Consider the following 55625-nt stretch of genomic DNA (forward strand, 5'->3'; position numbering starts at 1 on the left):
CCGGCGCGGTCCGGATTCAGAACAGTTGGGGAAGACGTTGGGGCGAAAAGGGATTCGTGTGGATGGCCTACGACACGCTGGAAAAATTAGCCCAGGGACAAGGGGTCTACGTACCCGAGTCGGCCTGAGGCGCTATTTCGGCGGGAAACCACCGGTGGCCACCGGCCCCCAGCGGCGCGGCGTGACGCGAATCAAACACTTGCCTTGATCCACCATGGCGCGACGGTAGTCCGCCCAATCGGGGTGCTCCCCGGCGATCACCCGGAAGTAGTCGACGAGCAGATCCACCGCTTCTGGCAATTCGATCACTTCCGCGTCCCCATCGACTTGCACGTAGGGCCCGTTGAAATCGTCGGAGAGAATGACCACGCTCGCCGACGGGGTGCGGCGGATATTCGTACTTTTGGCGCGCTGCGGATAGGTCGCGATCACGATGCGGCCCTGCTCATCGACGCCACCGGTCACCGGTGAACTGTGCAACGACCCGTCCGAACGGAAAGTGGTCAGCAGCATCTTGTGTCGCGGCCGGATGAACTCGAGAAGGTCGGGAAGACCGACCACGTCCGCGGTCGCCGTTTTGGGAGCCATGAAATCCATCGTAGCGACCGTGCACAGGCTCGCTTAGATGCGTTGTGGCACAACTAGATCGACGCGATGATTTCCGATGTGTAGAAGTCAATCGGTGTCTGCGAGTGCGGCGACGGGCGGTCAACGAAAACCCAGGCGCCGGTGGAATTCGCGGCGATCGGGCCGTCCAGCGTCACCGTGCCTGCTCCGCTGCCGTCGGTGTCGATTCCGCCGGCGGTGACGCCGGCATCTGCGGCCCCGCACCCTGCCGAAGTTCTGGGCGACTGAATCAGCCTGACGTTGTAGTGAGCTTGCGGCTCGGCGGCGATCAATTGCACGCGCGCGACGACTTTGTTGGACGCCGCCCTGCTAATGACGGTCTGCCCGCTGCCCTTGCCATAGGTCGGCACATTTACCGCCCAGGTGAAGTCGCACGCCCGGAATTTCGGGGTCAACGGCACGACTGAGCCACCGGAACTGGCATCCGCGGCGGCAACGCCCGTCGCGCCGCAAAACATGGCCGTTCCAACCATATTGGCGCCGACAAACAACAGCGCGGTGATTTTTCGCATTTATTTCCTGACGCATTATTACATTTCGCTGCAACATACCAAGGTAGTGAACGATCTCGGCTATAAACGGCCGAGACAGTTAGGCAAATCACATGCCACGGCACTGTGAAAGCCAGCTCACACCTGGTGAGAGTTCACCGCAAATCAGTTTGTTGTTCCGGTCGATCCGCGTGCGCATTAATGCTCGGCGACAAGGTTTTTCGCTTGCTGGTAGTAAATGACGTTGCCGCCGCCACCCTAAATTATTTTCGGATACTTCATGAATCAATGGCGGTTCAACAGCCGAGGATTCAGCAGCGCCTGTCCGGCCGCGTTGCGAAGCCACGCTTCGGCTTTGGCGTAGCTCCATCCGTTGTCGTCAACGAGGGTGAAAAACCCGGCATAGCCGAGGTAAAACCACATGATGTCGAGCGCCTCCGCGGCGTCTATGCCGTCGCGAAGGCCGTCCAGTTCGGCAATGCGCCGCGCGGCAACCCCGATGCCGTCCCGGTAGCGGCGGGTGCCCAGTGCCAGCCCGTCGGCAGCGGTCCCGTCGTGTGGGGCGGCGGCGATGACGACGCGCATGATGTCGCCGTAGTCCTTTCGCATCTGCCTGGTCAACGCCGTGGTGAAGCGCAGCACCTCCACCGGATCGTCGAGGCTTGCGATGTGGTCCGCCGCGACGGCCACCTCGGGTGCGGCGGACCACACGTCGATCAGTGAGCTCAGTAGCCCCTGCTTGCCGCCGTTGACGGCGTACACGGTCGCCGGCGAAACCCTTGCCTCGGCCGCGATTTCGTTGACGGTTGTGGCGAAGTAACCCTTGTCGCGGAACAGGCGACGGGCGGCGTCGACAGCGGCCTGGCGGGTTGCTTCGGCGTACTCCGCTCGCCGGCTGGTGACCCGGCCCGATGTCGTTGCAACCTTGCGATCCGTCACGTTCAGATGCCCCTTCGTTGGAGTTGCACTCCAGTGAGACTAGCACTACTCTCGTGAATCAGAGTCACACTCTAGTAGTGCGAGTCACACTCCAAACTGCGTCCCGGGCGAGCAAAGGAACGACGATGTCGACAGGCTTTTCGACCACTTCGGCGGCAGCCGCCGTCGCCGCCGAACTCAATCACCGACTCCCCGGTGGGCGCGTCCTGACCGGGCCCGCCTACGACCACGGCCGCCGAATCTGGAACGGCGCCATCGATCACGTACCGGCGGTGATCGTTCGTCCGCACACGGGGGCCGAAGTGCAAACCGCGGTCCTCGCAGCGCGCAACCACGACCTGCCGTTGTCGGTTCGCGGCGGCGGCCACGACTGGGCGGGCCGGGCGCTGCGGCATGGCGGGCTGGTCATCGACCTGTCCGCGATGCGGCACGTCATCGTCGATCCGCAAAGTCGGGTTGCGACCGTGCAGGGTGGTGCCACCGCCGGCGACGTGATCGGCGCGGCGCAGGCTCATGGCCTGACCGCCGCGGCCGGCACCGTCGGCGGGGTCGGCATGACCGGATTGACGCTGGGCGGTGGTTATGGCCCGTTGCTGGGCCGCTGTGGCCTGGCGCTCGACAGCCTGCTCGGCGCCGAGGTGGTGCTGGCCGACGGCAGCGCGGTCGTGGCCTCGTCGGCAGAGCACCCCGAGCTGTACTGGGCCCTGCGCGGCGGTGGCGGCAATTTCGGGGTGGTCACGTCGCTGAGCCTGCGGCTCCATCCGGTGCCCGAGGTTCTCGCGGGCCTCATCGCGTATCCGTGGTCTGACGCCAGCCGGGTGTGGACGCAGCTGGACGAAATCCTCGTCGAGGCGCCGGACGAGCTCACCGTGCAAACCGGCATACTGCCCGGTCCCGACGGAGGCCCGACGGTGTTTCTGTCGCCGGTCTGGTGCGGTGACCTGCCGGACGGCGAACGCGTCATCGCACCGCTGCACACCCTGAGCGCACCGCTGATGGCAAACGTCGGGCCGACCAGCTACGCGGGGCTGCTGTCCCAGTTCGACTCGTTTGTCGTCGACGGGCGCCACTACGCCGCCCGGACCCGCAATGTCAGCCGCTTCACGCCGGAGGTCATCGCGGCGTTGGTCGAGGCGGGACAGCGTCAAACATCAAGGTACTCGGGCGTTGTCGCGCACCACTTTCACGGCGCCGCCACGCGGGTACCGCTCGTGAGCACCTCGTTCGGCCAGCGGGCGCCGCACCGCATGATCGAGATCGTCGCGGCCTGGGAGCCCGGCGACGACGCGGCCGCACACGTCGGTTGGGCGGAGCGCGTCGATGCTGATCTGGCGCCGCACGCACTGCCCGGTGGCTACCCCAACATGCTGGGGCCGGGCGAGCACGAGCAGATCGCGCACGCGTACGGCAGCAACGCCGCGCGCCTGCGTACCGCAAAGGAGCAGTTCGACCCCGACGGCGTGTTTTCCGGCATCGGCTTACCGGGCTAATCGACGGGCAGCCGCGACAATGGCGGGATGCATGGTGTTCGCCTGGTTCTTTCGTTGGTAGTAGCCGTCGCCGTGTCGCAGGCTGCGGCCGCGCAGGCGAGTCCCGATGTGCCGCCGGTCAGCGACGCGGCGCGCGCGGCCGGTTTCGTCGACGTGCGCACCGTCGTCCCCGACGCCGTCATCGATCTGCGCTACGCGACGACGAACAACTTCACCGGTACGCAGTTGTACCCCTCCGACGCCCGATGCCTGGTGCACCAATCCATGTCGCAAGGGCTCGCGACTGCCGCGTCGGCGCTGCGGCCCGAGGGGCACCTGCTGGTGTTCTGGGATTGCTATCGGCCACACGATGTTCAGGTCAGGATGTTCAACGTGGTCCCCAACCCGGCCTGGGTGGCGAGGCCGGGCCCGTATGCGCACAGCCACGAGTCGGGGCTTTCGGTGGACGTGACATTCACCAGCGTGCAACCACAGTGCCCGCCCGAACGTCACGCCGGCGGGCTGTGCCTGGCCGACATGGGCACCGACTTCGACGATTTCACCCCGCGCGCAACGGCATTCGCCACTCAAGGTGTCAGTGCCGACGCTCAGGCGCATCGGGCCCGGTTGCGCGACGCGATGAAGTACGGGGGACTGTCCCCGTACTCCGGTGAGTGGTGGCATTTCGACGGTCCCGGAGCCGGCGTCGACCGTCCGATTCTCAACGTCCCCGTCGACTAGCCTATCTCATATAGTGAGATAGGAGTTTCATATTGTGACCGGGCGTCGGTAGGCTTGCCGTCATGAACGACCGACGTCGGGCCAGCTACACGCATGGTCATCACGAGTCGGTGCTGCGCAGTCATCAGCGGCGTACCGCGCAGGACTCCGCGAGCTACCTGCTGCCGTACCTGAGGCCGGGGCTGTCGCTGCTCGACGTGGGGTGTGGCCCCGGGACGATCACCGCGGACCTCGCGGACATCGTGGCGCCCGGATCGGTCACGGCCATCGATCAATTCGCCGACGTCCTTGACGTGGCCCGCCGCGAAGCCGAGCAGCGCAACCTATCCAACGTCTCGTTCGCGACCGCCGACGTGGATCGGCTAGACATTGCCGACGACACGTTCGACGTCGTACACGCACACCAGGTGCTGCAGCACGTCACCGATCCGGTGCAGGCGCTGCGCGAGATGCGCAGGGTGTGTGCGCCCGGCGGCATCGTGGCGGCGCGCGATGCCGACTACGCGGGGTTCGTCTGGTTCCCACGCCTTGCGGCACTGGACTTCTGGCGCGACATCTACCAACGGGCCGCGCGGGCCAATGGCGGCGAGCCGGACGCCGGCCGACAGCTGCTGTCGTGGGCGCTGGAAGCGGGATTCGACGACGTGACACCCACCGGAAGCCTGTGGTGCTATGCCACGGCCGAGACCCGCGAATGGTGGGGCGAAATGTGGGCGGACCGAATCCTGCACTCCGGTATCGCCCGCGACATTCTGCGGTTTGGTCTGGCCACCACCGCCCAGCTCGAGGAGATCTCGCAGGCATGGCGGGAATGGGCCGCGGCGAAAGACGGCTGGCTGGCGATCCCGCACGGCGAAATCATCTGCCGCGCGTAAGTATTCAGTCCAGGAAGAGGTCCGGAATGGGCTGCTCCCCGCCCCCGTAGCGGGACAGGTCCGCCACCCCGGCCGATTGCAGAACGTCGGAATCGATGTAGCAATTGCCGGTGGCTTCCCGGGCGGGGCGGGAGATGATTTCGACCGCGGCGTCGGCCATGATCTCGGGGCTGCGCGACGACTCGGCCAACTTCTCGCCGTCGGCCATGTTCGCCACCGCGGCGGTGGCGATATACGTCTGCGGCCAAAGGCAATTCACGCCGATCCCGGCTCTCCCGGGTTGGAAGGCGAATTCCGCCGCCCAGCCCAGCGACAGCAGCGTCATCCCGTACTTGGACAGCGTGTAGGCCGGGTGGGCGCCCAGCCAGCGCGGGTTCATGTTCACCGGCGGCGAGATGGTGAGCACGTGCGGGTTGGCCGCTTTCTGCAGGTGTGGCACGCATGCCTTGGTCAGCAGGAAGGTGCCGCGCAGGTTGACCTCCTGCATCAGGTCGTATTTCTTGGCCGACAACACGGCGGTCGGTTCGGTCGCGATGGCGCTGGCGTTGTTCACGCAGACGTCGATGCCGCCGAACCGCTGCACCGCGGCGTCGACCACCCGCTGCACGTCCTCTTCGCGTCGCACATCGCCGACGACCGCGAGCGCCTTGCCACCGGCCGCCTCGACCTCGGCGGCAGCGGTGTGCACCGTACCGGGCAGCCGGGGATGCGGGGTGTGGGTCTTGGCCAGCAGCACCACGTTGGCGCCGTGGCGGGCGGCGCCGATCCCGATCGCGAGTCCGATGCCCCGGCTGCCGCCGGAGATCACGACGGTGCGGTCGGCGAGCTTCTTATCAGCCATTCCCTATCCTTTGTCCAGGTCAGCGCATGGTATTGGCATTCTCTTTTTTTGCAAGTACGTTATTCATCGATGGATAATACGGCCCACACTCCCTCCGGCATCCCGCTGCAGCCCGTATACGGGCCGGCGGATAGGAGCGCGGAGCCTCCGGCGCCCGGAGAGTTCCCGTTCACCCGGGGCAACTTCGCCTCCGGCTATCGCGGCAAGTTGTGGACTTTCCGGCAATACTCCGGCTTCGGTACCGCCGAGGAGTCCAACCGCCGCTACCGATACCTGCTCGATCAGGGCGGAACCGGGCTGTCGGTGGCGCTCGACCTGCCCACCCAATGCGGCTACGACTCCGACGACCCCGAGTTCGGCGAGGAGGTCGGCCGGGTCGGCGTCGCGGTGGACACCCTGGCCGACTTCGAGATCCTGTTCGACGGCATCCCGCTGGACAAGCTCAGCACGAGCATGACGATCAATGGAACGGCGGCGATCCTGCTGGCGTTCTACGTCGCCGCTGCCGAGAAGAAGGGGATCCCGCGGGCCAAGCTCACCGGGACGATCCAGAACGACATCCTCAAGGAGTACGCGTCACGCGGAACCTGGATCTGGCCGCCCGAGCCGTCACTGCGGTTGATCGCCGACACCATCGAATTCTGCGCGGCCGAGGTTCCGAGGTTCAACGCCATTTCGGTGGCCGGTGCGCACTTCCGCGACGCCGGCGCCAACGCGGTGCAGGAGATGGCGTTCACCCTGGCCGACGGGGTGACCTATTGCGACACCGTCGTCGAGCGCGGCCGCATGACGATCGACCAGTTCGCACCCCAGATCTCGTTCTTCTTCTACACGCACGGCGACTTCTTCGAGGAGATCGCCAAATATCGTGCGGGACGCCGACGTTGGGCGACCATCGTGCAGGAGCGCTACGGGGCGACGACGGCCAAGGCGGCGATGTTCCGCTTCGGCTGTGTCTGTGGCGGCGCATCGCTCTACGCGCCGCAGGCGCACAACAACATCGTCCGGGTGGCCTACGAGGCGATGGCCGCGGTATTGGGCGGGGTCCAGTCGATGTTCACCGCGGCCTGGGACGAGCCGTTCGCCCTGCCCACCGAGGAAACCACGACATTGGCGCTGCGCACCCAGCAGATCCTCGCGCACGAAACCGGCGTGGGTAGCGTCGCCGACCCGCTGGGCGGCTCGTATTTCGTGGAGGCGCTGACCGATGCGACCGAGGCCCGCATCATCGAGATCATGTCCGACCTCGAGCGGCACGGCGGCATGGTCCATGCCATCGAGGACGGTTACCTGCAGGGCCTGATCGCCGACGAAGCCTTCAAGATGCATCAGGACGTCGAAGCCGGAACCCGCCCGGTGGTCGGGGTCAACCGGTTCGTGACCGAGGAACCCGAACCCGACGTCGTCACCTACGAGCTCGACGCCGAAGGACGTGATCTGCAGCTCAAGCGGCTGTCCAAGGTGAAGGCCGAAAGAGATTCGGCCGCAGTCGAATCCACTCTCGCAGCACTGGCGCGCGCCGCGGAGGGCGACGACAACCTGATGCACAAGTTGGTCGACTGTGCCAACGCCTACTGCACGGTCGGGGAAATGGTCTCCGCGCTCAAGGCAGTATGGGGCGAATTCCAGCAACCGGTGGTGTTCTAAATGGCGGTAAGAATTCTGGTCGCGAAACCCGGCCTTGACGGACACGACCGCGGCGCCAAGATCGTCGCCCGAACCTTGCGTGATGCCGGATTCGAGGTCATCTACACCGGCATCCGTCAGCGCATCGAAGACATCGCGTCGATCGCGGTCCAGGAAGACGTCGCCGTCGTCGGGCTGAGCATCCTGTCCGGTGCGCACCTGGCGCTCACCGCCCGGACCGTCGAAGCGTTGCGCGCCGCCGACGCCGCCGACATCGCCGTCGTCGTGGGTGGAACCATCCCGCATGCCGATGTCCCCAAACTCGTCTCGGCCGGTGCCGCGGCGGTGTTTCCCACCGGCACACCGCTCGACACCTTGGTGCGCGAAATCCGAACCCTGACCGGCACTGGGGAAATTGAACCGAAGCAACCCGCCACGGAGGAACCATGCGCGTCGGAGTGATGATCGGCGCCGAGCGCGGCGATATGGCCCGCAAGGTGGACAAGCTGGCCTCCGATATCGAATGGGCCGAGTCTGCGGGCCTGGATACCGCGTGGATGCCGCAGGTGCCCAACGACTTCGACTGCCTGACCATGGTGTCGCTGATGGCCGCGCACAGCTCGCGCATCGAGCTGGGTACCGCGGTGGTGCCGCTGCAGGCCCAGCACCCGATTGCCCTTGCCCGCCAGGCGCTCTCGACGCATGCGGTGGCCGGTGGACGGTTGGCGCTGGGTGTCGGACCGTCGCACCACTGGATCATCCGGGACATGCTCGGCCTGCCGTATGAGAAGCCGGCCGCCTACACCCGCGACTACCTGCAGGTGCTCAACGCCGCTATTGCCGGCCCGGGATCGGTTGACGTCGAGAACGACTCGTTCACCGTGCACAACCCGATGGCGATCGGGGCCGATACCCCGATGCCCGTCCTGGTCGCCGCGCTGGGGCCGGTGATGCTGCAGATCGCCGGTGAACTCGCGGACGGCACTGTGCTGTGGATGGCCGACGAGCGCGCGATCGGTGATCACATTGCACCGAAGATCACCAAGGCCGCCGCGGACGCCGGTCGGCCCGCGCCGCGGATCATCGCGGGTATCCCGGTATGCCTATGTGCGCCTGCACAAGTCGACGAAGCTAAGGAGCGGGCCAACCGCATCCTGGGCGAGGCCGAGGTGTCGCCGAACTATCAGCGCCTACTCGACCGGGGCGATGCCCGCGATGTCGGCGATCTGTGTGCGGCGGGCGACGAGGCGCAGATTCTGTCGCGATTCCGCGCTTTCGCCGACGCCGGTGTGACCGACTTGTCGGTGCGGCTGCTGCCGATCGGCGACAACCGGGACGAGCTGGTCGCTTCCAAGCGCCGTACCCGTGAAGTGATCGCCTCACTCGCAGCGGAATTGCGTTGACTGGCAGCAACACCGGGCCGCTGGCAGGGATACGCATCCTGGAAGTCGGCACCATGCTGGCGGGTCCGTACGCGACCATGCTGCTCGCCGATCTCGGTGCCGAGGTCACCAAGATCGAACCTCGCGGCGGCGAAATCTCCCGCAGCGTCGGCGCCACCTACTTCGCCAGCCTTAACCGCAACAAGTCCAGCATCACATTGGACCTGAATTCCGATGCGGGACAGCAACGGTTGGGTGAACTGGTCGCGGACGCGCATGCGCTGCTGGTGAATCTGAAGCCGTCGGCCATCCGGCGGCTGGGGCTCACCTATGACGAGCTGCGGCGGCACAACGAGCGGATCGTCTGCGTCGCGATCACCGGATTCGGGCTCTACGGCGGCGACGATCCGGCCTTCGACTACGTGGTGCAGGCCGGCGTCGGCACCGCCGCGTTGACCGGCGACCCGGCCGGCCCGCCGACGCTGCCCGGTTACTCCTCGGCCGACAATTCCACCGGAATGACCGCGGCGCTTGGGCTTTTGGCCAAGATCATCTCCGGCACCGGTGGGCAGGTCGATGTGTCGCTGCGCGACGTGATGCTGTCACAGCTGAACTATCACGCGTCGGCCTATCTCAACAACGGTGTCGAGCCGCAGCGCCGACCCTACGGGGCACACTCGTATTACGTCCCGGCCCAACTATTTCCGACCGCCGACGGGTATCTGGCGCTGTTCATCACGCACGACGGCTTCTGGAAGTCGTTTGCCGCCGAAGCGGGCATCGGCGGCTTCGAAACGATGGCCGAGCGCGTCGCGCGCCGCGACGAAGTGCTGGCGGTTGTCACCGCAATGCTGGCAACCGACACCGCCGCCGGATGGGAACGACGACTCCGCCCGCTGGGAGTTCCGGCGGCGGCCGTTAGGACCCTGCCCGAAGCGCTCGAGGCGACGCCGGAAGTGGTTGTGTCGGCAGGGGATTTCCGCCTCATCGGCAGCCCGATCCACGTTTCCGGGTATCAGCCCGACTATCGACCACCGCCGGAGCTGCCGGAATAGGCCGCACCGTCTGCCGAGCGTGAAACGAGCTTCACGTTCGGCCTCGAGCGTGAAACCAGCTTCACGTTCGGCGTGAGACGCGCTACCGCGCTACCGCGCTACGGCAGCCTGCTTCTCCTCATAGAGCCGCGCCCACTCGGCGCGCGGCCGGATCGACACGTCCACGTCAGTCGCCTTGGCGCGCAAGGCTTTAACGGTTGCCTGATCGCGAGCGGTGCGGGCGAACGGGTCCCAGCCGAAGAACCGGCAGCTGTTCTCCCACGTGATCTTGTTGATGTCGGCGTCGTCTGCGCCGGCGGCGTTGAGCTCGGCCAGCACCTGCTCGGGCGCATCGGGCCAGAAGCAGTCCGAGTGCGGGTAGTCGCACTCCCAGGCGATGATGTCGATGCCGATCTCGTGGCGCAGCTTCAACGAAGTCTTATCGGTGACGTAGCAGGCCAGCGAGTGCTCACGGAAAACGTCGCTGGGCAGCTTGTCGCCGAAGTCGCGGCGCAGCCACCTCTGGTTGGTGTAGTGGCGGTCGCTGCGGTCCAGGTAGAACGGGATCCAGCCGATACCGCCCTCGGAGAAGGCGAACTTCAGGTCGGGATAGTTGCGCATGGCGGGGCCCCACAACAGATCCTGCGCGCACATCGCCGAGACCTGGGTGGCCAGAATGATCATGTTGTCGATCGGCGCGTTGGGGGCCATGCTGATCGCCCCGAATCCGGTGCCGATGTGCAGACACATCACCACGTTCTCTTCGGACAGCGTGCGGAACACCGGGCCCCAATAGTCATCGTCGTGGTAGCTCGGAAGGCCTTCCAGATGCGGCAATTCCGGCATCGTCACCGCCCGGCAGCCCTTGGCCGCCACCCGGCGGATCTCGGCGCACATGGCCTCCGGATTCCACGTCGGCAGAATGGCGATGGGGATGAACCGGTCCGGGTAGGAGCCGGCCCACTCGTCGATGTGCCAGTCGTTGTAGGCCGCCACCATCACCAGGGTCGCCTCCTCGCGGTGCATGTTGAGGTGACGCGCGGAGAAGCCGGTGAACGTCGGGAAGCACATCGACGCGAGGATGCCGTTGCGGTTCATGTCCCGAACGCGTTCGTGGACGTCGTAGACGCCGGGGCGCATTTCGGCGAAACCGGCCGGATCGCGGCCCCATTCCTCGGCCGGCCACGACACCACGGCGTTCAGTCCGCTCACGCCCTGCGGCCGGCCCTGGTACATCCACTGGTCGACGCCCTTGTCGTCGACCACAACGATCGGGGCCTCGGGCTTGTACTTGGCGGGCACGTGGCGCAGGAACATGTCCGGCGGCTCGACCACATGGTCGTCAATGCTCACCAGGATCAGGTCATCGACATCCATCAAGCTTTCCTCTCGCACACAGTGGTACAGCCGAATTCGGCTAGCCGTCGAGCTCGGTCGTCGTTGCCAGCAGCCGCGGAATCGGCGCGGGATCCAGCAGCAGCGCGTCGGACATCGTCAGCTTGCCGGCATTGGCGATCATGTTGTCCAGGACGGCCTGCAGATCGTCGCCCTCGATCTCGTAGATCGCGACATAGGGGCCCTCGCCGTTGATCGGACGCAACCGCCGCGCCGAGACGATTCCGTCCAGAGCCACCAGTTCGGGCAGATGAACTTCGTCGTACCAGGTGTTGTACTCCTGCTCGCGTTCGGGCGAACTGGGTCGACTCTCCACGAGCATGATGCCCTTGGCCATGTCGCCACCTCTTTCGTGACTATTCGTAGCGCACCGTGACGGAATCAGTATCGGGTACACCCTGGCACGTCAAAATGTAGCCGTCTTCCACTTCGTCGTCGTCGAGAGCGTCGTTAATTCGCATGGTCGCGTGCCCGCTCTCGACGCGGGCCATGCACGTGCCGCAGTTGCCGGCCTCGCAGTTGAACGGAGGATCCAGGCCGGCCCGCCGGGCGCTTTCCAGCAGCGTCTCGCCGGGAACCAGCGGCACCGTCGCCTTCTTGCGTTCCAGGTGGATCGTCACCGTGCCGGGCTCGGCACCGTTTGTCGTGGGATCTGCCACCCTTGGAGTCTCCTCGATCGTCGCGGACCGCCGCGCTGGAACGCTCGGGTTCCACCGTGGCCGCCCCCGCCCGTACTTGCGTTCTTCAGTATAGAGAATACTATTCTCACTAATCGATAGCATCTTCTCTACTGCGCCGATGTCGGGTCAGCCTGGCCTGCGGGGAAGGACAGGACGTGACCGAGCCGGCCGCGCTCGTGTTCGAGGAACGGCAATTCAGCCTGCCGCAGCTCGACGCGATGGCCAACAGTCTGGCCGCGGCCCTGGGCAAGAACGGTGTCGCCGCGGGCCAGCGGGTCGCCGTCATGTCGTCGAACCGGCCGGAGTTCGTCGCCGTCCTGCTGGCAATCTGGCGGCTGGGCGCCACGGCGGTGCTGATCAGTCCGGCGTGGAAGCGCGACGAGGTCGACCATGCGCTGGCACTGACCAGCCCGGGCCATGCGGTCGGGGACCACGCGGTGCTGGCCGGCCTGATGCCCATGCTGCACCTGGATGAACCGGTCGCGCCCGCCGAGCCGATACCGATGTCGGCGCCGCCGCGCGCCGATGCGGTGCTGGTGTTCAGTTCGGGCACCACCGGCCTCCCGAAGGCGGTCCGGCACACCCACGCCGCGCTGACCGACGCCGTGCGGCACTGGCGCGACGCGTTGCAACTCACCCGGCAGGATCGAATTCAGGTCGCCACGCCGCCGTCGCACATCCTGGGTCTGCTCAACATCGTCACCGCGCTGCGCACCGGCGCCTGGCTGCGGCTGCATCGTCGCTTCGACGTCGACCGGATGCTCGATCACATCGAAAAGGACCGCATCACAATCGAAATGGCGGTCGCGCCGATCGCCCTGGCCATCGCCTCGCACCCGACGCTCGAGTCATACGACTTGTCGTCGCTGCGCTTCATCATGTGGGGTGCAACGCCGGTCAGCACCAGCGTCGCCGAGACCGTGACACGGCGTACCGGCGTCGGATGGGTCCCGGCCTATGGCACCACCGAACTGCCGGTCATTGCCTGCAATCCGGTCGCCGGTGCCCGGCTCGACACCGTCGGGCGCCCGGTGCCGGGGGTGGAGCTGCGGGTCGTCTCGTTGGAGACCGGCCAGCCGGTGGGCCCGGGCGAGGTCGGTGAGATCCAGGCGCGGTCCACCTCGTTGATGGCCGGCTACCTGCCGGCCGACGCGACGGACGAGGCGATGTGCGACGGCTGGTATCGCACCGGCGACGTCGGCTGGCTCGACGCCGATCGTTGGCTGCGGATCACCGACCGCCTCAAGGAGATGATCAAGGTGCGCGGCTTTCAGGTCGCGCCAGCCGAAATCGAGACGGTGTTGCACGGGCATCCCGCAGTCAAAGACTGTGCGGTGTTTGGAATTCCGGACGGGATCAACGGGGAAGCCGTCGTCGCCGCGGTCGCCACGCGGGCTCCCGGTGACACCGACGCGGTCGCCGCCGACCTCACCGCCCGGGTGGATGAGAAGCTGGCGTCCTATAAACATCTGAGCCGGGTCGTGTTCGTGCCCGATATCCCTCGCCTGCCTTCGGGCAAGGTGCTGCGCCGAGTGCTGAAGGAGCGCTATGGATGTACGTCTGACAGCTGAACAGCAACAGTTGCGTGATGCCGCCGCGAAGCTGGCCGATGACCTCGGCCCCGCCACGGTTGCGGACCTCGCCGACGGCAGCCGAATCACTAGGCTGGACAGGCAGGTTGCGGCGACGGGCTGGCGATCACTGCGCTCCGACGGGGCTTCCGGTGTCGAAGTCGCGATCGTCGCCGAGGAATTCGGGCGCCGGCTAGTCGACACCCCGTTCCTCGGTCCGGTGCTGGCCGACGACCTCGCACACCGGATCGGTGCCGATGCCGGCGAAGCGACGGTGGCCGTGCAGGATCGCGCGATCGACGCGCGTGGCGCCCGTCGCGGCTGGTCGCTCTCCGGCAACACGGTGCTGGCCGCCGACCTCGGCGCCGTGCAGTCCGGTGCCGACTTGACAAGAGCCGAAGCGGAATTGGCGGGCTCTCCCGAGACGCTCGGCGAGCTGGCGGACGACGCGGCGGCCCGGTGGTACGCCCTGGCGCTGGTCACCACATCGGCCGACCTGGTCGGCATCGCCCGGGGCGCGCAGGCCGTCGCCTGCGACTACGCGAAAATTCGCGAGCAGTACGGCAAGCAGATCGGCTCATATCAGGCCATCGCCCACCTGCTGGCCGAAAGCCTTGCCCTGATTGAAGGTTCGGTCAGCGTGCTGCGGCATGCCGCGTGGGGTGTCGACGAACTCGAGCCGGCGCAGGCCATTCGGGCCGCCCAGATCGCGAAGGTCTACTGTGCGCGTGCCACCAGGACCGTGTGTGAGACCGCGGTTCAGGTACACGGCGGCATCGGCAATACCTGGGAGTGCATCGCACATGTCTACCTGCGTCGGGCCCTGACATCGACAGAGCTGTGGCCCGTCACGTTGAAGGAGATCGATCTTGGACTTTCGTGACTCACCCGAAGAGGCGGCCTTCCGCGAGCGACTGCGGACGTGGCTTTCGGCGCACGCCAAAGAGTTTTCCGGCTCGGGCGACGAATATTGGGAGCGCATGGCCGACTGGCATCGCGCCCTGTACGAGAACGGCTTTTTCGGCCTGTCCTGGCCCAGCGATTGGGGCGGGCAGGACCTGGCGCCGGTGTACGACGTCATCGTCGACGAGGAACTGGTGCGCGCCGGCGCCCCGCCGCGCCCGAGCGTCGGCTACCTGGTCTACGGCATCGGCGCGCACGGCGGCGACGAACTCCGGAAGCGCTTCCTGCCCGGCATCATCAACGGCACCGAGCGCTGGTGCCAGGGTTTCAGTGAACCCGGAGCAGGGTCGGATCTGGCGTCGCTGACCACCAGCGCCACCCGCGACGGCGACAACTACGTCGTGCACGGGCACAAGATCTGGACCAGCTATTCCGACGTGGCCGACTGGTGTCTACTGCTGGCCCGCACCGATCCCGAGGCGAAGCGGCACCGGGGTCTGTCGGCGTTTGTGATCGCGATGAAACAGCCTGGTGTGCAACAACGTCCGCTGCAGATGATGAACGGCGTCACCAACGAATTCGGTCAGGTGTTCTTCGACGGCGCCACGGTGCCGGCCGACCGGATGGTCGGTGCTCCCGGTGACGGGTGGGCGGTCGCGATGACCGTCGTCGGACACGAACGCGAACCCTCCACCCTCGGTTACGCAGCTCGATACGGCAAGCTCGTCCGACAACTGTTGGCGCGCAACGAGGGTGAGGTGTCCGAGGAACTGGCCTGGGCGGCGGTACAGTCGGACATGTTGACCCATCACGTGCGGCGGCGGCTATCCGAACAGTTGGATGGGGTATCGCACGGGTCGGAAGGCTCGTTGGACAAACTGCTGATGACCTGGGTCGAGCAATCCGTGGGGCACGCCGCACTGGCGGTCGCCGGGACCCGCGATCCAGATCTACTCAGTGCCTACCTGTACAGCCGCGCGCAAAGCGTCATGGGCGGTACATCACAGATACAGAAAAACATCATCGCTTCACGAATCTTGGGATTGGGAGTCTGACGTGTACGACATGCCTGCTGAAATCGATGTCCGCGCCGACGGTGCACTGCGGATCATCACGCTGAACCGCCCGGATTCGCTGAACTCGGTCAACGACGACCTGCACTCCGGGCTCGCGCGGATATGGCAGCGGTTGACCGATGACCCCACCGCCCGCGCCGCGGTGATCACCGGTGCCGGCCGGGCATTCTCCGCCGGCGGTGATTTCGGATATCTTGAGGAGCTCTCGAACGATGCCGACCTGCGGGCCAAGACCATCCGCGACGGGCGCGAGATCGTACTGGGCATGGCGCGGTGCCGAATTCCCTTGGTGGCGGCGGTAAATGGGCCCGCCGTCGGTCTGGGCTGCAGCCTGGTCGCGCTGAGCGACATCGTCTACATCGCCGAAGACGCCTACCTCGCCGACCCCCACGTGCAGGTGGGGTTGGTCGCCGCCGACGGCGGCCCGCTGACCTGGCCGCTGCATATCAGCCTGTTGCTGGCCAAGGAGTATGCGCTGACCGGCACTCGCATCAAAGCGCAGCGCGCCGTCGACCTCGGGCTGGCCAACCATGTGGCCGCGGACCCGGTCGCAGAGGCAATCGCTTGCGCCAAAAAGATTTTGGAGTTGCCGCAACAGGCGGTCGAGAGCACCAAGCGAGTGCTCAACATTCACCTGGAGCGGGCGGTGCTGGCCAGCCTGGACTATGCCCTGTCGGCCGAAAGCCAGTCATTCCTGACCGAGGACTTCCGGGCCAACGTCGCCAAATTCAACGCCGCGAAAAACTGAGCCGCACCTCGCGACTCAGTTCTTCGACGGGATGTGACTAGCTCTTGGCCGCGGCCTTCTCGCGGGCCTCGGCCGTCTTCTCGGCGACACGCGCCGCCTCGGCCTGCGCTTCCTTCTTGGCCACGTCGCGCTGCGCCTTGGCCTTGTCCTGCTGGGCGCGGCCTTCCTTGCGGAGACCTTCGTGGCTGATCAGGATGCCGACGATTTCCTTGGTCTTTCCGATGGCGTCTTCGATGACACCCTTGATGCCTTCCACGAGTCCATTGTCGCGGTCACTCATAATGGCGCCCCCTTCGTGAGACGTTGATGGTCTAGGGACTCGTACCCGAAGAGGCCGGTGCGGCAACGTTTTAATCAGCGCGTCTGGTGTGGCGTCGGTCACCCCACCCGCTCACCAGCACCGCAGCTCCGGCGCCACCGGTCGCGACGACGGGCGCTCGGCGTGTCGGGCAAGCGTGTCGTGGCAGGCCCTCGTCGACGAGCGCCGAATGTCGGGCAACTAATCCTTCGCCAGGAATGCGTGCAGCTTCTCCACCGCGTGATCGATGGTGAAGCTGGCCGGCGGGTGCCGGGGTGGGAATTCTTTGAATGTCTCGAGGAACGTCATCGGAGAAGTAGAAGAACCCACGCCGCGGACTGGTCTCGACTTCGCCGGTGAGGTACGGCAGCAGGTTGAAACCGTCGATGTGCACCGTGAACGTCTTGTCCTCGCCTTGCAGGCGGAGCGTATGACCGTTCCTGAGCTTGGCACTGACATCCGGCTCGCCAGCGGCCGCCACTAGCGTGGGCAGCCAATCATGGTGCTGGACAATCCCATTGGAGACCACGCCAGCGGGGATCCCCCATCAGTCCGTCGCTGTAACAGCTCAGGTTGGTGATCCCGATGTCGTCACCCCAGATGACCAGAATGTTCGGCTTCTCGTTCGGCATGTCCGTACCCCGTTCCGCGCAGCTGACGACCGATTCCGCTCACCACTGACGCTAGCCATCCGAACCAGCGGGCGGCAGGGGTTGGGCCGGGCTTTCTGCCTGAAATCCGGATGATTCAGTCGCCGTCGTGGTGCCGCAAGAAATCGCGCATCACCTCGTCGAACCGCTCCGGTTCCTCGATGAACGGCATGTGAGAACTCGACTCGAACAACTCGAACCGCGAGTCCTTGATCCGCTGATGTATTTCCCGCATGTGCTCGGGGTCGCATTCGTCGTACCTGCCGGCAACGACGAGGGTCGGCAGGGCGATCTCGGTCAACCGGTCGAATACGTCCCAGCTGCTGATGTTGCCGACGATGCGAAAATCGCTGGGGCCGAACATCGTTTCGAAGATCTCGGCTCCCATGCGGATGAACGCTTCCTGAAGGTCGGGTGGCCACGGGTGGACGCGGCAGAGATACGTCTCGTTCCAGGTACGGATCGCGTCCTGGTATTCGGGCGAGTGCGTCGTGCCGGCGGCTTCGTGGCGATCGATGGCGGCTTGAGTGGCGGGGTCCAAATCGCGCTTGAGCCGGGCCACCATGTCCGAAAACGCGGGGATGGACGCGATGCTGTTCGAGATCGTCAGGCTGACCGCGGTCGACGAGATGTCAAGCACGTACTGCTGCGCCAGCATTCCGCCCCACGAATTACCGAACATATGGAAGCGTTGCAGGCCGAGTGCACCGATGACGGCGTCCATCTCGGCGACCGAGCGTTCCACCGTCCAAAGTTTCGTGTCCGAGGGGCATTCGGAATTTCCGCAGCCGAGCTGATCCCAGAAAATGACCTCGCGTTCATCCGCCAGGCGTTGCAGCGAAAGCAAATAGTTGTGCGGTACACCCGGCCCGCCGTGAATGGCGAGCAGCGGAAGACCCGGCCCGCCGCCGACGCGCTTGAACCACACATTTCCGCCCGGAACCGCGATGGTCCCCTCCGACTGAGTCATCGCTCGCGATGCTAGTAGTCGGCCCGGGCGACCGCCCTCCTTGCAACTCCCACTCTCGGCCTGAGAGAATAAGATTCTCATGAATGTGCGGGTGGCTCTCGGAGTCCCGCATTGTGCTGGCTGAACTGGAGAAACCCGTGCCTGAAGCTGTCATCGTGTCCGCCCTACGCACCCCGATCGGGACCGCCCGGAAGGGAACGCTGCGCGACACCACCGCGTTCGAGCTCGCACACCACGTCGTTTCGGAGGCGGCCACGGACCTGGATCCGGCGCAGGTCGACGACGTGATCCTGGGCGAGGGGCTCTATGGCGGCGGCGTCGTCGCCCGCCATGCGGCCCTCACGGCGGGGCTGTCCCATGTGCCCGGCCTGGCCAACAATCGGCATTGCGCGGCCGGGCAGGCGGCGGTGCAGAGCGCGGCGGCAAGCGTGCGCGCCGGGATGGACGAGCTGATCATCGCCGGCGGTGTGAACGCGGCGTCGACCTCGCCGCGCTCCCGGATCCAGGTGGACGGCGAGTGGGTCGACTGGTTTCCGCCGACGCACCCGGACCGACCCGACGCGCCGAACATGGACATGTCGATCACCGTGGGCTGGAACGCCGCGGTCAAAGCGGGCGTGAGCCGCGAGGAGATGGACGCCTGGGCGCTGCGGTCGCATCGCAACGCGATCGCGGCGATCGACGAAGGCCGCTTCAAGGAGGAGGTCGTTCCGATCGAGACGCCGCACGGGCTGTTCTCGGTCGACGAGCACCCGAGGCGCGACACCACGATGGAGAAACTGGCCGCGCTCAACCCGCTACATCCCGAGATCGAGGGCTTTTCGATCACCGCCGGCAACGCATGCGGCGCCAACGACGGCGCCGCGGCGCTGGTCATCGCGAGCGATCGGCTTGGGTTGCCGGCGCTGGCGACCGTGCGGTCCTGGGCCTCGGTCGGCGTCGACCCCGCGATCACCGGCCTGGCGCCCGTCGACGCGATCCCGAAAGCCCTTGCCCGTGGCGGTCTTTCGATCTCAGACGTGGACCTGTTCGAAATCAACGAGGCGTTCGCCGCGATGTGTGTGGCGACCATAAAGATGCTCGAGCTCGACCCCGACAAGGTGAACGTCAGCGGCAGTGGTTGCGGGCTCGGGCATCCGGTGGCGGCAACCGGGGCCCGGATGCTGGTCACGTTGGTGCACGAACTGCGCCGGCGCGGTGGCGGAATCGGTGTCGCCGCCATGTGTGCCGGTGGTGGCATGGGTTCCGCGACGGTCATCGAGGTCCCGGCTCCATAATGTGTTTATGACCATCGCCGACCTAATCGCCGGAGCGCGCAACGGATCTCAGCGCGCGGCGGGTCGGCTGCTCAGCCTCGTCGAGGGCGAACAGCGCGACGAGGTGCTGGCCAGCATCGGCCCGGCAAGCGCGCTCACGGTGCGTGTCGTCGGTATTACCGGACCGCCCGGCGCGGGTAAGTCGACGACGGTTGCGGCCCTCGTCGGCGCCTACCGTGAGCGTGGCTGCCGGGTCGCCGTGCTGGCCGTCGACCCGTCGTCGCCGTTCAGCGGCGGCGCGCTACTGGGTGATCGCATTCGAATGGCGGCCCATATCAACGACTCTGACGTGCTGATCCGCTCGGTGGCAAGCCGCGGACACCTCGGGGGTCTGGCCGCCGCGGTGCCGGCGGCCATCCGCCTGCTGGGTGCGATCGGTTACGACATGGTGCTGCTGGAAACCGTGGGGGTGGGGCAGTCGGAGATCGAGATTGCCGCGGTGGCCGACCCCACCATCGTCATCCTCAACCCAGGGGCGGGAGACGCCGTCCAGGCCGCCAAGGCGGGCGTGCTGGAAGTCGCCGACATCGTGGCGGTCAACAAGGCCGACCGCGACGGTGCCGAACAGACCGTGCGGGATCTGCGGGCCGAGACCAAGGCGCCCATCGTCAGCCTGATCGCCGCTCGGGGGGAGGGTGTCGCCGAGCTCGTCGCCGCCATCGACGACCATCACCGCACCGACAGCCGGGAGCGTCGGGTGGCGCGCGCCCGCGCCCAGATCCTTTCCCTGGCCCAAAGCCAGCTGCGGGCCCAGCCGGATCTCGACGTGCTCGCCCAGTCGGTGGTCGACGGCGAGGACGACCCCTATTCGGCCGCCGCGCGACTGCTGTTGCGCGCAGGTCAGGACCAGGACTGATCGTCGCGTGTCCCCCAATCGGGGGACAGGGCATTCATCCGGATTCCGGCCCGATCGGCGGAGGTTTGCCCAGCTAAACCGGCCTAACTTAACTCTTGTATCCACGACGAGTTAAGGAGACCCCGAAGATGACTCGCACACCCGAACTGTCAGCGGCACGGTTGCGTGACCAGCTGGAGATGTACCGCCAAATGTGGGTTTTGCGCCTGCTCGACATGGCGGTGGAGGAGTTGCGCATCGACGGTCGCCTCAACCAACCCGTGCAGGCCGCATTCGGCCAGGAGGCCGTTGCCATCGGCACCGCCGCGGCACTTCGTCCGGGTGACCTGATGACCACCGGCATCATCCACCTGCAGCACGCCCAGCAGATCGCTTGCGCGCTGCCGCTGGGCCCGGCCATCGCCGCGTTGATCGGCCCCGAGTTCGGCCCGGACAGCGACGAGGACGCCCCGTTCGTGGCCTCGATCCGTGGGTTGTCTTCTTTCTCAAGCGCTTTGCAGCAGTCGCCGCTGCTGGCCGTCGGACACGCCTACGGCAAACAGCTGCTCGACGACGGCAGGGTCACGGTGTGCGCCATGGAAACTCGCGACGCCAAGTCCGCGGACTTCGCCGAGGCCGCCCACATCGCGATGTCCTGGCAGCTTCCGGTGGTGTTCGTCGTCGAGAACGCACGTCAGGACAGCAGCGCGACCGAGTGCCACGGAATGCCGGTGCTCTCGGTCGACGGCAACGACGTTGAGGCGGTTCGGGAATCGGTCGCCGAAGCCGTGCGGCGCGCGGGCGCGGGCGGAGGTCCCATCCTGGTGCGGGCAATGACCCAACGTACGAATGGCGTCGCCTCGGTGGACCCCCTGGTGTTCGAAAGGCAGCGCCTGATCAGCGGCGGCATCAGTGCCGGCCACCTCTACGAGGTGGAGCGCCGAGCGCGCCACCTGGTCGCCGAGGCCGAAGCCCACGCGAAGGCGATGTTGGCCGAAGAGCAGCCGGCGCCGATTCGGGAGCCGGAAGTGTGGCCGGCCGCTAGTTGAGCAGGCCCTGCCGCATTGCCTCGGCGACCGCCGCCGCGCGATCGCTGACCCCGAGCTTCTCGTACAGCCGCTGCACATGCGTTTTGACCGTGGACGGCGCCACAAATAGCTCGCCAGCGATCGCGGGGATGCTTTGACCGCGAGCAATGCGATTGAGCACCTCGCGCTCCCGAGCGGACAGAACAGGAGCCGACGGTTCGGCTCGTTGCCGAATCTGCGCGGCAAGGCCTCCGGCAAGCGAGGGTGCCACCACGTCGTTGCCCTTCGCGCACTCGAGTACGGCTTTGACGATCTCGGTGCGCGTCGAGTCCTTGAGCAGAAAGCCGGCGGCGCCCTGCTGCAGCGCTTGATACACGATCGCCGACTCGTCGTGAGCCGACAGCAGCAGTACACGGGTGGGCAATTCGTTGCTGCGGACCGCCGCGGCCACTTGGGCGCCATCCATGCCGGGCATCCGGAAGTCGAGCAACGCGACGTCGGGCCGGTGCTCCTTGATCAGTTCCAGCGCCTGCGTACCGTCATCGGCCTCGCCGACGACATTCACTTCACCGCTGAGCGCGAGCGCGCGCACTACCCCTTCACGGAACAGCGGATGATCGTCGCCGACGACGACGCGGACCTTATCGGGCGTTGCTGCGCCGGCCATGGCGGACAGTCTAGCTGTTTGCCGCACCAGCGCAGATTGCCACGGCGGACAACCTGATGCGGGTTTTGCCACGTAGCCCCGGTGGGTTGAGCACAGATGAGTACTGTGTTCGCGTGGCCGATACCAGCGACGCGGAGTTGCATCGGGTACGCAGGATTCACCAGCTGCGCTCGTATCGCATCGCGTCGGTGGTCCGCATCGGTGTGGTGGGACTGATGGTCGCCGCCATGATCATCGGCACGGCCCGGTCCGAGTGGCCGCAACAGAGTCTGCTGATCGTCGCGTACGCATTCGTCGCACTGTGCGCCGGCGCGCTGGCATTTTCCCCGTTCCATCAATGGGTTGCCTTGGGCCGGTTGCAACCTTTTGCTTTCACGGTCATCGACGTTGTCGCGCTGACAGTCTTTCAGTTGCTATCCACCGACGGCATTTATCCGCTGCTGATCATGACGATGCTGCCCATCCTGTTGGGTCTTGACGTTTCGTCGCGGCGCGCCGCGGTGGTGCTGATCTTCTCGATGATCGGATTCGCGATCGCGGTGCTTCAGGACCCGGAGATGCTGCGCTCGATCGGACTGTTTGAGGCCACTTTTCGCTTTGTGCTCTACGGATTCCTCTGCGCCACGGCGTTCGTCGCCGTCCGCATCGCCGAGCGGCACACCCGCTCGGTGGCGGGCCTGAGCGTGCTGCGGGAGGAATTGCTCGCTCAGACGATGACCGCGCAGGATGTGTTGCAGCGCCGGATCTCGGAGACCATTCACGACGGACCATTGCAAGACATCCTGGCGGTGCGCCAGGAGCTCGTCGAGCTGGAGACGGCACTGCCCGGCGACGAGCGCGTGGAGCGCGCGCTGGCCGGTCTGCAAATCGCTTCACAAAGCCTGCGGCAGGCGACTTTCGAGCTGCACCCGGCCGTCCTGGAGCAGGTTGGTCTGGGTGCGGCCGTGCAGCAGTTGGCCTCCGACACGTCCCAGCGGTCCGGCATCAAGATCTCCACCGACATCGACTACCCGAACCGCAATGAAATCGACCCGATCGTCTTCGGGGTGGTGCGTGAATTGGTTTCGAATGTGGTGCAGCACTCGCAGGCCCGCAACGCCTCGATCACGCTCGGGGTCACCGACCACCGATGTGTCTTGCATGTGGTCGACGACGGGGTGGGATTCAATACCGAGACGATGGCGCGCCGGCTGGGGGAGGGCCACATCGGGCTGGCATCGCACCGTGCCCGGATCGACGCCGCCGGAGGCGTTTTCGTATTCCTCGACACCCCCGTGGGCTCGCACATCTGCGTGGAAGTGCCGTTGCGGTCGTGAACCGTTACTTCAGGTCGACGGACTTCCCGGTGGCGGCGGCGTAGCCCGCGCGGTACCCGAAAACCATTGCCGGACCTATGGTTCCGCCGGCACCACCGTAGGCTCGGCCGGTCGCACCGGCCATCGCGTTGCCCGCGGCGAACAGCCCCGGGATGGGTTCCCCATTGACGTGGAGCACGCGGCCGTCGCGGTCGGTGCGCGGCCCGCCCTTGGTACCCATCGCGCCGATTTGCACCGGGACCGCGTAATACGGCGCGGTGTCGATCGGGCCGAGCGTCTTTCCGGCGGCCGTGGTGGCACTGTCGTCGCCCCAATAACCGTCGTACGCACTGGAACCGCGGCCGAAGTCGGGATCGGAGTCCGCGGCGACGTGGCGGTTCCACTCGTCGATCGTGCGGATCAGACCGTCGGCGTCGATTCCCGTCTTGGTGCCCAGTTCCTTGAGGTCCGCGGACTCGCAGAACCAGTCGGGAACCGGATCGCCGGGTGCGATACCCAGAAATCCGTAGCGCTGCAAGTGAACTGAATCGAATACCATCCAGCCGCGATCGTTGACGTACCCGCCGCGGGGATCCAGGTAGTGGAACGCGCCGGCCATCGAGTTGTAGTCGCAGGCCTCGTTGACGAATCGGTGCCCGGCCTGGTTGACGATGATGCTCCTCGGCCGAGTTCGCTCCAGTCGCACGCTGCGGCTGCGCTGCTTGCCCTCGATCGTGTCGCCGGGGATTTGCACGATCGGGACCCACCAGGCCTCACCCATGTTGGCCAGATCCGCGCCGTGTGCCATCGCCATCCGCAGCCCGTCGCCGGTGTTGCTCGGCGGCGAGACCGCACCGTGCATCGGGCCGCGCAGGAAGGCCTGCACCAAGCCCGGATCCCATTCGAAGCCACCGACGCCCAGGACGACGCCGCGGCGCGCGCGCACGTTGATACGCTTCCCGGCCAAGGCAATTCGAACACCGGTGATTTCCCCGCCCTCGGCGATGAGTTCCTCGGCGCGGGCGCTGGTGTGCGGTGTGATCCCGGCGTCGAGCAATCCCTTGAGCAGCCCCGCAATCAGCGCGGTGCCGGCGACGCACAGATCGCTGCCTTCCTCGATCGTCACGTGCAGGCGCGCCCGGGTTTCGGCATCGATGCCGACGTTGGACCAGTCGGCGGGAAACGACGTGATCCGGCCGCCCCAGTCGCCGAGCTGGTTGAGGTCGAACGGCCCCGCACTCAGCGACCGGCCACCGGTGGGCTGTCCGCCCGGCAGCTCCGGGCGGTAATCCGGGAAACCGGTGGCGACTTCGAAGCGCAGGCCGCTGTGTCCCTCCACGAATTCCAGCATGGTCGGGCCGGTCCGCACGAACGTCTCGACCAAAGCGTCGTCCATCGTGCCGTGCGACTGCGCGCGCAGGTACCGCAGCGCGTCGTCTGCAGTCAATTCCCCGTCGGGAGAACGGTTATGGGCGGGGATCCACACGACGCCACCCGACACCGCGGTGGTCCCGCCGACGGTCGGGGCCTTCTCGAAGATCTCGACGGAGGCGCCGGCGGCTGCCGCCGACAGTGCGGCGGTAAGCCCGGCCCCGCCCGTGCCGAGCACGACGACATCGACTTCGGAATCCCAAGACATCAACTGCAATCCCTTCAGCTCAGCAGCTCGGACAACTGCTTCGCGGCTTTGACGACCGCCTCCCTGCCGCGCAGCACCACGTCTTCCCGATGGGAGATCAGGTTGATGCAAGTCGGTGGGGATGGTGCCGGGCGGTGGACCGCCACGGCCAGGCCGTAGGTGTTCGGTTCGATCTCTCCGTAGGTGCTCACCCAGCCACGCTCGCGTGCCCGCGACACCAGGTCCCGTTCACCCGGGCGCGGCGGCAGGCTTGCGAGCAAAGCGATTCCGGCGGCGCCGCGGTCCAGCGGATACCGGCTGCCCTCGTGGAAGGACAGCTGGTAGGCGACGTGGCTCGGCACAATCACCGCGACCGCCACCTGTTGATCGCCCTCGGCGACGAGCAACGACACCGTGGTCCCCAGCTCGTCGGCCAGGGCTCGTAGCGTCGGCAGACTCAGCTGACGCACATTGCGGTCGAACGAGGCGCCAAGCACCGCGAGGCCGGCGGCCGGTCGGTACCGCCCGTCTTCGCCCTTGGCCACCAAGCGGAATTGGGCCAGTGTCGACAGCAGGCGATAGGCGATGGTGCGGTGCACCCCGACCTGGTCGGCGAGTTGCTGGACGGTCAGTCCGGTCGGAGAATCCGCCACCATTTGCAGCGCAGTGATTCCCCTGGCCAGCGTCTGCGAGCCGGTACCCGAACCCGTCACAGCCTTGACATACCTCCACGCGAGAGCGAAGCTCTAATATATAACGCACACATACGTGCGATATTCGCACACTAGATAAGTCTAAAACGAGAACCAGATTTCCACCAGTAGTAGTAGGCAGAGAGGCATCGTGGCCGAGTTCGAGAGCATCTGGAGCGATCTGCAGGGTGTCGCGTTTGAGCAGGGCTATCTCGACGCCGGGGGAGTCCGGACCCGCTACCTGCGCGCCGGTGATCCCGGCAAGCCGGTACTGATGCTGCTGCACGGGTCCGGCGGCCACGCCGAGGCTTACGTGCGCAATCTCGGCGCCCACGCCGAGCATTTCTGGACCTGGTCGATCGACATGCTGGGTCACGGGTACACCGACAAGCCGGGGCATCCGCTGGAAGTCAGCCACTACGTCGAGCATCTTTTGGCGGTGCTGCGCACCATCGGGGTGGACCGCGCCTACATCAGCGGCGAGTCGCTCGGCGGCTGGGTCGCCGCGCGCACCGCGGCCGATCATCCGGATGTGGTTGAGCGACTGGTGCTTAACACCGCCGGCGGCTCCCAGGCCGATCCCGTGGTGATGCAACGGATCATCACGCTGTCCATGGCGGCCGCCGAGAACCCGACCTGGGAAACCGTGCAAGCGCGCATCAAATGGCTGATGGCCGACAAGTCCAAGGACTACGACGACCTGGTGGCCAGCCGCCAAAGGGTGTATCGCCAGTCGGGATTCGTTTCCGCGATGAGTGACATCATGGCGTTGCAGGACACCGAGATTCGCGCTCGAAATATTCTCGGCCCGGCCGAATACGGCTCGATCGTCGCGCCGACGCTGGTGTTGTGGACCAGCGACGACCCCACCGCCGACGTGACCGAAGGACGCCGGATGGCATCGATGATCCCGGGCGCGCGCTTCGAGGTGATGCCCGGTTGTGGTCACTGGCCACAGTACGAGGACGCCAAGACGTTCAACCAGTTGCATCTCGACTTCCTGCTGGGACGCTGATGGCAACCGACGGGCGCCAGAAGGCAGGGGTTGATGTCGACGTCGTGATCGTCGGCGCGGGCCCGGTCGGTTTGACCCTGGCCAATATCCTTGGCCTGCAAGATGTCCGAACGCTGTTGGTCGACGAGCGTGACTCGCTCATCGACTACCCGCGCGGGGTCGGCCTGGACGACGAGTCGTTGCGCACCTTCCAATCGATTGGTCTGGTCGATCGGGTCCTGCCGCATACGGTGCCGAACCAGATCTTGCGATTCTTCGACGCCAAGCGCCGGGTGCTTGCCGAAATGGCCCCGCCCGACGCGCGCTTCGGCTGGCCGAAGCGCAACGGGTTCGTGCAGCCACTCGTCGACGCCGAATTGCTAACTGGTCTGGACAGATTCGACTGCGTCGAGGTCCGCTGGAGCCGGCCGATGACGGCGTGCGAGGAAACCGCCGACGGGGTCACCGTCGAGCTCGGCGGCGAGGGCGACAGCTCCACGGTGCGGGCCCACTACGTCGTGGGCTGCGACGGCGGCCGCAGCATGACCCGCCGGGTGATGGGCGTGTCCTTCGACGGAACGACGTCGTCAACGCGTTGGCTGGTGGTCGACATCGCCAACGATCCGCTGGGCCACCCGAACAGTGAGGTGGGTGCGGACCCCGAACGTCCGTATGCCTCGATTTCCATCGCACACGGAATTCGCCGCTTCGAGTTCATGATTCACGCCGACGAGACCGACGAGCAGGCCGAGGATCCGGCGTTCCTGCAGCGGATGCTGGCCCGCATGGTGCCGCAACCCGACCGGGTCGACGTGATCCGGCGCCGCGTGTACACCCACCACTCGCGAATCGCCGGCGCGTTCCGCAGCGGCCGGATGCTGCTGGCCGGCGACGCCGCACACCTGATGCCGGTGTGGCAGGGGCAGGGCTACAACAGCGGCATCCGGGACGCGGCGAACCTGGGCTGGAAACTGGCCGCGGTGGTCAACGGCCGGGCCGCCGACAAGTTGCTGGACAGCTACGACATGGAGCGCCGCAAGCACGCGCGGGCCATGATCGACCTTTCGACGATGGTCGGCCGGGTCATCTCGCCGACCAATCGCCGAGTCGCCACGGCGCGCGATCTGTTGGTGCGCTCGGCGTCAATTGTGCCCACGCTCAAGCGATATGTGCTCGAGATGCGCTTCAAGCCGATGCCGCGCTACGAGCACGGAGCCGTCGTGCACTCGGCGAATCCCAGCGCCGAATCGCCGGTCGGCACGCTGTTCATTCAGCCCCGCGTCGATACTCGGAGCCAGCAAGACGTCCTGCTGGACGACGTGCTGGGGCCGTGGTTCGCCGTGCTGTGCTGGAACAACAACCCGCGCAAGATTCTCGGCGCTGAGGCCTTCGCGAAGTGGAAAGCGTTGGGCGCTCGCTTTGTTGCGCTGCGGCCGTTGACGCAGCTGCACTGGCCGGGGCACGACGATCCGGATGTCGTCGTCGTGGGCGACCGCACCGGTGGCCTCAAGTCCTGGTTCGATGTGCACTCCGAATCGGTGGTGTTCCTGCGTCCCGATCGGTGCATCGCGGGCGCCTGCATCGCCCAGCTCTCTCCCGATCTCAGCGCGTCGCTGCTCGATGCCCTCTCACTGATCCCGGGAGGGGGTGATGTCGACAGTGGCAATGGCTCTGTGCTGTATGTCCCACAGCCCGCTCCTGAATCTTCCGGGGCCGTCGCGGGACCTGCTTGACGACATCGAAGGCGCCATCGCGCAGGCTTCCGAATTCGTTCGCGATTACGATCCGGAGCTCGTCGTCATCTTTTCTCCGGACCACTACAACGGATTCTTCTACAGAGCGATGCCACCGTTCTGTATCGGCTTGAACGCCAATGGAGTTGGCGATTACGGCACGCATGCCGGCCCGCTCGACGTCCCGACCGACCTGGCCTCGCAGTGCGCGGAGGCCGTGCTGGAAGCGGACATCGATGTGGCGGTATCGGCCAGCATGGACGTCGATCACGGGACCGTCCAGCCGCTGGAGAAGCTCTTCGGGGACGCGCTGGCGCGTCCGGTGATTCCGGTCTTCATCAACGCGGTCGCGGTGCCGCTGGGACCGCTGCATCGATGCCGCGCGCTGGGCGCGGCGGTGGGCGCTTTTCTGGCCACCTTGGACAAGCGGGTCCTGCTGATTGGGTCCGGTGGACTCTCGCACAGTCCGCCGGTGCCGACACTGGCGACCGCGCCGGAAGCGGTGCTGGAGCGGATTGTGCAGGGCCGGCCGATGACGCCCGAGCAACGGCAAGCCAGGCAGGCCGCCGTCATCGAGGCGGCCAGGGCCTTCGCCGGTGGCGAGAGTGATCTGCAGCCGCTGAATCCGGCCTGGGACCACCGCTTCCTGGAACTCATCGACGCCGGGCGGCTTGATGAGTTCGACCTCTGGTCGAACGCGTTCGTACTTTACGAGGGCGGTAGCTCCGCGCATGAAGTCCGCACCTGGATAGCGGCTTTCGCCGCACTGGAAACCGCGGGCACGTACCAGACGGCCTTGCGCTACTACAAGCCGGCCGAAGAACTCATCGCGGGGTTCGCGATCAGGACGGCGACGCCGGCATGACGGGCGCGGAGATGAACGGCTTCGATCACGTCGTCGACGTGCTGATCGTCGGGTCCGGCGGTGGCGGGATGGCCGCCGCCCTGACCGCGCACGCGTCCGGCCTCGACGCGTTGGTGGTCGAAAAGGCCTCCTATTTCGGCGGTTCCACCGCGTTGTCCGGCGGCGGCATCTGGGTTCCCGGGGCACCTTCACAGCGCCGGGCGGGCTACTCCCCGGACCCCGAAGCCGTGGTCGAATACCTGCTCAGGATCACCGAGGGCCTGGTCAGCGAGGCACGTATCCGGCAGTACGTCGAGTCGGCGCCGAAAATGCTGGAGTTCCTCGAAGGTCTGTCCGGCTGGTTCGAATTCGTCTGGAAGCCCGGCTATGCCGACTACTACCCGGAATTGCCCGGCGGATCCGAACTCGGCAGCACCATCAACGTGCCGGCCATCGACCTGCGCAAGCTGGGCGCCGACGAGCAGCTGATGCTCAAGCCACTGGCACTTGCTCCGCGGGGAATCTGGCTGGGCCCCAAAGATCTTCGGACCTTTTTCCGAATCAGGCAGTCGTGGGCCGGCAAGGGGATCCTGCTGAAGCTGATCTGGCGGATGTTCAAGGCGAGAGCCTTCAACGAGCGGATGGCCGCGATCGGACAGTCGCTGGTCGCCCGGTTGCGTCTGGCGATGCGGGAGAGCGGTATTCCACTGTGGCTGGACTCGCCGATGACCGAGTTGCTCACCGACGTCGACGGCTCGGTGACCGGAGCGGTGATCGAGCGTGATGGCGCCAAGCGGCGGATCGGGGCGCGCCACGGGGTCATCTTGGCTTCCGGGGGATTCGACCACGACCTGGCCTGGCGCAAGGAGCACCTGCCCGTGGTGGACCAGGACTGGAGCTTCGGCAATCCCGTCGCGATGGGCGACGGCATCCGGGCAGGCGAAAAGTTGGGCGCGGCGACCGACCTGCTCGACGAGGCATGGTGGTTCCCGGCCATCCAATGGCCGGATGGCCGAATGCAATTCATGCTCAACGAGCGCATGATGCCCTCGCAGTTCATTGTCAATGGCGACGGGAAACGCTTCATCAACGAGGCGGCGCCCTACATGGATTTCGGGCACGCCATGATCGACGGCCAGAAGTCCGGGGTCACGCACATCCCGTGCTGGCTGATCACCGACCACCGGTCGTGGAAACGTTATGTCGTCGGCGGTCACCTGCCGATACCGAAGATTCCCTTCGCACCGGTGCCCACCGGCGGGAAAATTCCGTCGGCGTGGCTGGAATCGGGCGTGGTCAAAGCGGCGACGAGCTGGGACGACATGGCGGCCAAAATCGGCGTGCCGGCGGGTCAGCTGCACCAAACGGCAAGCCGTTTCAACGAACTCGCGCGCAAGGGACATGACGACGATTTCAACCGGGGCGACAGCGTCTACGACAACTACTACGGCGACCCGACCCTGCCCAACCCGAACCTGTATCCGCTGGGGGATCCGCCGTATTACGCGTTCCGGATCGTGCTCGGCGATCTGGGGACCTCGGGCGGTCTGCTGACCGACGAGCACGCGCGAGTGCTGCGGCCGGACGCCACGGTGGTGCCCGGACTGTACGCGGTGGGCAACACCTCCGCGGCGGTGATGGGCCGCAGTTATGCGGGGGCCGGGGCAACCATCGGCCCGGCAATGACCTTCGGCTTTGTCGCCGCCAAACACCTAGCCGCCCAAGCCGTTAATTCTCCTAGGAGGTAGCAATGAAAATTTCACTGTTCTACGAATTCGCCCTGCCGCGTCCCTGGGCGCCCGACGACGAGCGGGAAGTGCTGCAGGACGCCCTGGACGAGGTCGAGGTCGCGGATAAGGCCGGGTTCTCCACGGTGTGGCTGACCGAGCACCATTTCCTTGAGGAGTACTGCCACTCCACCGCGCCGGAGATCTTTCTGGCCGCGGCCAGCCAGCGCACCAAGAACATTCGGCTGGGCTTCGGCATCATGCATCTGTTGCCCGCTGTCAACCACCCAGCCCGGGTGGCCGAGCGGGTCGCCACCATCGACCTGCTCTCCAACGGGCGTGTCGAATTCGGTACCGGGGAAGGGTCCTCGGTCGGTGAACTCGGCGGCTTTGATGTCGATCCGGCCGACAAGCGCGCTCAGTGGGAGGAGTCTCTCGAGGTCGCGATCCGGTGCATGATCGAGGAGCCGTTTACGGGTTTCAAAGGCGAACAGATCCAGATGCCGCCTCGCAACGTCATCCCCAAGCCTTTGCAGAAGCCGCATCCCCCGGTCTGGGTTGCCTGCACCCGGCCGGCCAGCGTGCAGATGGCCGCTCAAAAAGCCATCGGTGCATTGAGTTTCGCTTACACCGGACCCGGGCCGCTGAAAGAGCGGGTTGCGGGCTACTACAAGGAGTTCGAGGAGAAGGGCGTGCCCATCACTCCGCAGATCAACCCGAACATCCTGGCCATCGGTGGCGACCTGTCGATGATGGTTGCCAAAACCGAAGAGCAGGCGCTGCAACGTCTTGGGCAGGGCGGCGGATTCTTCTCGTTCGGCATCATGCACTACTACCTGACCGGGATGCACACCCCGGGCCGCACCGGGGTGTGGCAGCGGTACCTCGAAGAGGTCGAGAAGGATCCGACGCTGGCCTATGGCCCCGGCCGCGGTGCCATCGGCACGCCGGACACCGTGCGCGAGTTCCTGCGCGGCTACGAGGAGAGCGGTGTCGACGAGATCATCCTGCTGCTCAACCCGCGCAGCCACGAGGGCACCATGGAATCCATCGAGCTGATGGGCAAAGAGGTGCTACCGGAGTTCATCGAGCGCGACCAGAAAGCGGTGGCCGCCAAGGCCAAGCGGCTCGCGCCGGTCATCGAGAAGGTCGAGGCCCGACGCCAGAAGTCGAGCGCGCCGCTGTTCGACGAGACCTACTCGTTCGGCGGCCTGCCCACCGGGCGCGATAAGTTCACCGCCAGCGAGATCCCCGAAGCTATGGCGGAGATCAACGAGGGTCGTGTCCAGGCGGCGCAGCGGGCCAGGGAAGAACAGAACAAGAAGTGACTCCGAAAGGCTCTGGGACTTAGGAAGAGCGTGGGCGCAATCGACGGGTTGTGGCGATACGACGGCCGCCGTGCGGTGGTGACCGGATGTGCGTCGGGCATCGGCGAACATGTGGTGCGCCAACTCACCGAGCTAGGGGCCGAGGTCGTCGGGCTCGACAAGCGCCGACCGTCGTTCGAGGTCAACGAGTTTCATGAGGTCGACCTCGCCGACCCGGATTCCATCGATGGCGCCGTAGCGTCCATCGGCGCGCGGGTCGACGCGCTGTTCAACGTCGCCGGCGTCTCTTCCGGGATCGGTGACCCGTCGCTGGTTGCCACGATCAACTTCCTGGGGCTGCGGCAGGTCACCGAGGCGCTGGTCCCCAAGATGGCCGCGGGTTCCTCGATCGTGAGCGTGTCCTCGCTCGCGGCGGCCGCCTATCGGGAACATGCGGCGGCGGTGGCACCACTGCTGAACACCGCGACGATGCAAGACGGCATCGACTGGTGCCGCGCGAATCCCGATGTGCTGGGCAACGGCTACCAGCTGTCCAAAGAAGCGATCATCTTCTACACCATGCGCAGCGCCACGCCCTTGGGCGCCAACGGTATTCGCATCAACTGCTCCGGGCCCGGGGTCACCGAGACGCCGATCCTCGATCAGCTGCGGACGGCGTACGGACAGGGCTTCCTCGACGACATCCCCAAGCCGCTGGGTCGGGTTTCCGACCCCGCCGAGCAGGCCGCGGTGCTGCTCTTCTTGAATAGTGGTGCAGCCAGCTACATCACGGGTCAGATCATCTGGGTCGACGGTGGAAACGTCGGCGCCGCGATCGCTCGCGAACTCGAGGAAGGACGGGCCCCATGGCCAGCATGACGGACTTTCGGCGGGTCGCAAGCGACGTCTCCAATTGGGGACGGTGGGGGGACGACGACGAGCTCGGCACCCTGAACTTCATCACCGCGGACAAGGTCGCGCAGGCAGCGAGCCTGGTCAAGCATGGCAAGGTGTTTGCGCTCGGCGTCGACTTCGGCGCCTCCGGTCCGCAGGGCGCCTTCGAGTTCCGGCACAACCCGGTCCACATCATGACCGTCGATGGCGGCGATGTGAACACGCTCGCCAAGTACGGGCCGAGCTGGCCGCGTAACCCGGTGGCCAAGCAGCTGAGTAGTTACATGACGGCCGACAACCCGTTTCGCTTCAACGACGACATCATCATCATGCCGTTGCAGGCGGCAAGCCAGTGGGATGCGCTGTCCCACGTCTACTACGACGATCACCTGTACAACGGTTTCCCGGCGGATTCGGTGACCAGTATGGGCGCCTACCACTGCGGCATCGACAAGGTTGACGTCAAGGGCATCACGTCCCGCGGTGTGCTGCTGGACTTGGTTCGCCATCGGGGCGCGGAGGTGTTTCTCGAAGCCGGAAACCCGATCTCGCCGGAAGAGCTAGACGACGTGGTGCGCGCTCAGGGCGTGACGATCGGGCGAGGCGACATTGTGCTGATCCGGACCGGCTGGTGGACAAGGTTTCTGATGACCGGGAACAAGACCGAAGGCTATTCGGGGCTGGACTGGCGATGTGCCCAGTGGCTGCATGATCACGAACTCGCCGCCGTGGCCGCGGACAACCTCCAGGTCGAAGACCTGGAATCCGGGGTCGACGGGATCACCTTCCCCCTGCATCTGCTCTGCCTGCGCGACATGGGGATGATCTTCGGTGAATACTGGGATCTCACCGCGCTGGCGCAGGACTGCGCCGCCGACGGCGTCTACGAGTTCCAGCTGGTCGCACCGCCGCTGCGGGTGGTCGGCGCCGTCGGCTCCCCGGTCAACCCGATCGCGATCAAGTGATGGACTTTGCCCGCAAGACCATGTCGGTGGACGGCCTGACCACCGGCTACCTGGAGGCCGGCGAAGGCGATCCGGTGGTGCTGCTGCACGGCGGTGAGTTCGGCGCCAGCGCCGAACTCGGTTGGGAACGCAACATTTCCGCGCTGGCCGCGCACTACCGGGTGCTGGCCCCGGACATGCTGGGGTATGGAAATTCGGCGAAGGTGCTCGACTTCGTCGACGGCCGTGGGATGCGGATACGGCATGTGGCCCGCTTCTGCGAGGTCCTCGGCATCGGCTCGGCGCACTTCGCCGGGAACTCCATGGGTGCGATCAACCTGCTCAACGACACCACGTCCGAGGCGCCGCGGTTGCCGGTACGTAGCTTGACGATCATCTGCGGGGGCGGAGAGATCCAGCAGAACAAGCACTTTGAGGCACTGCAGGAGTACGACGCGAGCCTGCCGGCCATGCGCCGTATCGTCGAAGCCCTGTTCCACGACCCGGGCTATCCGGCCGACGAGGAATACGTGGGCCGCCGCTACGAGTCGAGTACCGCGCCGGGGGCGTGGGAGGCGGTGGCCGCGGCCCGTTTCCGCCGGCCCGGTTCGTCGCGGCCCCCGACTCCGTCGAGCACCCGAGCCTACGAACGCATCGACGTACCGACGCTGGTCGTCGAAGGGGGACAGGACAAGTTACTGCCGCCGGGCTGGGCCGCCGAGATCGCCAAGCAGATCGACGGTGCCCGCTCGGCGGTGGTCGCGGATGCCGGACACTGCCCGCAGATCGAGCAGTCGGCAACGGTCAACGACTTGCTGCTGGAATTCCTGGCTTCTTAAAAGACGTATTCCAGCCGGGTCATCATCCCGGCGACCTGGTGATAGGTGTTGTGGCAATGCATCTGCCACACGCCCGGGTTGTCGGCCACCAGGACCGCCAGGATCTTCTGTTTGGGCAGCACCATCACGGTGTCCTTGCGGGCGCCGAGCGATCCGTCTGGATTGATCAGCTGGAATGTGTGCCCGTGCAGGTGGATTGGGTGATACATCATGGTGGTGTTGTCGAACGTGATGGTGGGCCGCTGCCCTTGCTGAACGTGTAGCGGATTGGTCTTGCTGTAGGGTTCGCCGTTGATCGTCCAGTCGTACTGGACCATGTTGCCGCCCAGGACGACCGGAAGGTTGAGTCCCGGTTCGGGCCGACTCAACATGACCGACGTTGCGGCGGTGAACATCTCGATGGTGCCCACGCGTCTGTTCAGTTCGGCCGGTTGGAATTGCGGATCGGGCGGGCTGCCCTTTCCGGTGGAAAGCAGCGCGCGCGCCAGCGCCCCTTTGCCCTCGGCCATTGCGACCAGTGGGAAGACTCCGTCGGCGGCGGTCACGATGACGTCATACCGTTCGGCCATCCCGATCAACAGGGCGTCGACCTGCCTGGGCACGACGGCGTAACCGTCGGTATGGGTGACCGTCATGGGATGGCCGGCCAGCGCGACGCGGAAGGTGGTGTCGGAGCCGGTATTGATGAAACGGATCCGGATTCGCTGGCCCGGCTTCGCATTGAAGGTGGTGGGAGCGGCCGGAATTCGGCCGTTGATCAGATAGTACGGATAGGCGATGTCTCCGGCGTCGCCGCCGAGCAGGTCGCTGTTTCCGACACGTCCTGTCGGCGCTGCGGTCGGAGAGGTGGTCGGGCTCGTCGGGCTGGTTGACGTTGTCGGGCTTGTCGAAGTGGTCTCGCTGGTCGAGGTGGTAGGGGTCGTCGAGGTGGTAGGGGTCGTCGAAGTGGTCGAGGTTGTGCCGGGCATGTTGGGCACGTTGGACATGCTGGGCTTGTTCGGGTTCGTCAGTTCCTCGTAGAGCTGTTGCGGGCTCTTTCCCACACCATCGGTCCAGTCATCAAGGACCACAACCCATTCGACGTCGTAGTTGCTCTCGGTGGGGTCGTCGATGATGACCGGCAGGTACAGTCCGGTGTCCTCGTCGAGGCCGGTGTGCGGATGGGCCCAGTAGGTGCCCGAATTCGGCGCCGAGAACTGGTAGGTGAATTCCTGGCCCGCTTCGATGTTCGGGGTGGCCGGCTCCGCACCATCCATGTTGTTGCGCAACGCGATACCGTGCCAATGCACCGACGTCGGATGGTCGAGCTTGTTCGTGACCTTGACCACGAGCTCGTCGCCGATCCTGGCCCGGATCAGCGGTCCCGGAATCGTGTCGCCGAAGGCCAGCGTCCGGACGACCGGTCCGCCCAAATCGATCTGCGTCAGCTGCGGCGTCAAACTGACGTTCACCGTGCGTCCGCTGTGGGGTCGCGCGGCTTCCGCGGCAGCGATCGCGGCGGCCATCTTGTCGGCACTGCTCAGTTCCTGCGGCTTGGAGCCGCACCCCGCCAGCGTCAATCCGCCGGCGACGCCGGCGGCCATGAAGCCGCGCCGGGTAAGCCGCGCCCCGTCAAAGGGAATCCCACTGGTGGGTAGCAGCGGCATTAATCGCTCCTTGTGGTCGGTCGATATGGGGCCCGGCGAGTTATACCGTGCTAGGGAGTTAGCCAGAACGCAACTGTTTACTGGGATTGTCAGCCGGTTTGCGGCCGGGAAGCCGTCCAGTCGCCGAAGCTGGTGGGGTAGACGTCGACTTGTTCGCCGTCGATCGGAACGATGCTGCGCTCGTCGAGCAGCGCACCGTAGTAGCGGGCCTGCGGGTCGGTCACCACCTCGCGCGCATCGCCCGTTGCGGCAAACCAGGTCCGGATGAAGTCATCCATGCCTTGCTTGTCGGGGCCGGCGATGTTGATCAGCCCGACCGGATCTCCGACCGCGGCGCGAGTGACGGCCGCGGCGACGTCGGCGGAAGCAATGGGCTGGAACGCTCCGTGCGGCGCGCGAACGGTGTCGCCGTCGACCAGCGAATCGGCAATGCCGCCAACGAATTCGAAGAACTGCGTCGCCCGCACGATCGAGTGCGGGAATCCCGATTCCACGATCACCTTCTCCTGGGCGACCTTGGCCCGCATGTAGCCGCTGTCGGGTAACCGGTCGGCTCCGACGATCGAGAGCGCGACGTGGTGCGCCACGCCGGCGGCCCGCTCGGCCTCGAGGAGGTTGCGGGTGGAGGTGGTGAAGAACGCCAGCACGTCGTCGTCGGCCCAGGACGGCGAGTTGGACACGTCGACCACCGTGTGGACACCCGCGACCGCTTCGGCGACACCTTCGCCGGTGATGGCGTTGACACCCGAGCGCGGCGACGCCGGGACGGCCTCATGGCCCTGTTCGGTCAGCATGGCGACGACCTGCGATCCGATCAGCCCGCTGCCACCGACGACCAAAACCCTCATGATCACGCCTTTCCAAGTTATCCCGATGAACTTGCCCACTCAGCATGGCGGGTGCGCCCGTTGGTCGGAACCCCAGTTCACGACAAGTTCCGACGGAGACCGTCGTTGGTGCTGGCCACCGAGTAGCAAATCGCGGTCGAGATCACCGTCGGGACCAGCAGCGAGATCACCAATACGAACCCGACGAACGCACGGTTCGGGGTGGTCAGCCAGCCAGTCGGAAGACGCGCCAGGCTGACGGCGAGCCAGGATGCGGCGACCGCGAGGAACAGGGTTCCGATCGTGGCAATCTTGATCGACCGCAACGCCAATTGCGTTGTCTCGGTGGTTTTGACCAGTGAGCGATTGAGATTTCTGGTGCGGATGTAGACCACCACGAGGTCAAGCAGGATGGCCAGCGCGCAGAACGTCACGATCGATCCCGTCATCCACAGCGCGGGCGGATGGCCGAGCACGAAATGCAGGTAGTCGATGCTCGTCTCGCTCATGATCAGGGTCGTCGCCATCGCGGCGCCGAAGGTCAGCCACCCGCCGAGGTCCGCGACGAAACAGTAGGCTCGGACGTCCGCGGGGTCCTCCCTGGGCGCCTTGTTCACCGCGTGGCTGGCCAGCATCCAGCCCAGCCCGCCGAATAGTGCGGTGGTGCCCGCCGCGAGCATGCCGGTCGCGAGATTGCCCTGGGTCCAGGCAATTGCGCAGATGGCCTGGCGGTCGCCGTTGTCGGGCGGATGAATTCCGCTGATGAGGCTGAACAGAAAACTGTCGAGCATCAGGATCAGCACCGCCGACGAGAACAGCGCCAGAGTGTGCACGCCTTCGCGGCTGTTGCGGTCGAACAGCAAAGCGATTGCGGTGATCAGGAACCCGCCGAGCACACCGGCGAGCTGTGACGTCGACGCCGCCGACGCGATCATGCTCCATTGGTCGGAGGTGCAGAAGGTATCGGGATTCATCGCCGCCGCAATCCGGTAGCCGGGCTCATGCGCCAAACCTTAGCCAGCGCGGGCGCCGGCTAAGTCAAAAGTTTGCTGTTTGCCTCCAAGGACCGCTGCCTTAAATCAAGTGCTTGACTTAAAGTGGCGCGCGCCGATTAACTCTCCGTGTGGTCAACGAATTGGATGGCAAGGTCGCCATCGTCACCGGCGGGGCGTCGGGCATCGGTCGCGGCATCGTGGAGCGTTTCGTGGCCGAGGGCGCGCGGGTCGTTATCGCGGATGTCGAGGCCGATCGGGGTGCGGCCGTGGCCGCGGATCTGGGTTCCAGCGCTTCGTTCGAGCGGACCGACGTCTCCGATCCCGAACAGGTGGGGGCGCTGGTCGCGAGCGCCGTCGAGAAGTTCGGTGGGCTGCATGTGATGGTGAACAACGCCGCAGTCTCCAGCCAACTGCGCCGACTGCTAGACGACGACCTGGCGGACTTCCACCGGATCATGGGCGTCAACGTCCTGGGCGTGATGGCCGGTACCCGAGATGCCGCACGGCACATGGCCGAAAGCGGCGGCGGATCGATCATCAACCTCACCTCGATCGGCGGGATCCAGGCCGGTGGTGGCGTGATGATCTATCGCGCGTCCAAAGCGGCGGTCATCCAGTTCACCAAGTCCGCGGCAATTGAGCTGGCGCGCTATGAGATTCGGGTCAACGCCATCGCGCCAGGGAGCATACCCACGCCGATCTTGGGGAAGTCGGCCGCCGGGATGGACCCGGAGGAGCTGGCGCAGTTCGAGGCGCGGATTCGTCAGGGGATGCGCGATGACCGCCCGCTCAAGCGCGAGGGCACGACCGACGACGTCGCCCAGGCCGCGCTGTACTTCGCGGGCGACCGCTCGCTCTATGTCACCGGAACCGTGCTGCCGGTGGACGGCGGGACCTCGGCCGGCAAGGTCATCCCGTCCAGGAAGCGCGAGGGATGACGACCCGGCTCGAGCGTGACACTGCGGTCACGTTCGGGGCCCAGCGTGACCCCACAGTCACGCTGGAGGCCGCCGGGCGCAGGAGTCCGCGCATTTAAATCAAGCGCTTGACTTAAACGGGTCCACGAGGTTGACTAAGCCAATGACCGCGGCAGGCAGGGCCGTTCGCACCGAACGAGCCAGCTCCACCCAGGAGGCGATCCTGGTGGCTGCCGAGCGGCTGTATGCCGAGCACGGCATGTTCGCGGTGTCCAACAGGCAGGTCAGCGAGGCCGCGGGGCAGGGCAACAACGCCGCCGTGGGCTACCACTTCGGCACCAAGGCCGACCTGGTGCGGGCCATCGAGGAGAAGCATCGCGGACCCGTCGAGGAATTGCGTGAGCAGATGGTTGCCGACCTGCTGGCGTCCGGTGGCTCGGACGAACTGCGTGCCTGGGTGGCCTGCCTGGTGCGCCCACTCACCGACCACCTCGAGGACCTCGGGAACCCGACCTGGTACGCGCGGTTCGCGGCGCAAGCCATGACCGATCCGGCCTACTACAACATCGTCGTCAAGGGTGCGCTCAGCTCAGCGTCGCTCGTCGAGGTGGTCGACGGCTTCAACCGCTGCCTGCCCAACCTGCCGGCCGATGTGCACTTCGAACGCAACATCATGGCCCGAAACCTCTTGATGCACACCTGCGCGGATCGCGAACGTGCCCTCGCCGCAGGTGCTGCGATGGCCCAGCCCTCTTGGCGCGCAGCCGCATTCGGCCTCATCGACGCGATCGTGGGGCTGTGGCTGGCGCCGGTCACTCCGTACGAATGAAGAGCACACTGATGAAAGTGACTGTAGACCAGAACATTTGCGCATCCTCGGGCAACTGCGTGATGAATGCACCCGAGGTGTTCGACCAGCGCGACGAAGATGGTGTGGTCGTGCTGCTCAACGAGCATCCTTCCGCCGAGCAGACCGAAGGTGCCCGCCAGGCAGCCGCGGCGTGCCCAGCCCAGGCAATCTACCTCGAGGAATGAAATGTCAGACGCACTGACGACTGCTGGGATTTCTGGGGCGGAGCCGCCCCACGAGATTCCCGACTACCCGATGGCCCGCAACGCGGGGTGCCCGTTCGCCCCACCCCCGGATGTCATGGCCCTGGCCGAAGAGCGACCGTTGTCGCGGGTCCGGATCTGGGATGGCAGCACCCCGTGGCTCATCACGGGTTATGAGCAGGTGCGCGAACTGTTCTCCGATTCCCGCGTCAGTGTCGACGACCGGGTGCCCGGTTTCCCGCACTGGAACGAAGGCATGTTGTCGACCGTGCACAAGCGGCCCCGGTCGGTGTTCACCGCCGATGGCGACGAGCACACCCGCTATCGCCGGATGCTGTCGAAACCGTTCACCTTCCGGCGCGTGGAAGGCCTGCGGCCGACGATCCAGCAGATCACCGACGAACACATCGACACGATGCTGGCCGGTCCGCAGCCTGCGGATATCGTTGCCGCCATTGCGCTTCCGGTCCCATCCCTGGTGATCAGCCAGATGCTCGGGGTGCCCTACGAGGACGCCGAGATGTTCCAGGAGCACGCCTCGATGGGGCTGGCGCGCTATGCCACCGGCGCGGACACCGCCAAGGGCGCGATGAGCCTGCACAAGTATCTGGCTCAGCTGGTCGAAACCAAGATGGAGAACCCCGCCGAGGACGCGATCTCCGATCTGGCCGAACGCGTCAAGGCCGGTGAACTCAGCGTCAAAGAAGCCGCGCAGCTGGGCACCGGATTGCTGATCGCCGGGCACGAGACGACCGCGAACATGATCGGGCTCGGAGTGCTTGCCCTGCTTGTGAATCCCGATCAGCTTGCCGTGATCCGCGATGCCGAGGACCCGAAGGTTCTGGCCAGCGCGGTGGAGGAGCTGCTGCGCTACCTGAGCATCATCCAGAACGGTCAGCGTCGCGTCGCCGTCGAAGACATCCACATCGCGGGCGAGACCATCCGCGCCGGCGAAGGCATCATCATCGACCTGGCCCCAGCGAACTGGGATCCCGACGCCTTCGCCGAACCCGACCGGCTGTACGTGCACCGCGCGGGCGCCGACCGCAACGTCGCGTTCGGTTACGGCCGCCATCAGTGCGTGGGTCAGCAACTCGCGCGGGCGGAACTGCAGATCGTGTTTCAGACGCTGCTTCGCCGCATCCCGACGATGAAACTGGCCGTGCCCTTCGAAGAAGTCCCGTTCAAACACGACCGGCTCGCCTACGGTGTCTACGAGCTCCCGGTTACCTGGTAAACGAAATCCATTGAGCAGCAGCCCGATGATCACTTCTGAAACGCCGATCCAAATGGAGGGTCAATAATGTCAACGCCGACAACCACCTCGCTCTACCCGCCCGGAGGCTACGGCGCTCCCAAGGATCGGCGTGGTCACGCCGTGGGCAGCGATGTGGGCCTGCCCGAGGGAACCGTCGTCTTCTCGGCCGACAACCACATCTCACTGGCCGACGACATCTTCTACGACCGTTTCCCGGACGACCTGAAGGACAAGGCGCCGCGGATCTGGTACGAGGACGGCGCCTACCAAGTCGGGCGCAAGGGACAGTCGTTCCTACCCGGCGATTTCAGCGCCGTGCTGATGCAGTACGACGACCTGCCGGGGGCGGCAAGCACCAATATCGAGGCCCGCATTCAGGAGTTGCACGAAGACGGGGTCGAGAAGGAATTGGCCTTCCCCAACGCGATACTTGCGCTGTTCCATTACCCGGACAAGCAACTTCGTGAACTGGCGTTCCGCATCTACAACGAATACATCGCCGAGCTGCAGGAGCGGTCGAACGGACGCTTCTACGGTGCCGGGCTGATCAACTGGTGGGACCCGCAGGGCGCCAGGAAGACGCTGGAAGAGCTGAAATCGTTGGGGCTCAAGACTTTCCTGCTGCCGCTCAATCCGGGCAAGGACGACGACGGCAACGTGATCGATTACGGCAGCACTTCGATGAAGCCGGTGTGGGACGAGATCGAAGCCGCCGGCCTTCCGATCACCCACCACATCGGTGAGACCCCGCCGAAAACCCCGTGCGAGTTCAACAGCGTGGTGGTCGGCATGATGATCAACATCGACGGCTTCCGTGAGCAGTTCGCCAAGTACCTCTTCACCGGGATTCTCGACGACCACCCCGGGCTGCGGATCGGCTGGTTCGAAGGTGGAATCGCCTGGGTGCCTTGGGCTTTACAAGACGCAGAGCATCTGGTCGGCTCCTACCAGCACATGTTCAACCGGCCGCTGGAACACGACATCCGTTACTACTGGGACACCCACATGAGCGCATCGTTCATGGTCGACCCGCTGGGTCTGCAGCTGATCGACCAGATCGGTGTGGACAAGGTGATGTGGTCCAGCGACTATCCGCACAACGAAAGCACTTACGGCTATTCCGAAAAGTCGCTGAAGTCCGTCGTCGACGCAGTCGGTCCGGCGAACGCGAAGAAAATCGTCAGCGACAACATCACGAAGTTCTTGGGCCTGTAGTGACGACGTTCGCGCAACTGGACACCAGCACCGGTAGCGGACTGGTGATTCCCGAAACACCCGACTTGGGGCGCCTGCGTCGCGAGACCGGGGCCCGGCTGCGCTCGGCCATGGCCGAGCGTGGCGTCGACGCGATGATCCTGCTCGGCAACAACGCCGTGGTCTACGCGACCGGTGCCAGCTGGCCACTCGGCGACGCCGGCCTGTCCTACGTCGAGCGACCGGTGGCCGTAGTCGTCGCCAGCGACGAGTGGCCGCACCTGTTCCTGCCGTTCCGCGAGGGAGCCTCGCAGGAGTCCGACCTGCCTGCCGATCACCTGCATGGCCCGGTCTACCTCGAATTCGAGGAAGGCGTGGCCAATTTCGCGCGCACGATCGCCGGGTTGATTCCGCCGGGAGCGGTGATCGCTGTCGACGAGTGCACGGGCGCAATGTCTCGTGCCGCGAACCTGTTGTTCCGGGGCGGCGCTCCGGTCGACGCGGCGGCGATCGTGAGCGCGGCCAAGTCGGTCAAGACCCCGGACGAATTGTCGTGCATGCGCACCGCGATCCGGATCACCGACGAAGCCATGGTCGAAGTCCAGAAGCGGCTGGCCCCCGGAATCCGTCAGATCGATTTGTCGGCCAGCTTTTTGCGGCGTGCCTTCGAGTTGGGGGCCACGGCCAGCATGCTCGAACCGATCTGGCAGGTGATGCCGCCGAGCAAGGCCGAGGGCGTGTGGACCACGCACGGCGACCTGGCGCTGCCACTGCTGAGCACCGAGCGCGAGCTGGCCGAGGGTGACGTGCTGTGGACCGACGTCAGCATCACCTACCAGGGTTACTGCTCTGACTTCGGACGTACCTGGCTCGTCGGCCGGGACCCGTCGCCGCGCCAGCAGGCGCAGTTCGACAAATGGTTCGAAATCATGAGCGCGGTGCTGGGTGTCGCCAAGGCCGGCGCAACCGCCGCGGATCTGGGGCGGGCCGCGATCAAGGCCAATGGTGGCACCAAGCCGTGGCTGCCGCACTTCTACCTGGGCCATGGCATCGGCGTCAACGCCGCCGAAATGCCAATGATCGGAACGGATCTCGGCCAGGAATTCGACGAGAATTTCGTCCTCAAGTCCGGGATGGTGCTGGTTCTGGAGCCCGTGGTGTGGGAAGACGGCACCGGCGGCTATCGCAGCGAAGAGGTGCTGGTGATTACCGAGGAAGGCTGGATTCGCTTGACCAACTACCCCTATGACCCCTATGGCAACTGAAGTCCTGCCCGACGAGCGCACGCTGCGCTCGGGGCGTCGCCAGCGGGCGCTAGAGCAGATGGCGGCACACGATCTCGATGTGCTGGTCCTCGGGCGCCAAGCCAACGTCCGTTATGTAACCGGGGCGCCGCAACTATGGGTCGCGGGCACCCGGCCGTTCGGCCCCAGCTGCGTGCTCGTTCGTGAGACCGGTGCGGTCCACCTGCTGAGCACATGGGATGAGGGTATCCCCGACGACATCCCGCATGAGAACCTCTACGGCATTTCGTGGAATCCGGTGAACACGATGTCGGCACTGCAGCGCATCCCGGGTGCGGCAACCGCCCGGCGGGTCGGAACCGATGCGCTCTCACCGGTTTTCGCTCAGCTCCTACCGACCGCGTTCCCCAACGCGCAGCTGGTCGATGGAGAGCTGGCGATGCGGGCCGCCCGCCGGATCAAGACCGCTGAGGAGATCGCCGCGTTGCGGGAGTCCGTCGCGGTGGCCGAGTCGGCACTGTCGGCCGCGGTCTCGGAATTGCGGCCCGGGGTAAGCGAACAAGCGCTGGCCGGCGCCCTGTTGGAGGCCGCGGCGGCCGGCGGGGTGAGCACCCCGTCGAATCAAGATGTCGCATGGGTGACTTCGCGCAAGCACCCGTGGCGCCGGGCCGACGGTGCCGGTCGTATCCAGGACGGCGATCTGGTGGCGTTCTCCGCCGGGGTTCTGGCGGGCGGCTATGTCGGCGAGGTCGGACGGACCTGGCCGGCCGACCGGAGGCATGCACCCGACGGCGCCGCGGCTCTGTACGGACGCTGGGAGGGCCTGTGGGGCAGGCTGATTGCGGCCTGCCGGCCCGGCGCTGGAGCGAGCGAACTGCTGGCTGCCTACCAGGCTGCCGGCGAACCCGAGCCGCCGATGCCGGTGGCCCGCGGCCTGGGCATGGGATTCGACCCGCCCGTCGTCTCCAAGTACCTGCCCTCGACCGCGGCGGACGAACGTTTGGAGGCGGGGATGGTGCTCGCCGTGACGGGCTACGTGTGGGAAGAAGGAGTCGGCGCGGTATTCGGGCGGGAAGCGGTCCTGATTACCGCCGACGGGCCCGAAGTGCTTACCGCGAGCCCGTCCTGGCAGCCCTAGCCATGCCTGACCCCGCGGAGCCGGCAGCCGAAGAAATCATCCGCTACGACAAAGACGCGAAGACGCGGATCGCGACGATCACGTTCGACCGGCCGGACTATCTCAACGCGCCGACGATCGCCTCGCGACTGCGGTACGCGGAGTTGTTGCACCAGGCCGGTATTGACGACGACGTCAAGGTTCTGGTGATTCGCGGCGCCGGCGACGATCTTGGCTCGGGCGCGGATCTGACCGAGGTCATGCGGGTTCGCGATGCGGCAGACCTTGGCCCACGGCTCGCCGAATACCGAATCCGCCCCGATGACGTCAGGTATCCGCCGCAGGGTTCCTTTCGGAACGGTGCCACCCTCGGACAGTGGTACGCCAACCCGAACTCCGGTATCCGCGGGCTGCAGGACTTCAAGAAGATCAGCATCCTTGAGGCAAAGGGCTACTGCTACGGCTGGCACTTCTACCAGGCGGCCGATGCCGATCTGGTCATCTCCAGCGACGACGCGCTGTTCGGGCATCCGTCGTTTCGGTACTACGGCTGGGGCCCCCGCATGTGGTGGTGGGCGCAGACCATGGGCATCCGGAAATTCCAGGAAATGGTGTTCACCGGAAGGGCTTTCACCGCAGCCGAAATGTATGACTGCAACTTCCTCAACAGCGTGGTGTCCCGGGACGAACTCGAGGCGGAAGTCGAGAAGTACGCACTGGCATGCGCCCGCAATCGTCCCACCGACACGGTCTTCATGCAGAAGGTCTTCTTCGAAATCATGAAGCAGTTCCAGGGCGAGTACCTGGGCAGCATGCTCAGCGGCGTCTTCGAATCGATGGGTGCCAGTGTGCGCGCGGACAGCGGCGACGAGCTGATGCTCGATGACGCCATGAAGCAGGGCCTGGGCGACGCGGTCAAGGACAACGACAGCAAGTTTCCCGCCGAATGGGCGCTCAGCAAGAAGGCCCGCAAGAAGGCGCGTGCCGGCAAGGAAACCAAAGCGAAGCGAAAGAAATAGTGGCGCCCGTCGAACCGCCACTGGCCGGGTATACGGTGATCGATCTGTCCGCCGGCATCGCGGGCGCCTATTGCACCAAGTTGCTCGCCGACGGCGGCGCGGACATCATCAAAGTTGAAGCACCAGAAGGTGATCCGCTGCGCGCGTGGTCGGCTTCAGGTGCCGCCATCCCGGCCGACGGTGACGGTGCCTTGTTCAGCTTCCTGGCCGGCGCCAAACACAGCGTCGTCGCCGACGCAGGCGAGGACGCCGAACTGGTGAACCGGCTGCTGGCGTCGGCGGACGCGGTAGTCTGGTCGGCCGGTTCGAAAGTCGCTGAGCACCCGGACTTTACGCCACCCGCCATCCATGACCGCCACCCGCATCTCACCGTCACCGCAATTACGCCGTTCGGGCTCAAAGGCCCCTGGCGAGACCGCGCCGCGACCGAGTTCACGCTGCAGGCGTGGTCGGGCGGAATCGTCGGGCTGGGGCGTGGCGAGCAGGAGCGGGCCCCCGTCTTCGTCGGCGGACAGGTCGGCGAGTACCTGGCCGGAGCCTATGCAAGCGCGGCCACCCTGACGTCGCGATACCGTCGAATCGACGGCGGGGCAGGCGAACTGCTGGACCTGTCGATGCTGGAGACCCAGATCCTGTGCCTCACGTATTACCCGGTCACTTACTTCGAAGTGCTCGGCCGGCCGTGGCGAGACGCTCGTCGGCCCACTATACCGGGAGTGGCTCAGGCGAAAGACGGCCTGGTGGATCTCGGTTGCGGCACGGCGCAGCAGTGGTTCGACTTGTGCGCGATGGTGGGTCACCCGGAGTGGATCGACGAGGAGTCGCCGCTGTCGATCACCGAGCTCGCCAATGTCTACGCCGACGAGATCTTCGCTTGGATGGCCGCCACGCCGGTCGATGAAATCCGGGAACTGGCAACCGCATTCCGCATCCCCAACGCGCCCGTCGCCAACGGCGCGAATGTCTCGTCGTTTGACCAGTTCACCGAGCGCGGTTCGTTCGTCCGCAATCCGCGCGACGACTTCGAGCAGCCGAGTCACCCGTATCGAATGCGGCCCGCACAATTGCGCCAACCGCAGCCCGCGCCACGGCTGGGGGAGCACACCGAGCAATACCGCACCGCGCATCTGTCGCCGCGGCCCGCTCCTACCGGTGCGGCTAAACCATTGCCGTTCACCGGCCTTCGGGTGTTGGACATGACGACGTTCTGGGCGGGCCCCTGCGGCACCCACTTCCTCGCCATGCTCGGCGCCGAGGTCATCCACGTCGAATCCACCCGCCGCCCGGACGGCACGCGGCTGATTGCCGGTATACCGATCACCGAGGACCAGTGGTGGGAGAAGTCCCCGATTTTCGAGGCCCTGAACACCAACAAGAAGGGCCTGACGCTGGACTTGCAAAGCGCGCGCGGGCGGGAGTTGCTGCGTGAGCTCGTCGCCACGTGCGATGTGGTGGTGGAAAACTTCACCCCACGGGTGCTGGATCAGATCGGCCTGGATTTCGCGGCCGTTCAATCGATTCGGCCGGACGTGGTGATGGTGCGGATGCCCGGCTTCGGCCTCGACGGGCCGTGGCGCGACAACCCGGCGTTCGCCTACGTGATCGAAGCCGCGTCCGGCGTCAGTTGGCTGACCGGCTACCCGGACCGCACGCCGTACGACCCCTATTCGATCGGCGACCCGAACGCGGGTGTGCATGCGCTCAACGCGATACTGCTGGCACTCGAGCACCGTCGCCGCACCGGTCAGGGGGTGTTCGTCGAAGCGGCGATGGTCGATGCGGCGCTGAGCATCTCCGCCGAGCAGATCATCGAATACTCGGCATACGGGGCGCTGTTGGAGCGTGACGGCAACCGGGGACCGACGGCCGCGCCCCAGAACCTTTACCGCAGCGCCGATATCGACGAATTCGGCCGACTCGACAGCTGGGTGGCCATCGCCGTGGCGACCGATCAGCAGTGGGAGAAGCTGTGTCGGGCGCTCGGATCGCCTTCCTGGGCAACCGATCCCACGCTATCGAGCGCGGCCGGCCGGCGCGCGCACCAGGATTCCATCGACGAGCACCTGAGCGCCTGGTGCGAGACCCGCGGCCGCGACGACATCGTCGCAACCCTCTGGGGCGCCGGCGTGCCGGTGGCCAAGGTGCTGCAACCGCATCGGCAGACCGAGCTGGAGCAGCTGACGTTTCGCGGCTTCTTCGAAGAAGTCGATCATCCGGTGAACGGGCGGGCACGGCTCAGCACCGTGCCGATGAGGTTCTCCAGCGGGCCGGAGCGGTTTCACGCGAATTCCGCACCCACCCTGGGGCAGCACAACCATGAGTTGCTGGCCGAGTTGGGCTTGACCCCCACCGAGATCACGGATCTGGAAGCCAGCGGAGTCATCGGCGTCACACCCGGGATGCGGTCGGGCTAGTGCTTCCACCCCTCGGCGGCCTGGTCGTCGAAGGTGTGGTCGATGCGTTCGAACCTGCGCTTGACCGAGGCCCGGGCCGCCTCGTGCGGCAGGATGTACAACCGGTTGGCCAGAATCGCATCGGCGGTGAGCCGCGCGACCTCGTCGACCGTCACGCCTTGATCCTGCGTCGGCGGCAGCGGCCCGAACCCCTCGGTTAGATCGGGCGCTGAGGCAAGTCCGTAGTCGGCACCACGGATGCGTTCGGAATTGGAGACCAGCTTGGTTTCGATGACCATCGGGCAGAGCACCGAAACGCCGATCCCGTTGTCCTTGACCTCGCGGGCCAGCGTCTCGGCCAGGCCGACAACGCCATATTTGGCAACGCCGTACGCCCCGAGGCCGGCGTTGGGCACCAGTCCGGCGAACGACGCGGTGAACGCGATGTGGCCACCCTTGTCCTGCTCGATCAACTTCGGCACGAATGCCTCGACGGCGTGGATCGAGCCCCATAAATCGATGTCGATCACCCAGCGCCAGTCCTCGTGCGTCATCGTCACGAGCGGTCCCGCGACCACGATGCCGGCGTTGCTGAATACGACGTCGACCTGGCCGAGCAGGCGGAACGCCTCCTCCGCGAGGTGAGCCATCTCCTCGACGTGCCGCACGTCGCATGCCACGCCGTGCGCCTCGGCCCCCCGGCTTTTCAGTTGTGCCACCGCGTTTTCCAGCGCGGCCTTGTCGACGTCGGCCAGCACGATGCGGGCGCCGCGGCGGGCGAACTCGGTTGCGGTGGCCAAGCCGATCCCGCTTGCGCCGCCCGTGATGACTGCCCCGCGTCCCTCGAATCCGTCCATGGAATCCGAGCGTATTCCTCCCGCCCCGGCGACCCTGATCGCGGTCCGACCGAGTGATCGCGGTCCGACCGAGTGTGAGTGGGCTCCTATAGATAGGACACTAACTATTAGGCTACTATTCAAACATGGCCAGCCTGACCGCACGCGAGATCGATCCGCTCGCCCTCGAGCACCAGGTGTGCTTCGCGCTGGCTACCACCAACCGGGCAGTTCTGGCGGTGTACCGACCGCTATTGGAGCCGCTGGGCCTGACCCATCCGCAGTATCTGGTGATGCTGGCGCTGTGGGATCACCGCAAGGCCCCCGCGGCGAACGAGTCTGCGCTGTCGGTCAAGCAGATCGCCGCCGCCTTGCAGATGGATTCGGCCACGCTGTCGCCGATGCTCAAACGCTTGGACGGACTTGGCCTGATCACCCGCGCCAAGAACGCCGCCGACGAGCGCACCACCGATATCACGCTCACCGAACGCGGAATCGCCTTGCGCGAGCGTGCACTTGAGATTCCGCCCGCCGTCGTCGCACGGCTGGGTGTCGAGCTGGCTGAACTCGAGAACCTGCATGAGGTCCTGACCCGAATCAACGCCGCCGCCGTAGCGGCGGGCGCATTACAATCTTGACGTCCACCCTGAGGAGCATTATGACCGCCGCGAAACCCAATCTCTGGCAGCGCATCGGCTATTCCTACGGCCGGCGTCTGCCCGACTCGATGCGCACCTGGGTCGCGCGCGACCTGGCCGGCGAGGGAGCCATCCGCCGGCACATGATCAGATGGGCGATACCGCCCCTGTTCGTCCTCGCGCCGCTGTGGCTGCTGCCGGCTTCGGTCTACGTGCACACCGAGATGACCGCGCCGCTCTACATCTGGGCGCTGCTGATTTCCCTTGCCCTGAACAAGGTTTGGCGCCGGCATCGGTTGGCAGACCACGGTCTGGATCCCAACCTGGTCGACGTGATCAACCGGCGGAAAAACGCCCGGATGCACGAGGACTACATCCGCCGTTACGGGCCGCGGCCCGAATCCGCCGAATGGCAGTCCAACAGCAGCCCGTTCTAGCGGCTACTTCAGGCAGCTGCCACCGTCGACGGGTAGCGTGACGCCGGTGATGTAACGCGCCTCGTCGGACGCCAGGAACAGCACCGCGTTGGCGATGTCCTCGGGCTCGACCCAGCCGATCGGCAGGGTGTGCATCAGCTGGCCGACGACCTTCATGTCCTCGGGGCCCGGGTTCTCCAGATCGGGACGGAACAGCTTCATCGTGCCCTCGTTCATGAACAACGGGGTGTTGACGTTGGTGGGGTGCACGGAGTTGACGCGAATGTTCTGCGCGCCGAGCTCGACGGCGAAGGTGCGCATCAAGCCGACCACACCGTGCTTGGCGGCGACGTAGTGACCGGTGTGCGGGTAAGCCTTGAGCCCGCCGACCGAGCTGGTAAGGATGATCGAGCCACCATTGCCGCCCGCGAGGATATGTGGCACACCGGCTTTCACCGTCTTCCACACCCCGCCGAGGTTGATGTCGATCATGGCGGTCCAGTCGGTTTCGCTGGTCTTGTCCAGCGTTTGGCCACCGTTACCGATGCCTGCGTTCGCGACGATGATGTCGAGCTTGCCGAGCTGCTCGACCCCTGTGTCCACCGCGGACTTGAGTGCGTCGTAGTCCCGGACATCGACCTCGGCGGTGTAGATCCGACGGTTTTGTGCCTTCACCAGGTCTGCGGTCTCGGCCAGATCCTCCGGCGTAGAGGCGGCGATCAGATCCACGGTGTCGATCTTCTTGCAGATGTCGACTGCGATGATGTCGGCGCCCTCCTGGGCCAACCGCACCGCATGTGCACGGCCCTGACCACGCGCCGCTCCGGTGACGAAAGCAACTTTGCCTTCAACACGTCCAGTCATCGCTACCTCAATTCCTGATATTGACTCGAACCGGCTTGCCTCAGCGGAGAACAGCCGGGGGAAGCGCTTGAGGGATTTCCTCCACCGCGATGACTGTCACGGGTAATCAATCGCCTCTCGCCGGGACCGCGTACACCCCGTTCCCAGGGGAGCGGGGAGGGTGCCGCCACTGAACTCTGTCATCACCCACCAATGAGTGTCAACGACGAATCCGTTTTGGCTACTTGTAATTCTAGATATTAGAGAATCTAATTCTCACCCGGCAAATCACGTGCGTTATTTGCTCAGGTCAGGTATTGGCGAGCAGGGCCGCGCGGGCCGCGGTGTTGGCTACGAGCCGACGAATCCGCGTGAACAGAAGTCCCATACTTCGTCGGCGCTGATCGGGTGCACCGTCGCATCGTCGGAGCCGCCGCTCGATTGCGCGATGAACATGACGGTCTGCATCGTCATGGCGGCTACTCGCTTGGGGTTGATCTCGGCCCGCAACTCGCCTGCCTCGCTTGCCGCTTCCATGAGCTCGGTCAACAACGCCACCAGGGGAGCGTGGGCAACCTTCACTTCGACTGGGTGCGTAATTAGCAACCGAGGCGCAAAGTCGGTGAACAGCGGCCGCTTAGCGGTTGGGTCGGGGCGCGAGGCTTCATAGAGAAGCTCGACAGCGACCTTGAGCCGCTCGAGCGGGTCGGAATGGCTTTCGGTCGCGGCCCGGATCTGGTCGGCCGACCGGCTCATCGCGTCTTCGAACAGGGCGAGCAGCAGCTCGTGCTTGCCGTCGAACTGCAGGTAGAAGCTGCGCAGCGATTGGCGAGAGCGGTCCACGACCTCCTGGACGGTGAAGTCCGTGCTGCCCTTTTCGATGATGATCGCCTGCGCCGCGTCGAGGAAGCGCTGAACGCGCTGCGCCGCACGCAGTTTCGCAGTCTTGATCGATCGCTCGACCGCGCGCTGCTTCCAAGCCGGCTCTTCGCTTGGGGTGGTCATGGAAGGCTCGGACGATTGCCGCGAGGGGAGAACATGGTTGGACTCTACCGGAGAACGCCGTGACATCGCTGCGCTCGACCCCCTCACGGAGCATGTGTTGGAGATTGTAACTTCCTTGCTACGAGAATACTATTCTCGTACACGTGTGTATAGAAGCGGAATCGCAAGAGTGAACCGCGCCGTCGGCGGAAACCCGGATCTACTGACGGTCCACACGCCAGCGAATCCCAGGGGAGTGCTGTGCAGCTGACCTTTGACACCGACGTCGAGGAGTTCCGCGCGGAATTCGCGGCCTTCCTGGACTCCAATCCCCTCGACGCCGCGGAGACGGGCGAACGGCCGCAATCGAGTTCGGACATTCCGGAGTGGGCCCGCCGCTGGCAGCGGCTGCTGTTCGACAACGGGTGGCTGCTGCCCGGGAACCCGCCGGAGTTCGGTGGGCGCAACGCCACCCTGCTGCAGCAATACGTGTACCTCGAGGAGTTGTCGCGGCGGCGGATCTATCAAAGCTTCAATCCGCAGGGCGTCGGCATCATCGCGGCGTCGTTGCTGTCGTTCGGCACGCCGGAGCAAAAGCAGCGCTGGGCGGTGCCGATTCTGCGCGCGGAGATGACCGCGTCGCTGGGAATGAGCGAGCCCGGCGCGGGCTCCGATCTCGCCTCGCTGAAGACGCGAGCGGTACTCGATGGCGACCACTTCGTCGTCAACGGGCAGAAGGTGTGGACGTCGGGTGCCCATCACGCCGACGTTCTGCTGACGTTCGTGCGCACCGATCCCGATGCGCCAAAACACAAGGGCATCAGCGCTTTACTGATTCCGACCGACACCCCCGGTGTGGTCCGCCGTCCGTTCGCCTCGGTGGGCGACATCGAAGACGTCGACTTCAACGAGGTCTTTTTCACCGACGCACGAGTGCCGGTCGAGAACCTGGTCGGGGAGCTCAACGCCGGCTGGCGAGTCGCGACCGGCTCACTCGGCCACGAACGAGCGATGCTGTGGCTGGACTACGCCGACATGCTGCACGCGCTGACCGTCGAGTCCACTCCTTCGGGCGCGGTGCAGCGCGATCGCTACGGCACCCTGGTGATGGATTTCTTCGCGATGCGGTTGCTGGGTTCGGCGACGTTGGCCAAGGCCGCGCGCGGTGAAGAGGATGTGCCGGCGCAGTCGGTGCTCAAGCTGCTCGGTTCGGAAGCGATGCAGCGCGCCTGCGAGGACACGCTGCACGCCAAGGGGGGCGAGGGATTGGTGTTGCGTGGGGTTACCGCGCCATTCGCCCCGCTCAACCTGGACAGCCACTACGGCAGCTGGTTCGATCGCTACACGCGCACCTTCGCCGCGACGATCGCCGGCGGCACGTCCGAAGTTCAGCGCAACATCATCGCCGAACGCGTCCTCGGCCTGCCGCGCGGTTAGCAGTTGTTGGTGGCGGGATTGTCCAGGCACCGCTGCAAGCGGTCCGGATCCTGGGAGTCCAGCCAGGAGTAGTAGCCGATGGCGATGAGCCCGGCCACGATCGCCACCACCCCTAACACCATGCCGGCCATCGCGGCCCGGGGATTCGTCGCCTCACCGCGACTGGCCCGCCGCCGGGCGATATCACCCGTGATCAGCGCCGCGATACCCAAGGGCACCCCGATCAGTAGCCAGCAGGTGGCCAGTGCGACACCGCCCAGGATCACCGCAGCGACGCCGGCCTGATTTCGATGTTCTACGGGGTAGCGCATGTACGCCAATACTAGGCAGTACGCTTGGCCGCGCGACCCGCAGGCGTTACAGCTGCACCAGCCGGGGCGCAGATCCCTTGGCCCGCAACGCCATTCCGGCCTGAGAGGTCAATTCCCGGGTGCTGCCGAGCAAGCTGTCCAGAATCAGTGACCGTTTGATGTGGACGTGCAACTGGTGTTCGGCGGTGAAGCCGATGCCACCGAGCACCTGCTGGCAGTGGCGTGCCGCGGTCAGCGCCGCCTGACCGGCCGCAGCCTTGGCGAGCAAGCTGGCCAGGTCGTCGGCGTCGTCGGTTGCCGTGGTGGCGGCGTGCAGGGTCGCCTCGGCGCCCTCGATCGCGACGAGTGTCTCGGCCAGTCGGTGCCGGATCGCCTGAAATGAGCTGATGTGGCGGCCGAACTGAACACGATCCAGGGCATGCTGGCGCGCCAGGGCAAGCATCGCGCGGCTGGAGCCGACCAGCCACCAGCCCAGCGCCCGACGCCCGCCGGCGAGCCCGGCTTGCGCCGCTGAATCACCTTCTGCGACAGGATGTATCGGTATCTCGTTGTCGATCGCCGAACTCGGAATGTCTTCGCGTTTCCACACCACCCAGGAGCCTCCCGCGAACGGAAGCGGGGTGACGCCGCCCGGCGCCCGTCCGGCCGCGCGCAGCACCACGTCGTTGAGCACCGGGGCGTGCGCACCGGTTTCGCCGAGCAGTCGAAACACCAGAGGGATTGCAAAATCCGGGATTTCGTCCAGCATGTCGTGCCAGCCGAGGTCGGTCAACGCCGCATCGAGCTTGGCGCCGGAGGCCGAGCTCATGGCAGTGCGTATCGACTCGGCCAGCAGCTGCAGTTCTTCGGAGTCTGAGGTCAGGTCCACGGTCACTCCTTCCCGAGGTCGAGAAGCCGGCGGGCGATGATGTTGCGCTGAATCTCGGCGGTACCGCCGTAAATGGTCGACGCACGCGAATACAGATACTCCGAGCGCCACGGCGTCTCGTCGAGCTCCAGGGTGCCGGGCAGCAGATCGCGGACGGTGTCGTAAAGCCGCTGCTCGGCGCCGGCCAACAGCACCTTGTCGATCGAGGTGTCGGGGCCCAGGCGCGCGCCGTCGCGCAGCCGGTACTGGGTGGCGCGGGACCGGCAGCGCAGCGTATGCAGTGCGAGATAGGCTGCGCCCAGCTCGAATTCATCGTGGCCGCTGTGCTGGCTGCCGCCGGATACCTCGGCGATGAGGTCGTCGAATCGGGAGTAGAGGTAGGCGATCCGCTGCCAAAAGCAGGTGGACCGCTCGAAGGGGAGCAGGTCCATCGCGAGCCGCCAGCCGTCGCCCGGCTTGCCCAGCATCCGGCTCGATGGGATCACCACATCGTCGTAGTACACCTCGCAGAACTCGTCGACGCCGTGCATCGTGCGTAGTGGGCGGACGGTGATGCCGGGGGTGTCCAGGTCGACGAAGA

At 65.8% G+C, this 55625-nt stretch carries 57 protein-coding genes and 3 pseudogenes (2 of these 60 cut by a window edge); 37 read left to right on the forward strand and 23 right to left on the reverse strand.

Annotated features, from left to right (window positions below; translation table 11 throughout):
* Window positions 1–128, forward strand: partial view of a C1 family peptidase gene (locus tag LMQ14_RS03845; RefSeq protein ID WP_267733515.1) — the end only. Its footprint begins 799 nt before the window's first position; 128 of the gene's 927 nt are visible here — the last part of the coding sequence; its start codon lies off the left edge, out of view; it ends in the stop codon at window positions 126–128.
* Window positions 129–132: 4 nt separating this feature from the next.
* Here LMQ14_RS03845 and LMQ14_RS03850 read toward each other — a convergent pair whose 3' ends face one another.
* The 3 genes from LMQ14_RS03850 to LMQ14_RS03860 form a co-directional block, all read right to left on the reverse strand.
* Complete coding sequence (locus LMQ14_RS03850; RefSeq protein WP_267733516.1) at window positions 133–588, reverse strand: PPOX class F420-dependent oxidoreductase; 456 nt, start codon at window positions 586–588, stop codon at window positions 133–135.
* A gap of 53 nt (window positions 589–641) precedes the next feature.
* The gene (locus LMQ14_RS03855; protein WP_267733517.1) at window positions 642–1139 is read right to left on the reverse strand and encodes a hypothetical protein; all 498 of its coding nucleotides are present in this window, start codon (window positions 1137–1139) and stop codon (window positions 642–644) included.
* Between the two features lie 264 nt (window positions 1140–1403).
* Window positions 1404–2057, reverse strand: coding sequence for a TetR/AcrR family transcriptional regulator (locus tag LMQ14_RS03860; protein ID WP_267733518.1), 654 nt, complete (start codon window positions 2055–2057; stop codon window positions 1404–1406).
* A 125-nt stretch (window positions 2058–2182) separates the two neighbouring features.
* Here LMQ14_RS03860 and LMQ14_RS03865 point away from each other — a divergent pair, with 125 nt between their 5' ends.
* From LMQ14_RS03865 to LMQ14_RS03875, 3 genes are all read left to right on the forward strand, one after another.
* Window positions 2183–3547 carry an FAD-binding oxidoreductase gene (locus LMQ14_RS03865; RefSeq protein ID WP_267733519.1) on the forward strand — a complete coding sequence of 455 codons (1365 nt, stop codon included), beginning with the start codon at window positions 2183–2185 and terminating at the stop codon, window positions 3545–3547.
* Window positions 3548–3574: 27 nt separating this feature from the next.
* A complete protein-coding gene (locus LMQ14_RS03870; protein ID WP_267733520.1) occupies window positions 3575–4267 on the forward strand; it encodes a M15 family metallopeptidase in 693 nt (230 codons plus the stop codon).
* Between the two features lie 62 nt (window positions 4268–4329).
* On the forward strand, window positions 4330–5142 hold the full coding sequence (locus LMQ14_RS03875; protein WP_267733521.1) for a methyltransferase domain-containing protein: 813 nt from the start codon (window positions 4330–4332) through the stop codon (window positions 5140–5142).
* A 4-nt stretch (window positions 5143–5146) separates the two neighbouring features.
* Here the strand turns inward: LMQ14_RS03875 and LMQ14_RS03880 are convergent, their stop codons facing one another.
* Window positions 5147–5983, reverse strand: a complete 837-nt coding sequence (locus LMQ14_RS03880; protein WP_267733522.1) for an SDR family oxidoreductase — start codon at window positions 5981–5983, stop codon at window positions 5147–5149.
* A gap of 69 nt (window positions 5984–6052) precedes the next feature.
* On the opposite strand from LMQ14_RS03880, the gene LMQ14_RS03885 reads away from it, so the two are divergent.
* The 4 genes from LMQ14_RS03885 to LMQ14_RS03900 are packed head-to-tail and all read left to right on the forward strand — an operon-like array spanning window position 6053 to window position 10046.
* Window positions 6053–7630, forward strand: a complete 1578-nt coding sequence (locus LMQ14_RS03885; RefSeq protein WP_267733523.1) for a methylmalonyl-CoA mutase family protein — start codon at window positions 6053–6055, stop codon at window positions 7628–7630.
* Entirely contained in the window at window positions 7631–8071 is a 441-nt protein-coding gene (locus LMQ14_RS03890; RefSeq protein ID WP_267733524.1) for a cobalamin-dependent protein, read from the forward strand.
* Window positions 8056–9012 carry an LLM class F420-dependent oxidoreductase gene (locus LMQ14_RS03895; RefSeq protein WP_267733525.1) on the forward strand — a complete coding sequence of 319 codons (957 nt, stop codon included), beginning with the start codon at window positions 8056–8058 and terminating at the stop codon, window positions 9010–9012. The genes LMQ14_RS03890 and LMQ14_RS03895 overlap by 16 nt, the downstream gene beginning before the upstream one ends.
* Window positions 9009–10046 (forward strand): CaiB/BaiF CoA transferase family protein, encoded by a 1038-nt coding sequence (locus LMQ14_RS03900; protein WP_267733526.1) that lies wholly within the window; start codon window positions 9009–9011, stop codon window positions 10044–10046. Before LMQ14_RS03895 ends, LMQ14_RS03900 begins: the two co-directional genes overlap by 4 nt.
* 90 nt (window positions 10047–10136) lie before the next feature.
* Here the strand turns inward: LMQ14_RS03900 and LMQ14_RS03905 are convergent, their stop codons facing one another.
* Genes LMQ14_RS03905 through LMQ14_RS03915 form a run of 3 tightly spaced genes read right to left on the reverse strand, consistent with a single transcriptional unit; the run spans window position 10137 to window position 12097 of the window.
* Complete coding sequence (locus tag LMQ14_RS03905; protein WP_267733527.1) at window positions 10137–11402, reverse strand: amidohydrolase family protein; 1266 nt, start codon at window positions 11400–11402, stop codon at window positions 10137–10139.
* A gap of 40 nt (window positions 11403–11442) precedes the next feature.
* A complete protein-coding gene (locus LMQ14_RS03910; protein WP_267733528.1) occupies window positions 11443–11757 on the reverse strand; it encodes a DUF4286 family protein in 315 nt (104 codons plus the stop codon).
* Window positions 11758–11776: 19 nt separating this feature from the next.
* The gene (locus tag LMQ14_RS03915) at window positions 11777–12097 is read right to left on the reverse strand and encodes a 2Fe-2S iron-sulfur cluster-binding protein (protein ID WP_267735334.1); all 321 of its coding nucleotides are present in this window, start codon (window positions 12095–12097) and stop codon (window positions 11777–11779) included.
* A 158-nt stretch (window positions 12098–12255) separates the two neighbouring features.
* Between LMQ14_RS03915 and LMQ14_RS03920 the strand changes: the two genes are divergently transcribed.
* Genes LMQ14_RS03920 through LMQ14_RS03935 form a run of 4 tightly spaced genes read left to right on the forward strand, consistent with a single transcriptional unit; the run spans window position 12256 to window position 16398 of the window.
* Window positions 12256–13671 carry a class I adenylate-forming enzyme family protein gene (locus LMQ14_RS03920; RefSeq protein ID WP_267733529.1) on the forward strand — a complete coding sequence of 472 codons (1416 nt, stop codon included), beginning with the start codon at window positions 12256–12258 and terminating at the stop codon, window positions 13669–13671.
* Window positions 13649–14554: an acyl-CoA dehydrogenase family protein gene (locus LMQ14_RS03925; RefSeq protein ID WP_267733530.1), complete on the forward strand. Its 906-nt coding sequence runs from the start codon at window positions 13649–13651 to the stop codon at window positions 14552–14554. The genes LMQ14_RS03920 and LMQ14_RS03925 overlap by 23 nt, the downstream gene beginning before the upstream one ends.
* Window positions 14541–15629: an acyl-CoA dehydrogenase family protein gene (locus LMQ14_RS03930; protein WP_267733531.1), complete on the forward strand. Its 1089-nt coding sequence runs from the start codon at window positions 14541–14543 to the stop codon at window positions 15627–15629. Before LMQ14_RS03925 ends, LMQ14_RS03930 begins: the two co-directional genes overlap by 14 nt.
* Before the next feature lies 1 nt (window position 15630).
* A complete protein-coding gene (locus LMQ14_RS03935; RefSeq protein WP_267733532.1) occupies window positions 15631–16398 on the forward strand; it encodes an enoyl-CoA hydratase/isomerase family protein in 768 nt (255 codons plus the stop codon).
* 37 nt (window positions 16399–16435) lie between these two features.
* Here the strand turns inward: LMQ14_RS03935 and LMQ14_RS03940 are convergent, their stop codons facing one another.
* From LMQ14_RS03940 to LMQ14_RS03955, 4 genes and pseudogenes are all read right to left on the reverse strand, one after another.
* Complete coding sequence (locus LMQ14_RS03940; protein WP_267733533.1) at window positions 16436–16678, reverse strand: CsbD family protein; 243 nt, start codon at window positions 16676–16678, stop codon at window positions 16436–16438.
* 219 nt (window positions 16679–16897) lie between these two features.
* Window positions 16898–17237 (reverse strand): annotated as a pseudogene (locus LMQ14_RS03945) (hypothetical protein); the annotation flags it as partial.
* The gene (locus LMQ14_RS03950) at window positions 17194–17328 is read right to left on the reverse strand and encodes a hypothetical protein (protein WP_267733534.1); all 135 of its coding nucleotides are present in this window, start codon (window positions 17326–17328) and stop codon (window positions 17194–17196) included. The pseudogene LMQ14_RS03945 and the gene LMQ14_RS03950, both read right to left, overlap by 44 nt.
* A gap of 115 nt (window positions 17329–17443) precedes the next feature.
* The gene (locus tag LMQ14_RS03955) at window positions 17444–18316 is read right to left on the reverse strand and encodes a proline iminopeptidase-family hydrolase (RefSeq protein ID WP_267733535.1); all 873 of its coding nucleotides are present in this window, start codon (window positions 18314–18316) and stop codon (window positions 17444–17446) included.
* 137 nt (window positions 18317–18453) lie between these two features.
* Here LMQ14_RS03955 and LMQ14_RS03960 point away from each other — a divergent pair, with 137 nt between their 5' ends.
* The 3 genes from LMQ14_RS03960 (at window position 18454) to LMQ14_RS03970 (ending at window position 21516) form a co-directional block, all read left to right on the forward strand.
* Entirely contained in the window at window positions 18454–19593 is a 1140-nt protein-coding gene (locus LMQ14_RS03960; RefSeq protein ID WP_267733536.1) for a thiolase family protein, read from the forward strand.
* A gap of 7 nt (window positions 19594–19600) precedes the next feature.
* Window positions 19601–20488 (forward strand): methylmalonyl Co-A mutase-associated GTPase MeaB, encoded by an 888-nt coding sequence (meaB, locus tag LMQ14_RS03965; protein WP_267733537.1) that lies wholly within the window; start codon window positions 19601–19603, stop codon window positions 20486–20488.
* A gap of 128 nt (window positions 20489–20616) precedes the next feature.
* A complete protein-coding gene (locus tag LMQ14_RS03970) occupies window positions 20617–21516 on the forward strand; it encodes a thiamine pyrophosphate-dependent enzyme (RefSeq protein WP_267733538.1) in 900 nt (299 codons plus the stop codon).
* On the opposite strand, the gene LMQ14_RS03975 is transcribed toward LMQ14_RS03970, so the two are convergent.
* Window positions 21509–22162: a response regulator gene (locus LMQ14_RS03975; protein ID WP_267733539.1), complete on the reverse strand. Its 654-nt coding sequence runs from the start codon at window positions 22160–22162 to the stop codon at window positions 21509–21511. The two genes, LMQ14_RS03970 and LMQ14_RS03975, sit on opposite strands and share 8 nt — an antisense overlap.
* Window positions 22163–22275: 113 nt before the next feature.
* Here LMQ14_RS03975 and LMQ14_RS03980 point away from each other — a divergent pair, with 113 nt between their 5' ends.
* A complete protein-coding gene (locus tag LMQ14_RS03980; protein WP_267733540.1) occupies window positions 22276–23478 on the forward strand; it encodes a sensor histidine kinase in 1203 nt (400 codons plus the stop codon).
* A gap of 4 nt (window positions 23479–23482) precedes the next feature.
* On the opposite strand, the gene LMQ14_RS03985 is transcribed toward LMQ14_RS03980, so the two are convergent.
* Both LMQ14_RS03985 and LMQ14_RS03990 read right to left on the reverse strand, forming a co-directional pair.
* The gene (locus LMQ14_RS03985) at window positions 23483–25096 is read right to left on the reverse strand and encodes an FAD-dependent oxidoreductase (RefSeq protein WP_267733541.1); all 1614 of its coding nucleotides are present in this window, start codon (window positions 25094–25096) and stop codon (window positions 23483–23485) included.
* 14 nt (window positions 25097–25110) lie between these two features.
* The gene (locus LMQ14_RS03990) at window positions 25111–25788 is read right to left on the reverse strand and encodes an IclR family transcriptional regulator (protein ID WP_267733542.1); all 678 of its coding nucleotides are present in this window, start codon (window positions 25786–25788) and stop codon (window positions 25111–25113) included.
* A 130-nt stretch (window positions 25789–25918) separates the two neighbouring features.
* On the opposite strand from LMQ14_RS03990, the gene LMQ14_RS03995 reads away from it, so the two are divergent.
* Genes LMQ14_RS03995 through LMQ14_RS04030 form a run of 8 tightly spaced genes read left to right on the forward strand, consistent with a single transcriptional unit; the run spans window position 25919 to window position 35049 of the window.
* Entirely contained in the window at window positions 25919–26782 is an 864-nt protein-coding gene (locus tag LMQ14_RS03995; RefSeq protein ID WP_267733543.1) for an alpha/beta fold hydrolase, read from the forward strand.
* Window positions 26782–28494 carry a bifunctional 3-(3-hydroxy-phenyl)propionate/3-hydroxycinnamic acid hydroxylase gene (locus LMQ14_RS04000; RefSeq protein WP_267733544.1) on the forward strand — a complete coding sequence of 571 codons (1713 nt, stop codon included), beginning with the start codon at window positions 26782–26784 and terminating at the stop codon, window positions 28492–28494. Before LMQ14_RS03995 ends, LMQ14_RS04000 begins: the two co-directional genes overlap by 1 nt.
* Window positions 28442–29359, forward strand: coding sequence for a 3-carboxyethylcatechol 2,3-dioxygenase (locus LMQ14_RS04005; RefSeq protein ID WP_267733545.1), 918 nt, complete (start codon window positions 28442–28444; stop codon window positions 29357–29359). Before LMQ14_RS04000 ends, LMQ14_RS04005 begins: the two co-directional genes overlap by 53 nt.
* Before the next feature lie 11 nt (window positions 29360–29370).
* Entirely contained in the window at window positions 29371–31086 is a 1716-nt protein-coding gene (locus LMQ14_RS04010) for an FAD-binding protein (protein WP_267735335.1), read from the forward strand.
* A 2-nt stretch (window positions 31087–31088) separates the two neighbouring features.
* Window positions 31089–32393 (forward strand): LLM class flavin-dependent oxidoreductase, encoded by a 1305-nt coding sequence (locus LMQ14_RS04015; RefSeq protein WP_267733546.1) that lies wholly within the window; start codon window positions 31089–31091, stop codon window positions 32391–32393.
* Window positions 32394–32423: 30 nt separating this feature from the next.
* The gene (locus tag LMQ14_RS04020) at window positions 32424–33251 is read left to right on the forward strand and encodes a coniferyl-alcohol dehydrogenase (RefSeq protein ID WP_267733547.1); all 828 of its coding nucleotides are present in this window, start codon (window positions 32424–32426) and stop codon (window positions 33249–33251) included.
* Window positions 33239–34231 (forward strand): cyclase family protein, encoded by a 993-nt coding sequence (locus tag LMQ14_RS04025; protein WP_267733548.1) that lies wholly within the window; start codon window positions 33239–33241, stop codon window positions 34229–34231. Before LMQ14_RS04020 ends, LMQ14_RS04025 begins: the two co-directional genes overlap by 13 nt.
* Window positions 34231–35049 (forward strand): alpha/beta fold hydrolase, encoded by an 819-nt coding sequence (locus LMQ14_RS04030; protein WP_267733549.1) that lies wholly within the window; start codon window positions 34231–34233, stop codon window positions 35047–35049. Before LMQ14_RS04025 ends, LMQ14_RS04030 begins: the two co-directional genes overlap by 1 nt.
* Here the strand turns inward: LMQ14_RS04030 and LMQ14_RS04035 are convergent.
* The 3 genes from LMQ14_RS04035 to LMQ14_RS04045 all read right to left on the reverse strand — a co-directional run bounded on the left by LMQ14_RS04035 (window position 35046) and on the right by LMQ14_RS04045 (window position 38532).
* A complete protein-coding gene (locus tag LMQ14_RS04035) occupies window positions 35046–36695 on the reverse strand; it encodes a multicopper oxidase family protein (RefSeq protein WP_267733550.1) in 1650 nt (549 codons plus the stop codon). The genes LMQ14_RS04030 and LMQ14_RS04035 overlap by 4 nt on opposite strands.
* A gap of 89 nt (window positions 36696–36784) precedes the next feature.
* On the reverse strand, window positions 36785–37543 hold the full coding sequence (locus tag LMQ14_RS04040; RefSeq protein ID WP_267733551.1) for an SDR family oxidoreductase: 759 nt from the start codon (window positions 37541–37543) through the stop codon (window positions 36785–36787).
* A 77-nt stretch (window positions 37544–37620) separates the two neighbouring features.
* Complete coding sequence (locus LMQ14_RS04045; RefSeq protein ID WP_267733552.1) at window positions 37621–38532, reverse strand: hypothetical protein; 912 nt, start codon at window positions 38530–38532, stop codon at window positions 37621–37623.
* 113 nt (window positions 38533–38645) lie between these two features.
* Here LMQ14_RS04045 and LMQ14_RS04050 point away from each other — a divergent pair, with 113 nt between their 5' ends.
* The 9 genes from LMQ14_RS04050 to LMQ14_RS04090 all read left to right on the forward strand — a co-directional run bounded on the left by LMQ14_RS04050 (window position 38646) and on the right by LMQ14_RS04090 (window position 48733).
* Complete coding sequence (locus LMQ14_RS04050) at window positions 38646–39455, forward strand: SDR family NAD(P)-dependent oxidoreductase (RefSeq protein WP_267733553.1); 810 nt, start codon at window positions 38646–38648, stop codon at window positions 39453–39455.
* A gap of 142 nt (window positions 39456–39597) precedes the next feature.
* The gene (locus tag LMQ14_RS04055; RefSeq protein WP_267733554.1) at window positions 39598–40263 is read left to right on the forward strand and encodes a TetR/AcrR family transcriptional regulator; all 666 of its coding nucleotides are present in this window, start codon (window positions 39598–39600) and stop codon (window positions 40261–40263) included.
* An 11-nt stretch (window positions 40264–40274) separates the two neighbouring features.
* On the forward strand, window positions 40275–40469 hold the full coding sequence (locus tag LMQ14_RS04060; RefSeq protein WP_267733555.1) for a ferredoxin: 195 nt from the start codon (window positions 40275–40277) through the stop codon (window positions 40467–40469).
* A gap of 1 nt (window position 40470) precedes the next feature.
* Window positions 40471–41724 carry a cytochrome P450 gene (locus tag LMQ14_RS04065; protein WP_267733556.1) on the forward strand — a complete coding sequence of 418 codons (1254 nt, stop codon included), beginning with the start codon at window positions 40471–40473 and terminating at the stop codon, window positions 41722–41724.
* Window positions 41725–41790: 66 nt separating this feature from the next.
* Window positions 41791–42960 carry an amidohydrolase family protein gene (locus LMQ14_RS04070; RefSeq protein ID WP_267733557.1) on the forward strand — a complete coding sequence of 390 codons (1170 nt, stop codon included), beginning with the start codon at window positions 41791–41793 and terminating at the stop codon, window positions 42958–42960.
* The gene (locus tag LMQ14_RS04075; protein ID WP_267733558.1) at window positions 42960–44204 is read left to right on the forward strand and encodes a M24 family metallopeptidase; all 1245 of its coding nucleotides are present in this window, start codon (window positions 42960–42962) and stop codon (window positions 44202–44204) included. Before LMQ14_RS04070 ends, LMQ14_RS04075 begins: the two co-directional genes overlap by 1 nt.
* Window positions 44194–45321, forward strand: coding sequence for a M24 family metallopeptidase (locus LMQ14_RS04080; RefSeq protein WP_267733559.1), 1128 nt, complete (start codon window positions 44194–44196; stop codon window positions 45319–45321). The genes LMQ14_RS04075 and LMQ14_RS04080 overlap by 11 nt, the downstream gene beginning before the upstream one ends.
* 2 nt (window positions 45322–45323) lie before the next feature.
* On the forward strand, window positions 45324–46319 hold the full coding sequence (locus tag LMQ14_RS04085) for an enoyl-CoA hydratase/isomerase family protein (protein ID WP_267733560.1): 996 nt from the start codon (window positions 45324–45326) through the stop codon (window positions 46317–46319).
* Window positions 46316–48733 carry a CoA transferase gene (locus LMQ14_RS04090; protein ID WP_420714657.1) on the forward strand — a complete coding sequence of 806 codons (2418 nt, stop codon included), beginning with the start codon at window positions 46316–46318 and terminating at the stop codon, window positions 48731–48733. The genes LMQ14_RS04085 and LMQ14_RS04090 overlap by 4 nt, the downstream gene beginning before the upstream one ends.
* On the opposite strand, the gene LMQ14_RS04095 is transcribed toward LMQ14_RS04090, so the two are convergent.
* Window positions 48730–49569 carry an SDR family NAD(P)-dependent oxidoreductase gene (locus LMQ14_RS04095; protein WP_267733561.1) on the reverse strand — a complete coding sequence of 280 codons (840 nt, stop codon included), beginning with the start codon at window positions 49567–49569 and terminating at the stop codon, window positions 48730–48732. The genes LMQ14_RS04090 and LMQ14_RS04095 overlap by 4 nt on opposite strands.
* A gap of 125 nt (window positions 49570–49694) precedes the next feature.
* Between LMQ14_RS04095 and LMQ14_RS04100 the strand changes: the two genes are divergently transcribed.
* Complete coding sequence (locus LMQ14_RS04100; protein WP_267733562.1) at window positions 49695–50186, forward strand: MarR family winged helix-turn-helix transcriptional regulator; 492 nt, start codon at window positions 49695–49697, stop codon at window positions 50184–50186.
* A 20-nt stretch (window positions 50187–50206) separates the two neighbouring features.
* Window positions 50207–50623 carry a DUF5313 domain-containing protein gene (locus LMQ14_RS04105; protein ID WP_267733563.1) on the forward strand — a complete coding sequence of 139 codons (417 nt, stop codon included), beginning with the start codon at window positions 50207–50209 and terminating at the stop codon, window positions 50621–50623.
* A gap of 3 nt (window positions 50624–50626) precedes the next feature.
* Here the strand turns inward: LMQ14_RS04105 and LMQ14_RS04110 are convergent, their stop codons facing one another.
* Both LMQ14_RS04110 and LMQ14_RS04115 read right to left on the reverse strand, forming a co-directional pair.
* A complete protein-coding gene (locus LMQ14_RS04110) occupies window positions 50627–51466 on the reverse strand; it encodes a mycofactocin-coupled SDR family oxidoreductase (RefSeq protein ID WP_239721201.1) in 840 nt (279 codons plus the stop codon).
* A 330-nt stretch (window positions 51467–51796) separates the two neighbouring features.
* Window positions 51797–52450 (reverse strand): TetR/AcrR family transcriptional regulator, encoded by a 654-nt coding sequence (locus tag LMQ14_RS04115; protein ID WP_267733564.1) that lies wholly within the window; start codon window positions 52448–52450, stop codon window positions 51797–51799.
* Between the two features lie 240 nt (window positions 52451–52690).
* On the opposite strand from LMQ14_RS04115, the pseudogene LMQ14_RS28260 reads away from it, so the two are divergent.
* Together LMQ14_RS28260 and LMQ14_RS28265 are read left to right on the forward strand one after the other, a co-directional pair.
* A pseudogene (locus tag LMQ14_RS28260) lies at window positions 52691–53296 on the forward strand (acyl-CoA dehydrogenase family protein); the annotation flags it as partial.
* A gap of 156 nt (window positions 53297–53452) precedes the next feature.
* Window positions 53453–53866, forward strand: a pseudogene (locus LMQ14_RS28265) (acyl-CoA dehydrogenase family protein); the annotation flags it as partial.
* On the opposite strand, the gene LMQ14_RS04125 reads toward LMQ14_RS28265, so the two are convergent.
* The 3 genes from LMQ14_RS04125 to LMQ14_RS04135 form a co-directional block, all read right to left on the reverse strand.
* A complete protein-coding gene (locus LMQ14_RS04125) occupies window positions 53863–54177 on the reverse strand; it encodes a DUF4190 domain-containing protein (RefSeq protein WP_267733566.1) in 315 nt (104 codons plus the stop codon). The pseudogene LMQ14_RS28265 and the gene LMQ14_RS04125 sit on opposite strands and share 4 nt — an antisense overlap.
* 46 nt (window positions 54178–54223) lie before the next feature.
* Window positions 54224–54985, reverse strand: coding sequence for an acyl-CoA dehydrogenase family protein (locus LMQ14_RS04130; RefSeq protein ID WP_420714658.1), 762 nt, complete (start codon window positions 54983–54985; stop codon window positions 54224–54226).
* A 62-nt stretch (window positions 54986–55047) separates the two neighbouring features.
* Window positions 55048–55625, reverse strand: partial view of an acyl-CoA dehydrogenase family protein gene (locus LMQ14_RS04135; protein WP_267733568.1) — the 3' portion only. The gene runs 529 nt beyond the window's last position; 578 of the gene's 1107 nt are visible here — the last part of the coding sequence; the start codon falls outside the window, past its right edge; its stop codon occupies window positions 55048–55050.

Source organism: Mycobacterium sp. Aquia_213 (assembly GCF_026625985.1).
GTDB lineage: Bacteria > Actinomycetota > Actinomycetes > Mycobacteriales > Mycobacteriaceae > Mycobacterium.

Coding starts and splice junctions, on each gene's coding strand:
- LMQ14_RS04025 (WP_267733548.1), top strand. CDS start 33,239: ATGGCCAGCATGACGGACTTTCGGCGGGTCGCAAGCGACGTCTCCAAT.
- LMQ14_RS03925 (WP_267733530.1), top strand. CDS start 13,649: ATGGATGTACGTCTGACAGCTGAACAGCAACAGTTGCGTGATGCCGCC.
- LMQ14_RS03970 (WP_267733538.1), top strand. CDS start 20,617: ATGACTCGCACACCCGAACTGTCAGCGGCACGGTTGCGTGACCAGCTG.
- LMQ14_RS03890 (WP_267733524.1), top strand. CDS start 7,631: ATGGCGGTAAGAATTCTGGTCGCGAAACCCGGCCTTGACGGACACGAC.
- LMQ14_RS03975 (WP_267733539.1), bottom strand. CDS start 22,162: ATGGCCGGCGCAGCAACGCCCGATAAGGTCCGCGTCGTCGTCGGCGAC.
- LMQ14_RS04130 (WP_420714658.1), bottom strand. CDS start 54,985: ATGAGCTCGGCCTCCGGCGCCAAGCTCGATGCGGCGTTGACCGACCTC.
- LMQ14_RS04110 (WP_239721201.1), bottom strand. CDS start 51,466: ATGACTGGACGTGTTGAAGGCAAAGTTGCTTTCGTCACCGGAGCGGCG.
- LMQ14_RS03885 (WP_267733523.1), top strand. CDS start 6,053: ATGGATAATACGGCCCACACTCCCTCCGGCATCCCGCTGCAGCCCGTA.
- LMQ14_RS04085 (WP_267733560.1), top strand. CDS start 45,324: ATGCCTGACCCCGCGGAGCCGGCAGCCGAAGAAATCATCCGCTACGAC.
- meaB (WP_267733537.1), top strand. CDS start 19,601: ATGACCATCGCCGACCTAATCGCCGGAGCGCGCAACGGATCTCAGCGC.
- LMQ14_RS03850 (WP_267733516.1), bottom strand. CDS start 588: ATGGCTCCCAAAACGGCGACCGCGGACGTGGTCGGTCTTCCCGACCTT.
- LMQ14_RS04115 (WP_267733564.1), bottom strand. CDS start 52,450: ATGACCACCCCAAGCGAAGAGCCGGCTTGGAAGCAGCGCGCGGTCGAG.
- LMQ14_RS03905 (WP_267733527.1), bottom strand. CDS start 11,402: ATGGATGTCGATGACCTGATCCTGGTGAGCATTGACGACCATGTGGTC.
- LMQ14_RS03950 (WP_267733534.1), bottom strand. CDS start 17,328: ATGCCGAACGAGAAGCCGAACATTCTGGTCATCTGGGGTGACGACATC.
- LMQ14_RS03875 (WP_267733521.1), top strand. CDS start 4,330: ATGAACGACCGACGTCGGGCCAGCTACACGCATGGTCATCACGAGTCG.
- LMQ14_RS03895 (WP_267733525.1), top strand. CDS start 8,056: ATGCGCGTCGGAGTGATGATCGGCGCCGAGCGCGGCGATATGGCCCGC.
- LMQ14_RS03870 (WP_267733520.1), top strand. CDS start 3,575: ATGCATGGTGTTCGCCTGGTTCTTTCGTTGGTAGTAGCCGTCGCCGTG.
- LMQ14_RS04065 (WP_267733556.1), top strand. CDS start 40,471: ATGTCAGACGCACTGACGACTGCTGGGATTTCTGGGGCGGAGCCGCCC.
- LMQ14_RS04080 (WP_267733559.1), top strand. CDS start 44,194: ATGGCAACTGAAGTCCTGCCCGACGAGCGCACGCTGCGCTCGGGGCGT.
- LMQ14_RS04105 (WP_267733563.1), top strand. CDS start 50,207: ATGACCGCCGCGAAACCCAATCTCTGGCAGCGCATCGGCTATTCCTAC.
- LMQ14_RS03855 (WP_267733517.1), bottom strand. CDS start 1,139: ATGCGAAAAATCACCGCGCTGTTGTTTGTCGGCGCCAATATGGTTGGA.
- LMQ14_RS04005 (WP_267733545.1), top strand. CDS start 28,442: ATGTCCCACAGCCCGCTCCTGAATCTTCCGGGGCCGTCGCGGGACCTG.
- LMQ14_RS03940 (WP_267733533.1), bottom strand. CDS start 16,678: ATGAGTGACCGCGACAATGGACTCGTGGAAGGCATCAAGGGTGTCATC.
- LMQ14_RS04125 (WP_267733566.1), bottom strand. CDS start 54,177: ATGCGCTACCCCGTAGAACATCGAAATCAGGCCGGCGTCGCTGCGGTG.
- LMQ14_RS04015 (WP_267733546.1), top strand. CDS start 31,089: ATGAAAATTTCACTGTTCTACGAATTCGCCCTGCCGCGTCCCTGGGCG.
- LMQ14_RS03910 (WP_267733528.1), bottom strand. CDS start 11,757: ATGGCCAAGGGCATCATGCTCGTGGAGAGTCGACCCAGTTCGCCCGAA.
- LMQ14_RS03865 (WP_267733519.1), top strand. CDS start 2,183: ATGTCGACAGGCTTTTCGACCACTTCGGCGGCAGCCGCCGTCGCCGCC.
- LMQ14_RS04055 (WP_267733554.1), top strand. CDS start 39,598: ATGACCGCGGCAGGCAGGGCCGTTCGCACCGAACGAGCCAGCTCCACC.
- LMQ14_RS04095 (WP_267733561.1), bottom strand. CDS start 49,569: ATGGACGGATTCGAGGGACGCGGGGCAGTCATCACGGGCGGCGCAAGC.
- LMQ14_RS04035 (WP_267733550.1), bottom strand. CDS start 36,695: ATGCCGCTGCTACCCACCAGTGGGATTCCCTTTGACGGGGCGCGGCTT.
- LMQ14_RS04070 (WP_267733557.1), top strand. CDS start 41,791: ATGTCAACGCCGACAACCACCTCGCTCTACCCGCCCGGAGGCTACGGC.
- LMQ14_RS03880 (WP_267733522.1), bottom strand. CDS start 5,983: ATGGCTGATAAGAAGCTCGCCGACCGCACCGTCGTGATCTCCGGCGGC.
- LMQ14_RS04010 (WP_267735335.1), top strand. CDS start 29,371: ATGAACGGCTTCGATCACGTCGTCGACGTGCTGATCGTCGGGTCCGGC.
- LMQ14_RS04030 (WP_267733549.1), top strand. CDS start 34,231: ATGGACTTTGCCCGCAAGACCATGTCGGTGGACGGCCTGACCACCGGC.
- LMQ14_RS04060 (WP_267733555.1), top strand. CDS start 40,275: ATGAAAGTGACTGTAGACCAGAACATTTGCGCATCCTCGGGCAACTGC.
- LMQ14_RS04000 (WP_267733544.1), top strand. CDS start 26,782: ATGGCAACCGACGGGCGCCAGAAGGCAGGGGTTGATGTCGACGTCGTG.
- LMQ14_RS03985 (WP_267733541.1), bottom strand. CDS start 25,096: ATGTCTTGGGATTCCGAAGTCGATGTCGTCGTGCTCGGCACGGGCGGG.
- LMQ14_RS04100 (WP_267733562.1), top strand. CDS start 49,695: ATGGCCAGCCTGACCGCACGCGAGATCGATCCGCTCGCCCTCGAGCAC.
- LMQ14_RS04040 (WP_267733551.1), bottom strand. CDS start 37,543: ATGAGGGTTTTGGTCGTCGGTGGCAGCGGGCTGATCGGATCGCAGGTC.
- LMQ14_RS03955 (WP_267733535.1), bottom strand. CDS start 18,316: ATGACTCAGTCGGAGGGGACCATCGCGGTTCCGGGCGGAAATGTGTGG.